Genomic DNA, 54,935 nt, shown 5'->3' with positions numbered 1-54,935 from the left:
AGATTCGCTCTTCCCGCCGCAGGTCGTCCATGCCGCCGCCGAAGCGCACCTTGCGCGGGCCGGAGTGCCGTTCACGGCCTTGAGGAACGGCTTCTACGCCGCATCGCTCGACGTCCACCTCGCCGCAGCCCTCGCCACGGGGCAGATCGTCGTGCCGCCCGATGGACCGGTGTCGTGGACGGCGCATGATGATCTCGCAGAGGCGGCTGTCATCGCTCTGACCCGGCCGGGTGCTTTCGCGGGCATCACACCGCCCTTGACCGCGGGAGTCGCGCTCGATCTCGGAGACGTCGCGGGTCTCCTTTCACGACTGACGGGCCGGTCGATCGTGCGTGTCACCGTGTCCGACGAGGAGTGGCGCACGGCCTCCATCGCGCGCGGTCTGCCTCCGGCGGTGGTCGATTTCTCCCTCGGGCTGTTCCGCGCATCACGACAAGGAGAGTTCGACGTTGTCTCACCCGCACTGGCCCATGCTCTCTGTCGCGCTCCGCAGGGAGTCGAAGAGACCCTTCGACGCCTGCTCGGGGACCGAGGCATCGCCGTGGCGTGACCGCGCTCAGTACTCCTGGTCGATGAGCTGCGGGGGCACCTGATCGGCGGCGGCCTCGTCGACGAACAGCACCGTACGGCGGCGGCCCTTCGCACCGGCCGCCGGCACGCTCGCGTAGCTGGCGCCGGCCAGAGCGAGGCCCAGCGCCGATGCCTTATCGGCGCCCGCGAGCACCATCCACACGCGGGTCGAGCTGTTGATCACCGGGCGGGTGAGCGACACGCGCTCGGGCGGAGGCTTGGGCGAGTCACGCACCGGCACGGCAGCGCGGTCGGTGATCTGGATCTCGGGGCGATCGGGGAACAGCGACGCGATGTGGGCGTCGGGGCCGACGCCGAGGAAGCAGATGTCGAACACGGGCCAGGCGCCGCCGTCCGTACGATCCGAGGGCGCATACTGCGCGAGCTCGTCGGCATACGCGGTAGCGGCGCCGTCGAGGTCGAGGGTGCCATCGCTCGCGGCGACCGTGTGGATGTTCTCGGCCGGGATGTCGAGCGCGTCGAGGAGCGCCGCGCGCGCCTGCTTCTCGTTGCGGTCGTCGGAGTCCCGCGCCACGAACCTCTCGTCGCCCCACCAGAAGTGCACGTCCGACCAGTCGATAACGGGAGTGCGCGGATCGCGCGCGGCGGCCTCGAGGACCGCTCCACCCATCGATCCGCCGGTCAGACAGATGTGGACGGTGAGCCCACCGGCGACCTGCTTCTCGACGCGCGAGACGAAGCGCGCGGCCACCGACTCGGCGAGGTGCTGCTTGTCGGGGCTGATGACGACCCGCTTCTCGGTGATCGACTCAGCCATGCGTCTCCCTCGTCTCGGCGGAACCGAGCAGTTCGAGTCCCTCGGAGATCACGCGCCCGTAGAGCACGTCGGGGTCGAGGCGACGGAGCTCCTCGGCCAGGCACTCCCGCAGCGTGCGGCGGGGGAATGCCAGCTCGTGGGCGGGCTGGTCGGGCTGGGTGAGCACCGCCACGGCGGGCTCAGGCCGTTCGAGAAGGGTGTCTCCACCGGGACGGGTGAGGCGGACCGATTTGATGCCGCTCGCCCACTCGTCGGCGGGAAGGTACGCGTAGTCGACCGGCACGTCGAGCTTCAGCCGCAGCCAGGCGGCGAGCAGTACCGTCGACGGGGAGTCCGCTCCGCCGCGCACGGTCACCGACGTCACCGGCTCGAACGGCGGCTGGTCGAGCACCGCGGCGAGCTGTTCGCGCCAGCGCGTGAGTCGCGTCCACGCGAAGTCGGTATCGCCGGGGGAGTAGTGCGAGCCGAGGCTGTCGACCCAGGCCGTCGGGTCGGGTTGGCTCGACGCATCCGTGATGCGTCGCTGCGCGATCTTGCCGATCTCGGAGCGCGACGGCGTCTTCGGCGTCTCGGAGGGCCACCACGCGACGACGGGTGCGTCGGGGAGGAGCAGGCCGGTCACGAGGCTCTCGGCGTTCGAGCCCGCCGCACCGTGTGCGCGGAGCACGACGACTTCGCTCGCCCCGGCGTCGCCGCCGACGCGGATCTGCGCGTCGAGGCGGGGCTCGGCGTCACCGCCGCCGACCATGACGACGAGGACGCGCATCGGGTGCTCACGCGACGCATCGTTCGCCGCCTCGATCACCTCCTCCTCGGCCCCGTGACGGGTCACGATGATGAGGGTGAGCACGCGGCCGAGGGCGACGGCACCACCCTCTTCACGCACGTTGACGAGCGCCTTCGAGATCTTGCTGACGGTCGTGTCGGGCAGTTCGACGATCACGGGCGCCTCCAGGTGCGGCCGTCGCGAGACAGCAGTTCGTCTGCGGATGCCGGGCCCCACGACCCGGGGGAGTACTGCTCGAGGGGGCCGTCCTGCGACTCCCAGAACTTCTCGATCGGGTCGAGGATCTTCCAGCTGAGCTCGACCTCCTCGTGGCGGGGGAAGAGCGGCGGGTCGCCGAGCAGCACGTCGAGGATGAGGCGCTCGTAGGCCTCGGGGCTCGCCTCGGTGAACGCGTGGCCGTATCCGAAGTCCATGGTCACGTCGCGCACCTGCGTGCCGTCGCCGGGCACCTTCGAGCCGAACCGGATGGTGACGCCCTCGTCGGGCTGTACCCGGATCACGAGGGCGTTCTGGCCGAGCTCCTCGGTCTGGCTGCGCGAGAACAGCTGTTGCGGAGCGCGCTTGAAGACGACGGCGACCTCGGTCACGCGACGCCCGAGGCGCTTACCGGTGCGCAGGTAGAACGGCACGCCCGACCAGCGGCGCGTGTTCACCTCGAGCTTGATCGCGGCGTACGTCTCGGTCGTCGACTCGGGATTCATCCCGTCTTCCTCGAGAAAGCCGAGCACCTCTTCGCCGCCCTGCCAGCCGCCGGCGTACTGCCCGCGGGCCGTCGCGTGCGCGAGGTCCGCGGGGAGTCGGACGGCGGCAAGAACCTTCTCCTTCTCGTCGCGGAGGTTCTTCGCGTCGAAGCTGATGGGCTCCTCCATGGCGGTGAGGGCCATGAGCTGCAGGAGGTGGTTCTGGATGACGTCGCGCGCTGCCCCGATCCCGTCGTAGTAGCCGGCTCGTCCGCCCACACCGATGTCTTCGGCCATCGTGATCTGCACGTGGTCGACGTAGTTGCGGTTCCAGATCGGCTCGTACAGCTCGTTGGCGAAGCGCAGCGCGAGGATGTTCTGCACCGTCTCCTTGCCGAGATAGTGGTCGATGCGGAAGATCGAGTCGGCGGGGAACGCGCTCTCGAGTTCGTCGTTCAACTCGCGCGCCGAGGCCAGATCGTGCCCGAACGGCTTCTCGACGACGACGCGGCGCCAGCCGTTCCCGTCGGCTGCGGTCTCGCCGACCAGACCCGAGTCCTTCAACTGCTGGGTGACCAGGGGGAAGGCCTTGGGCGGGATCGAGAGGTAGTACGCGTGATTGCCCATCGTGCCGCGTTCGACGTCGAGCTTGTCGACGGTGTCGCGCAGGCGGGCGAAGGACTCCGGGTCGTCGAACTCGCCCGAGACGAAGCGGATGCCCTGCAGCAGCTGCTGCCAGGTCTCTTCGCGGAACTCGGTGCGCGCGTACTGCTTGACCGCCTCGTAGACGACCTGCGCGAAGTCCTGATCCTCCCAGTCGCGGCGGGCGAAGCCCACGAGGGCGAAGCCCGGGGGGAGCAGGCCGCGGTTGGCGAGGTCGTAGACCGCCGGCATGAGCTTCTTGCGCGACAGGTCTCCGGTCACGCCGAAGATGACGAGCGCGCTCGGGCCGGCGATGCGGCTCAGGCGGCGATCATCGGGATCGCGAAGCGGGTTGTGCCCCCGGGAGATTTCGACACTCATGCGTACACGCTCACTGGGCTGCTTCGAAGAGCTCGACGACGTCGAGCTGCGGGTCGGTCAGGGTCAAAGTCACGACGGGACGGCCGTGCGCGGCCAGCACCGACGCGTCGCCGGCGGCCTGCGCCTCGATGAGCTGGCCGAAGGTGAACGGCCGGCCGGGGATCTCGAGATCGGTGTCGGTGCGCTCGGTGATCTGCAGGAACACGCCGGTGGCGGGTCCGCCCTTGTGGAACTGCCCGGTCGAGTGCAGGAAACGAGGACCCCAGCCGAACGTGGCCGGGCGACCCGCATCCGCCGCGACGAGCTCCCGTAGACCCTGCAGCTGCGGGATCGCGATGCGGTTCACGTAGGCCTGGATGGCGACGTAGCCGTTCGGTGGGAGCTGGGCCCACAGGGCATCGAGCACACCGGCGAGCGTGCCGGACGCCGCGAGAGCGGGATCGGAGACGCGGACCTCGACGCCGTCGAGCGTGAACGCGGGCTGCGTCGGTTCGGGGCGTGCGTCGAGCAGACCGCGGGTCGCGATCTTCGCCGACTCGACGTCGGGCTGATCGAAGGGATCGATCCCCAGCATCCGGCCGGCGATGGCCGTGGCGTACTCCCACACGATGAACTGCGCACCGAGCGAGCCGCTGACGAGGATCTCGCCCTCGTGCCGCTCGAACAGATGGAACTGCGCGGCGTTGTCGACCAGGCGGAGGATCTGCAGGTCGTCGGGCAGCGCATCGAGCTCGGGCGACACCGGCAGCAGGACGACGGGGAGGATCCCGGTGCCGTTCTTGCCGGTGGACTCCGCGATCAACTGCTCGATCCAGTCGGGAAGGCCGACGATGTGGGTGCCGTCGGTGACGAGCCCGAGCTTGTCGCGCCGGGGCTCCCCGCCGGCGATCGCCGCGGCGAGCACCAGGGCGGGGTTCTCGGGGCTGTCGATGGCGACCTCGAGGAGCGTGGCCTCGGCCTCGTCCAGGAGCTCGTTGAGGTCGACGCCCGCGAGCCCGGACGGGACCAGGCCGAACGCGGTGAGGGCGGAGTACCGACCGCCGACGGTGGGGTCGGCGGTGAACACGCGGTAGCCCTGCGCGCGCGACGCCTCGTCGAGCGGGGAGCCGGGGTCGGTGACCACGACGATGCGCTCGACCGGGTCGATCCCGAGGTCGCGGAACGCCGCCTCGAAGGTGCGCTTTGCGGAATCGGTCTCGACCGTGGAACCCGACTTCGACGACACGACCAGGACGGTCTTGTCGAGACCGCCCGACTCGGCGTCGCCGTCGATGGCGGCGAGCACCTGCCCGGGAGAGGTCGAGTCGAGGATGACGAGCGGAACCCCCGATGTCTGGGCGATCACCTCGGGAGCGAGCGATGAGCCGCCCATCCCCGCCAGGACGACGCGCGTCACTCCCTTCGCGACGAGCTCGGCGCGAAGCGCCTCGATCTCGGACACGAGCGGTCGCGAGACCGAGACCGCCTGCACCCAGCCGAGCCGACGGGATGCTTCGGCCTCGGCCGCCGCACCCCAGAGGCTGCTGTCGCCCGCCGTGATCGACGAGGCGACGAGCGACGCCACGAGACCCGGGAGCGTCGTCTCGACGAGCTCGCGCGGGTGACCCGTGACGTGGATGTCGAACGTCACTGAGCGGCCTCCGCGGTGCCGGCCTCGAGCGCCTTCGCGACGGTCCCCTGCAGTTCGTGCCACGACGCGACGAACTTCTCCACGCCTTCGTCTTCGAGCACCTGGGTGACGTCGGCGAAGTCGACGCCGACGGCCGCGAGCCGGTCGAACACATCGTGCGCGTCGGCGTAGTTGCCCGTGATGGTGTCGCCGGTGATCACGCCGTGGTCGAAGGTCGCCTCGAGGGTCTTCTCGGGCATCGTGTTGACGGTGCCCCCGGCGACCAGCTCGGTCACGTAGAGCGTGTCGGGCAGCGCCGGGTCCTTGACGCCGGTCGAGGCCCAGAGCGGACGCTGAACGGTGGCGCCCGCATCGAGCAGGGCCTTCGCGCGGTCGGTGGCGAACTCGCGCTCGAAGAGCTCGTAGGCCAGGCGCGCGTTCGCGATGCCCGCCTTGCTCTTCAGGGCGGTGGCCTCGTCGGTGCCGATGGCGCTCAGGCGCTTGTCGACCTCCGTGTCGACGCGCGACACGAAGAACGAGGCGACCGAGTGGAGGGTGTCGATCTTGTGACCGGCGGCCTTCGCCTTCTCGACGCCCGAGAGGTAGGCGTCGATGACCTCGGCGTAGCGCTCGAGGCTGAAGATGAGGGTGACGTTCACCGAGATGCCCGCGCCGATGACCTCGGTGATGGCGGGCAGGCCCGCCTTGGTCGCCGGGATCTTGATGAGCACGTTGGGGCGGTCGACGCGCGCGGCGAGGTCCTTCGCCTGCGCGATGGTGGCCTCGGTGTCGTGGGCGAGGTCGGGGGAGACCTCGATCGACACGCGACCGTCGACGCCGCCGGTCTCCTCGAAGACCGGGAGGAAGACGTCGGAGGCGGCGCGCACGTCGTCGGTGGTGATCTCGAAGATCGCCTCGTCGGTGGTCGCGCCCTTGGCGGCGAGCCCGGAGACCTGGGCCTCGTACGCCTCGCCCTTCGACAGGGCGCCGGCGAAGATCGTCGGGTTCGTGGTCACGCCCGTGACGTTGCGGGTCGCGATCAGATCGGCGAGGTTGCCGGTCATGATTCGCTGGCGCGAGAGGTCGTCGAGCCAGATGCTCACGCCTGCGGCGGACAGCTGTGCGGTGGGAGTGCTCATGCGTTGTTCTCCTTGATCGTCTCGCGGGCCGCGGCGACGACGGCCTCGGCGGTCATACCGAACTCTTTGTACAGAGTCTTGTAGTCGGCGGAGGCGCCGAAGTGCTCGATCGAGACCGAGCGGCCCTTGTCTCCGACGATGCCCCGCCAGGTGAGGGCGATACCGGCCTCGACCGAGACGCGGGCGGTGACGGACGTCGGCAGCACCGACTCGCGGTACGCCTCGTCCTGCTCGGCGAACCACTCCAGCGACGGGGCCGACACCACGCGGGCGTTGATGCCGTCCGCGGCGAGCGACTCGCGCGCGGCGACGGCGATCTGCACCTCGGAGCCGGTGGCGATGAGGATCACGTCGGGCGTGCCGTTGGGGGCCTCCGCCAGGACGTAGGCACCCTGAGCCGCACCCTTCGCCGACGCGAAGACGTCACCGGATGCTTCGCCCTCACCGCGCTCGAACACGGGCAGGTTCTGACGCGACAGGGCGATGCCGGCGGGGCCGGCGTGCCGACGGATCAGCTCGAGCCAGGCGACCGCGGTCTCGTTGGCATCAGCGGGCCGCACGACCGCGAAGTTCGGAATCGCGCGGAGCGTCGCGAGCTGCTCGATCGGCTGGTGCGTCGGGCCGTCCTCGCCGAGGGCGACCGAGTCGTGGGTCCAGACGAACAGCGACGGGATGTTCATCAGCGCGGCCAGACGCAGCGGCGGGCGCATGTAGTCGCTGAAGATGAGGAACGTGCCGCCGAAGGCGCGGGTCGGGCCGTGCAGCACGATGCCGTTGAGGATCGAGCCCATGGCGTGCTCGCGGATGCCGAAGTGCAGCACTCGTCCGTATGGCGAGCCGTCCCACTCGTGGGTCGACCACTCCTCGGGGATGAACGACTTGGCGTTCTTGATCGTCGTGAGGTTCGACTCGGCGAGGTCGGCGGAGCCTCCCCACAGCTCGGGGAGCTCTGCCGCGAGCGCGTTGATGACGGTGCCCGACGCGGCGCGCGTGGAGACCTCCTTGCCGGCTTCGAACACCGGCAGCGCGTCGGCGATGTCTGCGGGGAGCTCGCGGGCGTTCACGCGGTCCCACAGCGCCTTGCGCTCGGGGTTGGCGGCGGCCCACGCGTCGAACTTCTCCTGCCACGCGGCCTTCTCGGCCTCGCCGCGGGCGACCAGCTCGCGCGTGTGCTCCAGCACCGCGGCGTCCACCTCGAAGGTCTGCTCGGGGTCGAAGCCCATGACCTCCTTGGTGGCGCGCAGCTCGTCGGCGCCGAGGGCCGAACCGTGGATCTTGCCGGAGTTCTGCTTGCCGGGCGACGGCCAGCCGATGATCGTCTTCAGGATGATGATCGACGGCTTCGCGGTCTCACCCTTCGCGGCCTCGATGGCGTCGTACAGGTCGGCGGCGTCTTCGACGTACTGACCGGTCTTCTTCCAGTCGACCGTCTGCACGTGCCAGCCGTAGGACTCGTAGCGCTGGGCGACGTCCTCGGTGAAGGCGACGTTGGTGTCGTCCTCGATCGAGATCTGGTTGGCGTCGTAGATGACGACGAGGTTGCCGAGCTCCTGGTGGCCGGCGAGCGAAGATGCTTCGCTGGTGACGCCCTCTTCGAGGTCGCCGTCGGACGCGATCACATAGATGTGGTGGTCGAACGGGCTCTCGCCTGCGGCGGCCTCGGGATCGAACAGGCCGCGCTCGTAGCGCTGCGCGTAGGCGAAGCCGACCGACGAGGCGAGGCCCTGGCCGAGGGGGCCGGTGGTGATCTCGACGCCGTCGGTGTGGCGGTACTCCGGGTGGCCGGGCGTCAGAGAACCCCAGGTGCGCAGAGCCTTGAGATCGTCGAGTTCGAGCCCGAAGCCGCCCAGGTACAGCTGGATGTACTGCGTCAGCGAGGAGTGCCCCGCCGAGAGGATGAACCGGTCGCGCCCGGGCCAGTGGGTGTCGGCCGGATCGTGCCGCATCACCTTCTGATAGAGGAGGTACGCGGCCGGGGCGAGGCTCATCGCCGTGCCCGGGTGGCCGTTGCCCACCTTCTCCACGGCGTCTGCCGCGAGTACGCGCACGGTGTCCACCGCGCGCCGATCGATCTCATCCCAGCTCAAGTCCGACACTCGGTCGCCTTCCCTCGATCTCGGCGCCCTCTGGTCGTGCCGCAGCTCCGTCGTCCATCAATGGAGTGGAGGGGGAGCCGGCACCAGGCGCGCGTTCGTTTTCAGCATAGCGAAGCGGGACGTCTGGACGGGTGACATGACGGGGCCCGCGCGCACCGGGGCCCCGCGACCGATGACGTAGACTCGGGTGGACCTGATGAGCACGGAAAACGGGGGAAGATGGACATCTCGACGACGTCGATCACGCCGGTCGCGACCCCTCAGAAGACGTTCGGACGAACCTTCCGGGCCTACCTCGCGCTGACGAAGCCGCGGGTCCTCGAGCTGCTGCTGGTCACGACCGTGCCGGTCATGATCCTCGCGCAGAACGGCATGCCGAATCTCTGGCTGGTGCTCGCCACGGTCATCGGCGGGTCGCTCAGCGCCGGCTCGGCCGCGGCGTTCAACATGTACCTCGACCGCGACATCGACGCGCACATGCAGCGCACCGAGAAGCGTCCTCTGGTCACCGGCGAAGTGACGCCGCGCAACGCGCTGATCTTCGCGTGGACCCTCGCCGCGGCATCCACCGTCTGGCTCTTCTTCACCACGAACTGGCTCGCCGCGGCCCTCTCGGCCGGCGCCATCTTCTTCTACGTCGTCATCTACACGATGATCCTCAAGCGCCGCACCGAGCAGAACATCGTCTGGGGCGGCATCGCCGGATGCTTCCCCGTGCTCATCGGCTGGTCGGCCGTCACGGGATCGTTGAGCTGGACCCCGTTCATCCTGTTCGCGCTCGTGTTCCTCTGGACGCCTCCGCACTACTGGCCGCTGTCGATGAAGTACAAGGCGCAGTACGAAGAGGTCGACGTGCCCATGCTGGGTGCCACCCGCAGCGGCTCGCAGGTCGGCCTCCAGGTGATCCTGTACGGCTGGGCGACGGTCGCCTGCTCGCTCCTGCTCATCCCCGTCGCATCGATGGGCCTCGTCTACACCGTGTCGGCCCTGGTCTTCGGCGGGTGGTTCCTCTACGAGTCGCACCGCCTCTACACGCGCGCCGTGCGGGGCACCGAGCCGCGCCCCATGCGCGTCTTCCACGCGTCCATCACGTACCTCACACTGCTGTTCGTCGCGATCGCGGTCGACCCGCTCCTGCCCTTCTGACGCAGCGCGCACGAAGAAGGCCGGGTCCCTCGGGACCCGGCCTTTTTCGTCGTCGCGGATGCGGCGTCAGACGCGCTTGTCGTCGCCCTCGGTCGCCGCTGCCGGTGCCGGGGTCGTGCTGGGCACCTCCACGTCGGGGTCCTCGGCGATGACGGGCGCCGCGGTCGTAGCGGCGGGGACGGCGGGCTCGGTCGCGAACGGGGTCGGCTCGGAGGCGGTCTCGTCAGCGGTCCAGTCGATCGTCTCGACGACGGCCGCATCGCCCTGGGGGATGAGCGCCTTCGCGGCGGCCAGCGCCAGTGCGAGCAAGAGTCCGACGACGCCCGCACCGAGGAGCACGGCTCCGACGACCGACCACGACTGTCCGCCGTAGACCTGGGCGGTGGTGGCGGTGCCGTCGACGAGGCCGCGCTCGAGGGTGCCGAGGCGGTCGACGACGATCCACAGGCCCACGGCTCCGGCCACGACGGACCCGGCGACGAGGATCCAGAACGGGATGCTGGTGATCAGGCGGGCACGAGAGGTCATTTCGGGTCAACTCCTAGATTCTCCGGGCACGATTCGGCCGCGGCATCGACCAGTCTGCACCGTAGGCCACCACGATGCTTCTGCGTCTCCGATGTTTTCCCTATGAAGGTGCCCGGGCGCGGAGCGCTCCCGTCGTCAGCGCGCGAGCGAGGGGGTCTTCAGGTTCAGCACCACGACGACCATGGCTGCGGCGGTCAGTGCGGCCAGCACCATGTGGGTGCCCACGGCCCATTCGGGGAGGCCGTTTCGCGCCTGGTAGAGCCCGACGGAGATCTGCACGAGTTCGATCGCGAGCAGCGCGGTGATCCACCGGCGCACGGGGAGGCGGCGCGCCCAGGCGACGATCGTGAGTACCAGGGTCAGCGCGAACAGGGCGTAGCCGGGCCACGCGTGGACGTGCTCGAGCACCTGGGCGTCGAAGCCGCTGCGCACCGCCGCGTCGTCGCCGGAGTGCGGGCCCGCGCCCGTGGTCAGCACGCCGAAGACGATGGTGAGGGCCAGCACGAGCGTCGTCACGTGCGTCGTGATCAGGTACCAGCGGGGGACGGCGAGCGAGCGGAGGCCGGGGGCGGCGTTCATCCGCACGAGGAACGCGGCGCACACGCCGACCAGGACGACCGAGGCGACGTAGTGGAAGCCGACGATGAAGGGGTTGAGGCCGGTGAGGACGGTCACTCCTCCGACGAGGGCCTGGGCGACGACGCCGCCGAGAACGATCGCGGCGAGCACGAAGAGGTCGCGGCGTTGGCGACGCATCCGCCAGACGAGCACGACGACGGCCAGCGCCAGGATTCCGACGACGCCGGTGAGGGTTCGGTTGCCGAACTCGATGATGCCGTGGATGCCCATCTCCTGCGTGGCGACCAGCGAGTCGGGCGTGCAGGTCGGCCACGTCGGGCAGCCGAGCCCCGAACCGGTGAGGCGCACGGCCCCGCCGGTGCCGATGATGAGCACCTCGGCGATGAAAGAGAGCCAGGCGAAGACCCGGATGCGGCGATCCACCCGGTCGGGCAGCCACGCGACGAAGCGCGACAGCGGCGTGGGGTCGGTGCCGCGGTGGGTGTCGGCGGTGGACTGCGCGGACATGGGGGTCGCCTCCAGGCGGGTTCCGCGAGCGCCGGGGGTGGGCGCTGGGCACCCCGTACACGGCCGGGAACCTGTAGAATCAAGGGGTTCGGGATGCACCGCTCACGCGAATGCCATCCCCGACAGTCTAGGCGCGGTAACTGCGCCTCATAGCGGGCCCACCGAGCCTCCTCCCTCCGCCGCACTCCACGCGGAACGGGAATGCTCGGGCGGATGACACCGTTCGGCCCGAAGAGGAGAGGATCGTCATGACTGATGTACTGATCGACCGGCCCGAGCTCGAGGGGCTGGGGGTGTACGAGTTCGGCTGGCACGACGCCGACGCCGCGGGTGCTGTTGCGCAGCGCGGTATCAACGAGAACGTCGTGCGAGGCATCTCCGCCCTCAAGGATGAACCCGAGTGGATGCTGAAGACCCGTCTGAAGGGCTATCAGCTGTTCGGACGCAAGCCGATGCCGACCTGGGGCGCAGACCTCAGCGAGATCGACTTCGACAACATCAAATACTTCGTCCGCTCGACGGAGAAGCAGGCCGGAACCTGGGAGGAACTCCCGGAGGACATCCGGAACACGTACGAGCGGCTCGGCATCCCCGAGGCCGAGCGTCAGCGCCTCGTCTCCGGTGTCGCCGCCCAGTACGAGTCCGAGGTGGTCTACCACCAGATCAACGAGCAGCTCGAAGCCCAGGGCGTCATCTTCATGGACACCGACACGGCGCTGCGCGAGCACCCCGAGTTCTTCGAGGAGTACTTCGGCACCGTGATCCCCGCGGGCGACAACAAGTTCGCCGCGCTGAACACGGCCGTATGGTCGGGCGGATCGTTCGTCTACGTGCCGCCGGGCGTGCACGTCGAGATCCCGCTCCAGGCCTACTTCCGCATCAACACCGAGAACATGGGCCAGTTCGAGCGGACGCTGATCATCGCCGACGAGGGCTCGTACGTGCACTACATCGAGGGCTGCACCGCCCCGATCTACAAGAGCGACTCGCTGCACTCGGCCGTCGTCGAGATCATCGTGAAGAAGAACGCCCGCGTTCGCTACACGACGATCCAGAACTGGTCGAACAACGTCTACAACCTCGTCACCAAGCGGGCCGTGGCCCACGAGGGCGCGACGATGGAGTGGATCGACGGCAACATCGGCTCGAAGGTCACGATGAAGTACCCGTCGATCTTCCTCATGGGCGAGCACGCGAAGGGCGAGACCCTCTCGGTCGCGTTCGCCGGCCCCGGCCAGCACCAGGACGCCGGCGCCAAGATGGTCCACATGGCGCCCTACACGCAGTCGTCGATCGTGTCGAAATCCATCGCTCGAGGCGGTGGACGCGCCGGCTACCGCGGTGAGGTGCGCGTCGATGCGAATGCGCACCACTCGGCGAACACCGTCCGGTGCGATGCCTTGTTGGTGGACTCGATCTCGCGCTCCGACACGTACCCGGCGATCGACATCCGCGTCGACGACGTGCAGCTCGGTCACGAGGCGACGGTGTCGAAGGTCAGCGAGGAGCAGCTGTTCTACCTGCAGTCGCGCGGACTCCCGGAAGACGAGGCCATGGCGATGATCGTCCGCGGCTTCATCGAGCCGATCGCCCGTGAGCTGCCGATGGAATACGCGCTCGAGCTCAACAAGCTCATCGAGATGGGCATGGAGGGCAGCGTCGGATGATCGCCGCCCCGCCCACGAAAGGATCGGTCGGCTAGATGACGACGACCACCACCGTCCCCCTCCCCGGGAGCACCGCACACACCGACGGAGGATGGGGCGACAAGACCGTGCCCGTCGTCCCGGTGCAGACGCGTTCCGAGCGCCCCACCTCCTTCGACGTCGCCGACTTCGGCGCGCCGACCGGCCGTGAGGTCAACTGGAAGCACACGCCCGTCGACCGTCTGCGAGCACTGTTCGCCGACGACATCGCCGACGAGGATGCGGCGCTCCGCCGCGACCTCGGATCGGCGGCGTCGCACGTGATCGCTTCTTCGGGGCTCGACGCCCCGGTGCGCGGCGAGCACTTCCGGCCGGAGGACGTCGTCGCCGCCACGGCGTGGCAGCGTTCGACCGACGCCCTTCACGTACGCCTCGCGGCCGACGAGGAGCTCACCGAGCCCCTGCGCATCGACGTCACGGGCCTCGGAGCCGGCCTCGTCGCAACCGACCACATCGTGATCGAGGCGATGCCGCATGCCCGGGGCACCGTCGTGCTCTACCACTCCGGCTCGGCCTCCTACGCGCAGAACGTCGAGATCGTCGTCCGCGACGGCGCCGACCTCACCGTGATCACCGTCCAGCGCTGGGACGACGACGCCGTGCACGCGGCATCGCACCAGGCGCGGGTTGATCGCGACGCGAAGCTCACCCACATCGTGGCCAGCCTCGGCGGCGGAGTGGTGCGCGTGAACCCCTCGGTCGAGCTGTCGGGCTCGGGATCGGAGGGCCGTCTGTTCGGTCTGTCGTTCTCCGATGCCGGTCAGCACCTCGAGTCGCAGGTCTACCTGCACCACAAGGGCGACCACACGAAGGGCGACGTGCTCTACAAGGGCGCGCTGCAGGGCGAGAGCGCACGCAGCGTCTGGATCGGCGATGTGCTCATCGGGCCCGACGCCGTCGCGACCGACTCCTACGAGGCCAACCGCAACCTGCTGCTCACCGACGGTGCCCGCGCCGACTCGATCCCGAACCTCGAGATCCAGACCGGCGACATCCTGGGCGCGGGCCACGCCAGCGCGACGGGCCGGTTCGACGACGAGCAGCTGTTCTACCTGCAGGCTCGCGGAATCGACGAGGACGAGGCGCGCCGCCTGGTCGTCGTCGGCTTCCTCAGCGAGATCGTGCAGCGCATCGGCGTGGCCGACCTCCAGGTCGAACTCACCGAGGCCATCGAACGCGAACTGCAAGAAGGAGTCACGGCGTGAGCGCCACCCGCATCTGCGCGCTGAGCGAGCTGGAGCAGGACGCCGCCCTGCGCGTCGAGGTCGACGGCGTGCCGATGGCCGTCGTCCTCGACGGCAACGGCGAGGTGCACGCCATCGGCGACACCTGCACGCACGGAGAGGTGTCGCTCGCCGAGGGTTTCGTCGACGGCGACACGCTCGAGTGCTGGGCGCACGGGTCGGCGTTCTCGCTGACCACCGGGCACCCGCTGAATCTCCCGGCCTACGAGCCGGTCCCCGTCTACGTGGTGACGATCGAGGGAGACGACGTGCTCGTCGATCCCACCGTCACGCGTCCCACGAACTGAGTAAGGAAACCGACATGACTGTTCTCGAGATCCGAGACCTCCACGTCACCGTTGAGACGGATGCGGGCACCACCCCGATCCTCAACGGCGTCACGCTGACCATCCGCACGGGCGAGACCCACGCGATCATGGGCCCGAACGGCTCGGGCAAGTCGACGCTCGCCTACACGATCGCCGGTCACCCCAAGTACACCGTCACGAGTGGGTCCATCACGCTCGACGGCGACGACGTCCTCGCGATGACCGTCGACGAGCGCGCCCGCGCGGGCCTGTTCCTCGCGATGCAGTACCCCGTCGAGATCCCCGGCGTCACGGTGACGAACTTCCTCCGCACGGCGAAGACCGCGATCGACGGCGAGGCGCCCAGCATCCGGTCCTGGACCAAGGACGTCAAGGCCTCGATGAAGGACCTCCGCATGGACGACAAGTTCGCCCAGCGCAACGTCAACGAGGGATTCTCCGGCGGCGAGAAGAAGCGCCACGAGATCCTCCAGCTCGAACTCCTCCAGCCGAAGATCGCGGTCCTCGACGAGACCGACTCGGGACTCGACGTCGACGCGCTCAAGATCGTCTCGGAAGGCGTCAACCGCGCCAAGGGCAAGAGCGACCTCGGTGTGCTCCTGATCACCCACTACACCCGCATCCTCCGCTACATCCGCCCCGACTTCGTGCACGTGATCGTCGCCGGCCGGATCGTCGAAGAAGGCGGCCCCGAGCTCGCCGACCGACTCGAGAACGAGGGTTACGACCGGTTCATCCCGGCCGACAGCCCCGTGGAAGCGTAGAATCGTTACATGACCGCAACGATCACGGCCGACAAGTACGACGAGGTCACCGAGGCGCTGAAGGACGTGATGGACCCCGAGCTGGGGATCAACGTCGTCGACCTCGGTCTCATCTACGACCTCGCGTGGGACGACGAGAACGATGCGTTGATCATCCACATGACGCTCACCTCCGCCGGGTGCCCCCTCACCGACGTCCTCGAGGAGCAGACCGCACAGGCGCTGGACAACGTGGTGGACCGATTCCGGATCAACTGGGTCTGGATGCCGCCGTGGGGCCCCGAGCGCATCACCGACGACGGGCGCGACATGATGCGCGCGCTCGGTTTCGCCATCTGACGCACGACCCCACCCGGCCCGGAGGGCGCGGGTAGGCTCGCGGGATGAGCGTCACGCCCCTTCGCGCCCTTCCCCTCGACGAACTCCGGCAGCGTTCCAGCTCCAAGTGGCGGACCTATCCCGCCGACATCCTCCCGCTCTTCGTGGCGGAGACCGACTTCCCGCTCGCGCCGGCCATCTCGGCCGCGCTCGAGCGGGCGGTCCGTCTCGGGGACACCGGCTACACACCGCCGGATCCGGGCATCGCACGGGCTTTCGCAGGCTTCGCGGAGCGCCGGTTCGGATGGACCGTCGACCCGGCGCGGGTGCGCACCACCGGCGACGTGATGGTCGGCGTCGTCGAGCTCCTTCGGGCGGTGACCTCGCCCGGCGACCGTGTCGTGATCACCCCGCCGGTGTACCCGCCCTTCTTCGACACCGTGCGCGAGGCCGGCGCCGAGGTCGAGCGGGTGCCTCTCGTGGCTCCGTCGGTCGATGACGCAGACGGCCGTTGGCGTCTCGACCTGCCCGGGATCGAGGCGGCGCTGGCGGCCGGCGCCCGTGCCGTGCTGCTGTGCAACCCGCACAACCCCACCGGGACGGTGCACACCCGCGCCGATCTCGCCGAGCTCGCGCGCATCGCCGCACACCACGGCGCCGCCGTCGTCAGTGACGAGATCCACTCGCCGCTCGTCCACCCCGGGGAGCGGTTCACGCCCTTCCTCGATGCGTCCGACGACGCCGCGCGCATCGGCTATGCGGTCACCAGCGCCAGCAAGGCGTTCAACCTCGCCGGGTTGAAGTGCGCGCTCATGGTGACCGCGGACGAGCGCACCGCGGCGGTCGTGAAGGCGCTGCCGTGGGAAGTGGAGTGGCGCACGGGCCTGTGGGGCGCCCTCGCCGGAATCGCCGCCTTCTCGCCGGAGAGCGACGAGTGGCTCGACGGATTGCACGCCGCCCTCGACGACAACCGACGGTTGCTCGCCGACCTGCTGGCCGAGCACGTGCCCGCCGCTCGCTACCGCATACCCGACGCGGGCTTCCTGGGCTGGGTCGACCTGACGGAGCTCGGGTGGGGCGACAATCCCGCGGCGAAGATCCGCCGGGAGGCCAAGGTGGCGTTCCACGTCGGCCCGTACTTCGGAACCGAGGGGGCCGGTCACGTGCGCATCAACTTCGGATGCTCGCCCGACGTGCTGCGTGAGGCCGTCGAGCGCGTCGGCGCCCTCGTGAGCAGGTGAGCGACCGGTCCCACGGGCCCGGCATCTGGCGGTCGCCGTTCGGGTGGGTGAGCCTCGGCTCGGTCGCCCTGGTGTTCCTCGCCGCGCTCGAGAGCCTCGCCGTCACGACGGTGATGCCCGTCATCGCCGCGGACCTCGACGGGCAGTCGCTGTACGCGCTCGCGTTCGCCGGCACGCTGGCGACGTCGGTGATCGGAATGGTGTGCGCCGGGTCGTGGGCCGATCGTTCGGGGCCGGCGGTGCCGCTCTCGGCGGCCGTCGCGCTGTTCGTCGCGGGTCTCCTGGTGGCGGGCCTGGCCCCCGACATGGTCGCGTTGATCGTGGGCCGGCTGCTTCAGGGTCTGGGCGCCGGGGGCATGACCGTGTCGCTCTACGTCGTCATCGCGCGGGTCTACCCGTCGGCTCTGCACGGTCGTATCCTCGCCGCGTTCGCGGCGGCCTGGGTGCTTCCGGCGCTGGTCGGACCGTTCCTCGCGGGGGCGGTGACCGAGCTTCTCCACTGGCGGTGGGTGTTCCTCGGGGTCGTGGTGCTGTCCGCCGCGGCCTACGCTCTGCTGCTGCCCCGCCTGTCCCGCCCCGAGTTGCGTTCCGCGGACGACGCCGAGCGCGCTCCGTTCCTCGCTCGTCTCCTGTGGTCCATGGCCGTCGCCGCGGGCGTGCTCGTCCTGAGCATCGCCGCGGAGTCGGGGACGGGTGCGGTCCTCCTCGTCATCGTGGGCGCGGTCGTCGTGGTGGTGGCGATCCGACCGCTCCTTCCGCCGCGGACGCTGCGGAGCGGCCGCGGCCTGCCGAGCGTGATCCTGCTGCGCGGGGCGGTGGCCGGCGCCTTCTTCAGCGCGGAGATCTACGTTCCCTACGTCTTCATCGACCTCTACGGGTTCTCGCCGATCTGGGCGGGGCTCGCCCTCACGGGAGCCGCCGTGATGTGGGCGGCCGGTTCGGAGGCGCAGGGGCGCGTGGGCGATCGCTGGGGTGCTCGTCGCATCCTCGGTGGCGGACTGGCGATCACGATCGTCTCGATGGCCGTCGTGACCGCCGGTGTCGCCCTGCACCTGCCGCCGATCGTGCTCATCGTCGCGTGGACGCTCGGCGGCGGCGGGATGGGGCTCCTGTATCCGCGCATCACGATGCTGATGCTGGCCGCCTCGACGGAGGCCGACCAGGGGCGCAACTCCGCGGCCCTGTCGATCGCCGAGGCGACGGGTGCGGCGACCGCGATCGCCGCGGCGGGAATCGTCGTCGTGGCCCTCGGCGGGGGAGCCCCGGCGTTCGTGGGAGCCTTCCTCCTGTCGACCCTGATCGCCCTCGTCGGCGGCATTCCCGCAACGCGCATCACGGCGCCGATCGAGAGTCGATTGGAACATCCGGGCAGGTAAGGCTACCCTTACGAGGTGTCCTCCGTCGTCGTCTCGAGCCGTCCGTCCTACCGGCCCTACTGCGCAGAGGTGCGCGCGGTGCGCCGGCTGTCGCCGTCGTTCGTGCGCGTGACCTTCGGCTGCGACGACTTCGCCGACTTCGGCACGGCCGGTCTCGACCAGCGCGTCAAGCTCCTCCTGCCGCTTGCCGACGGGACCATCACCGACGTGGGCCAGCGCGACGACGAGGCCATCGCGACAGGCGCGTGGTACGAGCGCTGGCGCGACGTACCGACCGATGAGCGCAGCCCCCTGCGCACCTATACGGTCCGTCGTGTCGCCCCCGAGGCTCGCGAGATCGACGTCGACTTCGTGGTGCATCACGACGCAGGGCCGGCGGGCGAGTGGGCCGCGCATGCGCGCCCCGGCCAGGAGCTCGTCATCGTCGGACCCGACGAACGCAGCGAGCAGTCGCGGCTCGGCCTGGACTTCCATCCCGGGACGGCCCGGCGGTTGCTGCTCGCGGGCGACGAGACGGCGGTGCCCGCCATCAGCGCGATCCTCGAGTCGCTCCCGGCCGGAGTCGACGTCGACGCGTTCCTCGAGGTGCCGACGGGCGATGACGCTCTGACCCTGGATGCGCCCCGCGCTCACCGCGTCACCTGGATCGCACGTGACGACGCCCCGCACGGCGCGCGGCTGATCGCAGCGCTCGAGGGATGGTGCGCAGCATCCGCCGACGTGCTGACGCGCGCCGCCGCGCCGCGACCCCAGGTGCTCGCCGACGTCGACGTCGACCGCGACCTCATCTGGGACAGTCCCGCCGACGCCGAAGGCGAGTTCTACGCGTGGTTCGCGGGCGAGGCGGCGACGATCAAGACGCTGCGCCGGATGCTGGTGACCACCGGGGGAGTCGACCGCAAGCGCGTGGCGTTCATGGGCTACTGGCGGCTCGGGCAAGCAGAACGGCAGGCATGACGACCACGTCCCGGGCGAGGCGTCTGCGTCTCGTCGCCGTCGGTGCTGTCGTCGTCCTGGCCCTCACCGTCGCGGGCAGTCTTCTCATCGGTGCGCGCTCGGTGTCGCCGACGATCGTGTGGCAGGCGCTGACGGCGTTCGACCCGACGGTGGCCGATCACGTGGTCGTCGTCACCCAGCGACTCCCTCGCACCGCCATCGGACTCATCGCCGGCGCCGCCCTCGCTCTCGCGGGCACCCTGATGCAGGGGCTCACCCGTAATCCGCTCGCCGACCCCGGTCTGCTCGGCATCAACGCGGGTGCCTCGGTCGCGGTGCTCGTGGCGATCAGCTTCTTCGGAATCGCGCAGCCGAGCGGATTCGTCTGGTTCGCCTTCGTCGGCGCCGCCGTCGCGGCCGTCGTCGTCGCCGTCATCGGCACGCGCGGCCCGGACGGCGACAACCCGGCCAAGCTCGCGCTCACGGGCGCCGCGGTCACCGCGGGCCTCATCGCGGTCACGACGTTCATGCTGACGACGTCGGCCGCCACGCTCGACGTCTACCGCTACTGGCAGGTGGGTGGTCTGACCACCCGCGGGCTCGACACGGTGGCCATCGCCGCCCTGCCCATCGCCGTCGGCGCCGTCCTCGCCCTCTCCAGCGGACGCGGACTCGACCTCCTCTCGCTTGGGAGCGACACGGCAGCCGGTCTCGGGCAGAACGTCGCCCGCACGCGCGCTCTCGGCATCCTGGCCACGGTGCTCCTGTGCGGGGGAGCGACCGCTCTCGCGGGACCGATCGTGTTCGTCGGGCTGCTCGTCCCACACGTCCTCCGAGCTCTCGTCGGCGGAGGCCACGGGCCGCTCCTCGCGCTGAGCATCCCGGTGGGCGCATCGCTGCTCCTCGCCGCCGATGTCATCGGCCGCGTGATCGCACTGCCCGGCGAGGTGCAGGCCGGCATCGTGGTGGCCTTCGTCGGGGCGCCCGCGCTGATCGCGCTCGTGCTCCGGGGTCGGAGGGTCGCGCTGTGACCGCCGTGCAGACCCCGTCGCCTCTCGCGCTCGTGCGCGGGCGGGTGCGCCGTCGCCGCGTCATCGCGATCGCCGGAGTGACGGCGGCGCTGCTCGTCGTCGTCGTGCTCGGCCTCTCGCTCGGCGACTACCCCCTCTCACCCGTGCAGCTGTGGCGCACCCTCTTCGGCGGCGGGGAGCGCGTGGAGGCGTACGTGCTGTTCCAGGTGCGGGCGCCGCGCGTCGTGATGGGCGTCCTCGTCGGCGTCTGCCTCGGCACCGCGGGGGCACTCCTGCAGACTCTGCTGAGAAACCCTCTCGCGAGTCCCGACCTCCTCGGCATCAGCGGCGGTGCGAGCGTCGGCGCGCTGTTCGTGCTACTCGTGCTCGGGCTGACCGGGCCGCTGCTGGCCGCCGCGGCATTCGTCGGCGGCATGGTCGTGGCGGTATTCCTCCTCGCAGCCGGACGCCGGCTCTCGGACGGCGGATTCCGCCTCATCCTGGCCGGCATCGGCGTCGCCTTCCTCTGCGTCGCGGTCACGAACTTCCTCATGGCCCGCGCGCAGCTCGAGCTCGCGCAGGCAGCGCTGGTGTGGATCACCGGATCGCTGGCGTCGAGCGCGTGGTGGCAGGTACTCGTGGTCCTCGTCGTGATCGTGGCGTGCGCGCCGTTCGTCGCCCTCGCCTCCCGCTGGCTCCCCATCACGCAATTGGGTCCGGCGACGTCCTCGGGTCTGGGCGTGAACGCCACGACCGTGCGCGGGGTGGCCGTCGTCTGCGCGGTGCTGCTCACCGCCGTCACCTGCGCGTTCGCGGGGCCCATCGCGTTCGTCGCGCTGTGCGCGCCCCCGATCGCCCGTTCGCTCCTCGGACACGGGGCGCTGGGGATCGGCACCAGCGCCGTCACGGGGGCCGCCCTCCTCGTCGCGGCCGACCTGATCGCGCAGTTCGCGCTCCCCGGCCTCTCTCTCCCGGTGGGCGTGGTCACCGGGGCGCTCGGCGCCGTGTTCCTCCTGTGGCTTCTGGCCTCGACGAAAGGGCGCCAGGTATGAGCGCTTCCCCCACTCCGCCGCGCCTGCGCGCGCGGTCGTTGAACGCGGGCTACCCGGGCCGACGGGTCATCGAGAACCTCGACCTCGATGTCACCCCCGGTCGGATCACGATGATCATCGGCGCGAACGCCTGCGGGAAGTCGACCCTGCTCGGCGTGCTCGCGCGCCTGCACGCCCCGCTCGGCGGCGAGGTGCTCCTCGACGATGTCGACGTCGCGAGCATTCCGCGACGACGGTTCGCGCAGCGCGTCGGGCTGCTTCCGCAGCATCCGATCGCCCCCGACGGTCTCACCGTCGGCGAGCTCGTCTCGCGCGGACGCCACCCGCACCGTGGCGTCTTCGAGCGATGGAGCGCCGCCGACACGGCGCAGGTCGACGACGCCATGCGGCTGACCGGGGTCGAGGCTCTCGCCGACCGGCCCGTCGGCGACCTCTCCGGCGGACAGCGCCAGAGGGTCTGGATCGCCATGGCGCTCGCCCAGAATCCCGAGATCCTGTTGCTGGACGAGCCGACGACGTTCCTCGATCTGAGCCATCAGCTCGAGGTGCTCGACCTCCTCGTCGAGCTGAACCGCGCGCACGGAACGACGATCGTCGTGGTGCTGCACGAGCTCAACCTCGCCGCGCGCTACGCCGACGACCTCGTGGTCATGAGCGAGGGACGCATCGTCGCCCAGGGCCCCCCGCGAGAGGTGCTGACGGCGGAGGTCGTCTCGGACGCGTTCGCGCTCGATGCCCTCGTGATGCCCGACCCCCTCACCGGCACACCCCTCGTCGTGCCGCGCCCGGGGGGCGCGCACCTGACGCCCGACCCCACCTGATCCCCGAAACCCCCACCCGGCGGAACCCGCTTCCGCGTTCGAAAGGAAAACCCATGTCCCGCACCCCCCGTGCGATCGCGTTCGCCGCAGCCCTCGCCGCCGGCGTCCTCGCGCTGTCGGCCTGCTCGACGGCCGCCCCCGAGAACGGCGCCGGCTCGTCCGGGTCCGACACCGCGGCATCCGAGGCCTTCCCGGTGACGATGACGAACATGTACGGCGAGACGGTGATCGAGTCCGCCCCCGAGCGCATCGCGACGTGGGGTTGGGGCTCCACCGACGCCGTGCTCGCCCTCGGGATCGTTCCGGTCGCCATCGCTTCGATGGATTACGGCGGGGGAGACGACCGCATCACCCCGTGGGTGAAGGACGCCCTCGACGAACTGGGCGGTGAGACGCCCGTGATCCTCGATGCCTCCGGCGAGGTGCCGGTCGAGGAGCTGCTCGCGACCGACCCCGACGTGCTCATCGCGCCCTACTCCGGCCTGACCCAGGAGGAGTACGACGCGATCACCGGCGCCGGCGTGCCGGTCGTCGCACCCACCGATGGTGTCTGGACCACCCCGTGGCGCGACGTCATCACCGAGACGGGCGCGGCGCTCGGCCGCGAAGAGGATGCTGCGCAGATCATCACCGACATGGACGAGCAGGTCGCCGCGGCGGCGGCGGAGCACCCGGAGTTCGCGGGAACCACGATCGCGTACGCCTCCGACAGCGTCGACACGTTCTACCTCTACCTCCCCGCCGACCCCCGCGTGGAGATCCTCGAGGACCTCGGCTTCGTCACCGCCGACTCTGTCGCCGCGCTCGACGACGGATCCGGCAGCTTCTACGCGACCGTCAGCGGCGAGAACCTCGACTCGATCGACGCGGACGTGATCTTCACGCAGGTCGATGACGAGGGCGCTCTCGAGACCTTCCTCACCTCTGACCGCACGCGGCTCATCCCCGCCGTCGCGAAGGGCGCCGTCGCCGCGATCGTCGGCGAGGAGAACGTCGCCGCCGTCTCGCCGACCGCGCTGACGTTCCCGTTCATCCTGCCCACCATCGTCGAGCAGCTGGCCGAGGCCACCGCCGTCGCCAAGGGCTGATCCGATACGACGAAGGCGCCCATCCGGTCTGCCGGGTGGGCGCCTTTCTCGTGCTCGGGGTCAGCGTCGCCGGTCGGCGGCGCGGACCAGCGCCCACGCGGCCGGGACGATGCCGGCCGCCAGCGCGGCCTTGACGATGCCGCCCACGATGAAGGGCAGCACGCCGACGGCGAGGACGTCGCCGAGCCCGTAGCCGAGTCCCAGCACGTTGTTCAGGATGAACGCCATGTAGGGCACACCGATGAGGAACGGCACGACACTGGCCGCGGCGAAACCGACGAACGCCAGGACGGGGCGTCGGTCCCACGATCGCTCGGCAAACCATCCGGCGACGAACGCGGCGAGAACGAAACCGATGATGAAACCGAAGCTGGGCTTGACGACGGAGGCCAGGCCCCCGGACAGTCCGGCGAAGACCGGGAGCCCGACCAGGCCGAGACCGAGGTAGCTCAGCAGCGACAGCGCACCGCGGCGCGCGCCGAGCGCGGCACCCACGACGATGACGCCGAGCGTCTGGCCCGTGATGGGGACCGGCCACAGCGGCACCTCCACCTGGGCGAGGACGGCGACGGTCAGCGCGCCCGTGAGGACGAGGGTCGCGTCGAGGGCGACGGCGCGGGCGCGGGTCGACGGGCGGGCGACGAGGTCGGCCAGCACGCGGCGGCCGAGCGGGGAGGCGACGGACATGAGGCTCCTTCGTGAGCTGCTCGCGGAAGGTTCGGCGGGCTTCGCGACTTATACTAGGGGGCTGGCCGTCGGCCGCCTGTGTACCTTTTCCCACCAGAAGATCGGACGTTCGCTGTGCTCGCCGTGCATGACCTCGAGATCCGCGTCGGAGCGCGCGTGCTGATGTCGGGCGTGTCGTTCCGCGTGAGCGACGGCGACAAGATCGGTCTCGTCGGCCGCAACGGAGCAGGCAAGACCACGCTGACGAAGGTGCTCGCGGGCGATCTGATCTCGGCGGCCGGAAGCGTCGACAGCTCCGGCGAGCTCGGCTATCTGCCCCAGGACCCTCGCAGCGGCGACCCCGAGATGCTGGCGCGCACGCGCATCCTCGACGCGCGCGGTCTCGGCTCTCTCGCCATCGGCATGCAGGAGGCATCGCTGCTCATGGGCGACGCCGATGACGCCGTCGCGGCCAAGGCGATGAAGCGTTACAGCTCGCTCACCGAGCGGTTCGAGGGGCTCGGCGGCTACGCGGCCGAGGCGGAGGCGGCATCGATCGCGAACAACCTGTCGCTGCCCGACCGCATCCTCGATCAGCCGCTCAAGACCCTCTCGGGCGGTCAGCGTCGCCGTATCGAGCTCGCACGCATCCTCTTCTCCGATGCCCAGACCATGATCCTCGACGAGCCGACGAACCACCTCGACGCCGACAGCGTCGTGTGGCTGCGCGAGTTCCTCAAGGGGTACAAGGGCGGGCTGATCGTCATCAGCCACGATGTCGAGCTCGTCGGCGAGACCGTCAACCGCGTGTTCTACCTCGACGCGAACCGTCAGGTCATCGACGTCTACAACATGAACTGGAAGAACTACCTGCGTCAGCGGGTGGCCGACGAGGAGCGCCGCAAGAAGGAGCGCACGAACGTCGAGAAGAAGGCGACGGTGCTCCAGCAGCAGGCCGCCCGATTCGGCGCGAAGGCCTCGAAGGCGGCCGCCGCGCATCAGATGGTCGCTCGGGCCGAGAAGATGCTCGCCGGTCTCGACGAGGTGCGTCAGGAGGAGCGCGTGGCGAAGCTGCGCTTCCCGAAGCCCGCACCCTGCGGCAAAACCCCGCTGATGGCGTCGGGTCTGTCGAAGTCGTACGGTTCGCTCGAGATCTTCACCGACGTCGACCTCGCGATCGACCGTGGCTCCAAGGTCGTCATCCTCGGATTGAACGGTGCGGGGAAGACGACCCTGCTGCGGATCCTCGCCGGTGTCGACAAGGCCGACACCGGGGTCATCGAGCCCGGACACGGCCTCAAGGTCGGGTACTACGCCCAGGAGCACGAGAACCTCGACGTGAAGCGCTCGGTGCTCGAGAACATGATGTCGGCCGCTCCTCACATCACGGCGACGGATGCGCGCAAGGTGCTCGGGTCGTTCCTCTTCGTCGGAGATGACGTGCTGAAGCCTGCGGGCGTGCTCTCCGGTGGCGAGAAGACCCGTCTGTCGCTCGCGACGCTCGTCGTCTCCAGCGCGAACATGCTCCTGCTCGACGAGCCCACCAACAACCTCGACCCGGCGTCGCGCGAAGAGATCCTCGGCGCGCTGGCGCACTACGAAGGTGCCGTCGTACTGGTGTCGCACGACGAGGGCGCTGTCGAGGCGCTCAACCCCGAGCGCGTGCTCATCCTCCCCGACGGGGTGGAAGACATCTGGGGTCGCGACTACGCCGACCTGATCACCCTCGCCTGACCCGACCGGTCAGCGCGAGTCGACCAGGGCGTCCTCCACGTCGGCGTCGTTGTCACGGCGCTTCTCACGACGGGGTCTGGGGGTCTTGCCGGCGGCTTCGTCGGCCTCCTCGCGACGGATGCGCCGTTCGCTGACGATGATGTAGCCGATGAACGCGAAGCCCATGATGGCGAACAGGATCCACTGGATGGCGTACGACAGGTGCGGCCCGGGATCCTCCGTCGGTGACGGCAGCGCGCCGGGCACCACCGCGGGAGACGGGTCTTCCGAGACGAGCTGACCGTACGCGGATGTGACCACCGCGTCACCGGAGGAGACGACCTCGGCGATCGTCGGGAGGTTGATGGTGGCCACCTGGCCCTCGTCGGCCGACCTCCCGGAGGCGGGGACCATCTCTCCCGGCTTCAGACGCACGACGACGGTGGTCTGTCCGATCGGAGGACCGGGGACCGCGTCGGGCTCGGGATCGGGATCGCCCGGAGGCACCCAGCCGCGATCGACGATGATGACGCGGCCGTCGTCAAGACGGAAGGGAACGAGCACCTCGAACGCCGCGGTTCCGCCGTGAGGTCGGTTGCGGACGAGGAGCTCGTCGTCGGGGAGATAAGTCCCGGTGAGGATCACCGGCGTCCACTCGTCGGCGGGATCGAGGTCGGCGCCGGCGGGGATCACGTCGCTGAGCGGCACGGGTTCGGCGTCGTAGTTGGCGTCGACGAGCGCGAGCTGGCGGGCGCGCTCCTCGTTGCGGGTGAACTGCCAGTGAGAGAGGAAGCCGCAGGCGACCGCGAACACGATCGCGATGGCGACGTAGCCCGTCCACCGCAGAGCGGCGGGGCGTGCACGATCGCTCATCGGGGTGCGCCCTCCTCGGAGACCGCGGAGAGGGCCGAGACCTCGACGGGGAAGTCTCGCGCGGCGAGGTAGTCGCGCAAGAAGTCGACGTGGGCGTCGCACGCCGACCACAGCTTGCGGCGATCGGCGGTGTGGATGCGGGGGTTGCGCCAGGCAACGACCCAGGCGGATGCGTCGCGGCAGCCGGCCCGCGAGCACTCCGCCGTCACGGCTTCGGTTCCGATCCCGGCGTCAGACGAGGGGTCTCGGAGATACGGAACACCGCGGGCCCGGCCGGTGCCGGGACGACCGGAGCGACCGTCGGCGGCGACTCCAGCATCCGCTCGGGGCTCTCGACGTTCGTGCGTCGCACGTCGGAGCCCACATTGGCGACGACGACGGCGATGTACGGCAGGACGACCGCGCCCAGCGCGAACAGCCATGTGTACCAGCTGAACGGCTGGACGAGGACCATCGCCACGATGCAGGCGAGGCGAATGCCCATCATCACCATGTACTTGGTGAGACGGGAGCCCGCGTCGTCCTTGGGGGCGACCGGGAGCGATGTCGCGGAGGGAGTGGTCGTTTTCACGATCCCTCAAGATTACGCCTGCCAGCCGAGCGCGGCGCCGGAACAACGTCAGATAGTTCAGGAGTAGTCGTAATACGACGAGCCGCTCGAGGCGACCCCGACGATGAACATGACCCAGATGACGAGCAGGATGATGCCGATCACGGCGAAGCCGATGCCGACCCAGCCGAGGATGGTGCCGGCCAGAGCCATTCCGCGACCCGCCTCCCCGTTGGTCTTCAGCTGCTTCAGCGACATGTGACCGGTGATCACGGCGACGATCGACGCGATCAACGGGAGGACGACGAACGCGGCGATGCCCGAGACGAGGGAGACGATCGCGAGCGAATTGGTCTTCGGCGCGTAGCCGTAGGGCGCTGCGTACCCGTAGGGCTGCTGCTGCTGGGGGTACGCCGGCGCTCCATAGGGAGTCTGCGGGGCTGCGGCCCCGGGGTAACCGGGAGGCGGTGGGCTCGCGGGTGCACCTGCGGGGGAGCCGTTCGGGTTCTCGTCGCTCACGTCAAGCCTCTCTATCGCTGAGACCAGAGTTCCAGCGGGCGGATGCGGTGTCAAACCCGCTCGGGCGCGCGCGCCCCGGTCGCCTAGGCTGGGGCAGTTCCGTCCACCGGCCAGGGAGTGTGCCATGTCCACCGAACGCGTCGTCCTCGTCACCGGAGGCAACCGCGGCATCGGCCGCGCCATCGCCGAGAGGTTCGTGGCAGAGGGCTACCGGGTGGCCGTCACCGCCCGTTCGGGGGAAGGCCCCGAGGGCACCCTCACGGTGCGCGCGGACGTGACCGACGCCGCGGCCGTCGACGCCGCCTTCACCGAGGTCGAGGCGGCCCTCGGCCCCATCGAGATCGTCGTCGCCAACGCCGGCGTCACGAAGGACACCCTCCTCATGCGCATGACGGAGGACGACTTCGATTCGGTCGTCGCGACGAACCTCGGCGGCGCGTTCCGGGTCGTCAAGCGCGCGTCGAAGGGGATGCTGCGGGCCCGGTGGGGCCGCGTGATCCTCATCTCCAGCGTCGTCGGCCTCTACGGATCCGCCGGCCAGGTGAACTACGCGGCCTCCAAGAGCGGTCTCGTCGGCTTCGCCCGATCGCTGACGCGCGAACTCGGGGCTCGCGGCATCACGACGAACGTCGTGGCACCCGGCTTCATCGAGACCGACATGACCGCCGCCCTCCCCGAGGACACGCAGGCCGAGTACAAGCGCAGCATCCCGGCCGGCCGCTTCGCGACTCCCGACGAGGTCGCCGGCGTCGTCACCTGGGTGGCCTCGGACGCCGCCGCGTACATCTCCGGCGCGGTGATCCCCGTCGACGGCGGTCTCGGTATGGGGCACTGAGGTCCCACACCCACGGGGCAGCGGCGGCGATCACCTCGTGCGCGGCGACCGCACGCCCGCCCTCCACCGGATACCGGTCCTCTGCCGGATGCCGGTGCTCTAGGGGAGGAGGGGGAGCACCTCGCGCAGGTCGACGCGACCGATCACGAGATCGGCGTGCGCCCGCACCGTCGGCTTGGCGTTGAACGCGAGGCCGAGACCGGCCGCCGCCAGCATGGGGAGGTCGTTCGCACCATCGCCGATCGCGACGGTCGCCCCGCGCGGCACGGCGGCCCCCGACGCCCATTCCCGCAGCGCCACGACCTTGGCCGCGCCGTCGACGATCTCGCCGTCGACTCTGCCGGTGAACGTCCCGTTCGCCGTCTCGAGTCGGTTGGCGCGCCAGACGTCGACACCCAGCGCGGGCGCGATCACATCGAGGATCTCGTGGAATCCGCCGGAGACCACGCCGACGCGCCCGCCGCGATCGTGCACGCCGGCGATCAGCTCACGCACCCCGGGCGTCGGCTCGATGCGCGCGACGACCCGTTCGAACGCCGCCGTGGGAACACCGGCCAACGCGGCGACCCGGGTTCGCAGGCTCGTGGCGAAATCGACCTCGCCCCGCATCGCGGCCTCCGTCGCCGCGGCGACCTCGGCACCGCGGCCGGCTTCGTCGGCGAGGAGTTCGATGACCTCGTTGCGGATGAGCGTGGAATCGGCGTCGAGAACGACGAGGAACCGGGCGGCAGGCACGCGCTCGACCCTAGCGTGACCTGTCGTGACGTGCGTCGCGCCGGGGGTTCGGGCGACGGTCCACAATGGGAGTGCACTCCGAGGAAGGAACCCCATGGCAGACGTCGAGAGCTTCACCCTGGACCACACCGCCGTCAAGGCGCCGTACGTGCGGCTGATCGGCACCGAAGTCGGACCGCGCGGCGACGTCATCGCGAACTTCGATGTGCGCTTCGTGCAACCGAACGAGGGGGAGATCCCCACCGCGGGTATTCACACCATCGAGCACATGCTCGCCAGTCTCCTGCGCGATCGGCTCGACGGGGTCATCGACATCTCGCCCTTCGGCTGCCGCACCGGCTTCCACCTCATCACGTGGGGAGAGCCGGCCGTCGCCGATGTCGTCACCGCGATCGGCGAGGGCCTGCGATTCATCGCCGAGGAAGCCGAATGGTCCGACGTGCCGGGCGTGGACGCCTTCAGCTGCGGCAACTACCGCGACCACAGCCTCCACTCCGCACGTGAGTGGTCGGCCGAGATCCTTCGTCAGGGCATCAGCCGGGACGCCTTCGAACGCGTGGGCGTCTGAACGCCGCGTCGGCCCCGATCAGGGGTCGACGCGGGCGTTCTTGGCGACGATCGTGATGCCGGTGTCGGTGACGGTGAAGCCCCGGGCGAGATCGCGTTCGCGGTCTACCCCGACGGTCGCTCCGTCGGCGAGAACCACGTTCTTGTCGAGGATCGCGCGGTGGATGCGGGCACCGGCTCCGACGCGCACGTAGTCGAACAGCACCGAGTCGGTGATGGTCGACCCGCCCCCGGCGAGAGTCCACGGCCCGACGACGCTGCGCTCGAGGTGCGTACCCGAGAGCACGGACCCGAGCGAGACGACCGAGTCGATCGCGTTGCCGATCCGCCCGACCGAGTCGCGGACGAACTTCGCCGGCGGCGAGTTGACCGTCTGCGAGAAGATCGGCCAGTCGGTGTTGTAGAGGTTGAACACCGGGAGCGTGGAGATCAGGTCCATGTGCGCGTCGTAGAACGACTCGATCGTTCCCACGTCGCGCCAGTAGTCGCGATCGCGATCGGTGGAGCCGGGGACGTCGTTGCGCTTGAAGTCGTAGACGGCCGCTTCGCCGCGATCGACGAAGTAGGGAACGATGTCGCCGCCCATGTCGTGGTTCGACGTGGGGAGTTCTCCGTCGTACTCCACCGCCTCGATGAGGGCGTCGGCGTCGAAGATGTAGTTGCCCATCGACGCGAGCACCTCGTGCGGCGCGTCGGCGAGCCCGGTCGGAGACTGCGGCTTCTCGAGGAACTGCTTGATCCGCGTCGGGTCGGTCGGATCGACGTCGATCACACCGAACTGGTTCGCCAGCTCGATGGGCTGTCGGATGCCGGCGACGGTCGCGCGCGCATCGGAGTTGATGTGCGCGTCGAGCATCTGCGTGAAGTCCATGCGGTAGACGTGGTCGGCGCCGATCACGGCGACGATGTCGGGCTTCTCGTCGAGGATGAGGTTCATGCTCTGCAGGATCGCGTCGGCCGAACCCGAGAACCACCGCTTTCCGAGGCGCTGCTGGGCGGGCACCGACGCGACGTACGAACCGAGCATCGGAGACATCCGCCACGTCTGAGAGATGTGGCGGTCGAGGCTGTGCGATTTGTACTGCGTCAGCACAACGAGCTGGCGCAGCCCGGAATTCACGAGGTTCGAGATCGCGAAATCGATCAGGCGGTACTGACCTCCGAACGGCACGGCGGGCTTGGCGCGATCGGCGGTGAGGGGCATGAGCCGCTTGCCCTCACCACCCGCGAGGATGATTCCGAAGACCTTCGGCGCTGCAGGCATGGCACCACACTAGGCCCGTCCGCGATGTGGAGACCACAGCTTCTCGCCCCTTGACAGCTGTACTAGCGTTCGAGCATGCGCGTGGACATCGTCACCAAGGAATACCCGCCCGAGATCTACGGGGGCGCGGGGGTGCACGTCACCGAGCTGGTCCGTGCCCTGCGCCGATCGATAGACGTCGAGGTGCGCGCCTTCGGTGCGCCTCGCGACGAGCCGCAGGCCACGTCGTACGCGGTGCCGGCGGAGCTCGCGTCGGCGAACGGGGCGATTCAGACCCTGGGAACCGACCTCGAGATCGTCGGGGACGTCGCCGGGGCGGACCTCGTGCACAGTCATACCTGGTACGCGAACTTCGCCGGTCACCTGGCGTCGCTCCTGCACGGCATTCCGCACGTCGTCAGCGCCCACAGCCTGGAGCCCCTCCGTCCGTGGAAGGCCGAGCAGCTCGGCGGCGGCTACGCCGTCTCGAGCTACATCGAGAAGACCGCGTACGAGGGCGCCGCCGCGATCATCGCGGTCAGCGACGGCATGCGCCGCGACATCCTCCGCAGCTATCCCGACCTCGATCCGGCGAAGGTGCGCGTGATCTACAACGGTATCGACGTCGATGCGTGGCGCCCCGTCGTGGACATCGACTTCCTGGCCGCGAATGGCATCGACTCCACGCGTCCGTCGGTCGTGTTCGTCGGCCGCATCACGCGGCAGAAGGGTCTCCCGTACCTCCTTCGCGCCGCCGAGCAGCTGCCGCCCGAGGTGCAGCTGATCCTGTGCGCCGGTGCGCCCGACACCCCCGAGATCATGGCGGAGGTGGAGGAGCTGGTGCGCGGGCTCCAGTCGACGCGCGAGGGCGTCGTCTGGATCGATCGACACCTGTCGCGTCACGACCTCTGCGCCGTGCTCACCGCGGCGACCGCGTTCGTCTGCCCGTCCGTCTACGAGCCGCTCGGCATCGTGAACCTCGAGGCCATGGCGTGCGGCGCCGCCGTCGTCGGTACCGCCACCGGCGGCATTCCGGAGGTCGTGGCCGACGGCGTGACCGGTCGCCTGGTCCCGATCGAGCAGGCACAGGACGGCACGGGCACGCCCGTCGATCCCGAACGCTTCGTGAACGACCTCGCGCGGGTACTGATCGAGGTCGTCGGCGACCGCGAGAAGGCGGCGGAGTACGGTCGGGCCGGCCGGACGCGCGCGGCGGAGGAGTTCAGCTGGCAGAAGATCGCCGACACGACCGAGGAGCTCTACCGCGAGCTGACCGGCCGATAGGCTGGGGGAATGCCGCAAGTCTTGGAGTTCTCCGACGTCGTCGTTCGCCGGAACGCCCGAGAGATCGTGTCGCACCTCGACTGGTCGGTCGACGACGATCAACGCTGGGTGGTCCTCGGACCCAACGGGGCGGGGAAGACCACCCTGCTCCAGCTCGCCGACACGCTGCTGCACCCCAGCTCGGGCAGGGTCACGATCCTCGGCGAGCAGCTCGGGCGCACCGACGTCTTCGAGCTGCGCCCGCGGATCGGGTTCGCCTCGTCGGCGATGGCTCGCCGCATCCCGCCCGAGGAGTCGGTGCTGAACGTCGTGCTGACGGCGGCATTCTCCGTGCTCGGGCGGTGGCGAGAGGACTACGAGGACATCGACGAGCGTCGGGCCCTGCGTGTGCTGGCCGAGTGGAAGCTCGATCACCTCGCCGACCGCACGTTCGGCACGCTGTCGGATGGGGAGCAGAAGCGCGTTCAGATCGCCCGCGCGGTGATGACCGACCCCGAGCTGCTGCTGCTCGACGAACCGACCGCCAGCCTCGACCTCGGCGCGCGAGAGGAACTGCTCACGCTTCTGTCCGACTACGCGCAGGCGCCCACCACGCCCGCGATGGTCATGGTCACCCACCATGTCGAGGAGATCCCCGTGGGCTTCACCCACGTGATGCTGCTGCGCGACGGCGCGGTAGCGGCCGCGGGTCCCATCCCCGAGACCCTGACGGCGGCCAATCTCGAGGCCACGTTCGGCGTACCGATCGTGCTCACCGAAGACGCCGGCCGTTACGCGGCGCGCGCCGCGTCCTGACCCTGTTCCGTCGTCGGCCCTCGGGCTGGTAGACTCGGTCGCTGGTGCATTCGCGCCGCTGACTTTGACGGTCCTGGCCAAATCCAGGGCACCTCATCTCAAAGGACCCCCATGAAGACTGACATCCACCCGGACTACCGCGCCGTCGTGTTCCGCGACCTCGGCTCCGGCGAGACCTTCCTCACCCGTTCGACGGTGACCAGCGACAAGACGATCGAACTCGACGGTGTCGAGTACCCGGTCATCGACGTCGAGATCTCGTCCGCGTCGCACCCGTTCTACACGGGCAAGCAGCGCATCATGGACTCGGCCGGTCGCGTCGAGAAGTTCAACCAGCGCTTCAAGGGCTTCGGCGGCAGCTGAACCCGATCCCCGTGCAACGGCCTCGCTTCGGCGGGGCCGTTTCTCGTTTCACCGGATGGGCCACGATCCGTCGAGGGGCTGGTCGGGGTCGAGGCGCCCGATGCTGACGAAGTACTCGGTCAGGCTCGCCGCCTGCGCGCGTGCCCAGGAGATCTGACGCGTATGCAGCTCGTCGATCGTGGGCGGCAGCCAGGCGGCGTAGCGCTCTGCGAGAGCCTGAGCGACACGCCCGGCGGCCACGGCGTCGGCGGATGCTTCGTGGGCGGCGTCGAGGCGCACGCGGTAGTGCTCTGCGACCACCGAGAGGGTGCGCTTCCCGCGCCGCCAGCGGTCGTAGGCCTTGTCGACGACCAGCGGGTCGATGACGGGTGAGGGGCTCTCGATCGGTGGGATGCCGTGGCGCACGGCTTCGTTCTTCAGCAGGGAGAAATCGAACGGCGCGTTGTAGGCGACGACCGGGATCCCCGCGGCGAACAGCGCGCGCAGCGCGTCGACCACCTCGGCGACCACGAGGTGCACGGGACGCCCGTCGGCGCGAGCCCGCGCGGTCGAGATGCCGTGGATCGCGGCCGCGCCCGCGGGGATCTCGACGCCCGGGTCGGCCAGCCAGTCGCGTGCGGCGAGAACTCCGCCCTCCTGGTCGAGGAGGCCGACGTGGGCCGTGACGATACGGTCGGACGTCACGTCGACACCCGTCGTCTCGAGGTCGAAGACCCCGACGACCTGCGCCCATTCCGGAGACCGGAAGAGGGGGAGCGGGTCCGGCTGCATGCCTCACACGGTAGGGGGCGGCCCGGACATCGCCGCGGAGGCACTCCGGGCGGGGCCTGCTCGTAGACTCGACGGGTGCCGAACCCGTATGCCGCTCTCCTGGACCGAGTACCCGCGCAGCGGAACGAGGTCGACGTGCTCGGCGCGACCACGGCCTACTGGGAGTACGGCGAGGAGGGCGCGGCGACGACGATCGTCGCCGTCCACGGCTTCCGCGGCGAGCACCACGGCCTCGAGCCGGTCGTCGCCCACCTCGAGGGCATCCGTGTGATCTCGCCCGACCTGCCCGGGTTCGGAGAGACGCCGCCGATCCCGGATCGTCGCCATGACCTCGCGCTCTACGTGGACTGGTTGTCGTCGTTCGTCGACCGCGTCGCGCCGGGTGCCGTGGTGCTCGGGCACTCGTTCGGCTCCATCGTGTCGGCCGCAGCTGTGGCCGACGGGCTCGAGACCCCCTCGCTCGTGCTGGTCAATCCGATCGGTGCTCCGGCTCTCGAGGGGCCCCGCGGCATCCTGACCCGCCTGGCCGTCTTCTATTACTGGGCCGGCGCGCGCCTGCCCGCGCGGCTCGGCGACGCGCTGCTGCGCAACCGGCTCGTGGTGCGGGGGATGAGCGTCGCGATGGTCAAGACGCGCGACAAGGGCCTGCGCCGTTTCGTGCACGAGCAGCACGACGCCTACTTCTCGCGGTTCGCCGACCGCGACGTGCTGCACGATGCGTTCCTGACGTCGGTCTCGAACGACGTTCGGGGCTTCGCGCCCCGCATCACGACCCGCACCCTGCTGGTCGCGGCCCAGAAGGACGACATCACGCCGATCGAAGCCGAGCGGACGCTCGCGACCCTCTTCGCGGACGCTCAGCTCGTCGAGATCGAGGACGTCGGCCACCTGATCCACTACGAGACGCCGGCGGTGGCCGCCGGCGCGATCACGCGCTTTCTTTCGCCTTCCGACGCCGGTACGCGTTGACGTTCATGCGATTGCCGCAGTTGCCGGTGTCGCAATAGCGCTTGGACTTGTTCCGCGAGTAGTCGATGAAGACGGAGGCGCAGTCGTCTGCCTCGCAGACCTGCACCCGGTCGTACTCGTCGGCGCGGATGACGTCGACGAACGCCATGGCGGTCTCGACCAGCACGCGGGTCGTGAGCGGCTCCTGGTCGTCGGTGGCGTGAATGTGCCACTGCTCGAATCCGGCGTGCGAGACGAGCTGGGGCAGCGCTCGGCCGTCGCTCAGCATCGCGTTCACCAGCGGTACCGCCCCGTCGCGACCGACGGTCCAGAGGGCATGCAGGCGGGGGCGGATGCTGCGCATGGCCTCGAGCTCCTCCGCGTCGCGCTGCAGGCGACCCGAGTAGGGGCGCTCATCGAGGAACCGGTCGAGATCCGCCAGATCGACCAGTGCGTCGACGCCCTCGGAGGACCTCTCGGGCGCCGTGTTGACGAGGTCGACGGCGGCCTCGAGAGCGAGCTGGGTGTCATGGATGAACACCATGTTGACTCCTGACATCGGCGGGCGCTAGTGTCACCATCGTAACCACTCGACACTCCTGACAGTCGGAACACATGACCGCTTCGCTCACCGCCCCCGTTCCGACCGTCCGCGCCACGGGTGCCGGCGGACTGCTCCTCGGCCTCGTCTCGGCCGTCGCCTTCGCGTCGAGCGGGGCGGTCATGAAACCCCTGCTCGAGGCAGGCTGGTCGCTGGGGGCGGCACTGCTCCTGCGCATGTCGGGCGCAGCGCTCGTGCTCGCTTACCCGTTCGTGCGGGCGGTTCTGCGCGAGCGCGGTTTCCTCCGTCGCCACTGGCCGCTCATCGTCGGATTCGGACTGACCGGCGTCGCGGGGTGTCAGCTGTTCTACTTCGCGGCCATGCAGCGCATCCCGGTCGGTGTGGCGCTGCTCATCCAGTACTTCGCGCCTGTGCTCCTCGTCGGGCTCGCCTGGCTGCGCACCCGTCGCGCTCCGTCGCGCGTGGTCGTGATCGGGTCGATCGCCTCCGTGGCGGGGCTCCTGCTCATGGTCGACCTGACCGGTGGGTCCTTCGACCTGATCGGCACCCTGTGCGCGCTCGGGGCCGCGATCTGCCTCGGGGGCTACTTCCTCATCGCCGAGCGCACGGGGGACTCGATCCCGCCCCTGGCGCTGGCCGGCGGTGGGCTCCTGACTGGCGCGCTCCTCCTCGCGGTGCTCGTCGTCACGGGCGTGCTGCCCTTCGTCGCGCCGCCCGTCGACGTGGTGCTGGCGGGCGTCACCGTGCCGTGGATCGTGCCCGTCGTGTGGGTCGTGCTCATCGCGACGGTGTGCGGGTACGCCTTCGGTGTGATCGCCGTATCGAAGATCGGGTCGCGCCTGGCGTCGTTCGTCGGACTCACCGAGGCGCTCTTCGCCGGCGCGATCGCGTGGCTCCTCATCGGCGAGAGGCCGACGCTCGTGCAGGCGATCGGCGGCGCGCTGATCCTGGCGGGGGTGGTGTGCGTGAGACTCGACGCGCGCGGCGCGGGGACGCCCAAGGGCGAGGCGGCTATCGTGCCGGTCGTGCCAGCCCCATGAGCGGCGCGACGCGGTAGGCGATGACCTCGCCCATGGCGAGCGAGGTCTCGGTGCGCTCGACGCCGTCGATCGCGAGGATGCGCGCATCGGTGTCGAACAGGTGCTGCGCGTCGCGGCACGCGACGCGCACGAGCAGATCGACCTGCCCGCTCAGCCCGTGGGCCTGGAGCACTTCGGGGACGAGGGCGAGCTCGGCCTTGATACGGGGGAGTTCGGCCTGACGCACCGTCACGTTGATGAAGGCGTCGATCGGGAAACCGAGCGCCTCGGTCGAGAACGTGCGCTCGAACGAGTGGAAGACGCCGGAACGCTCGAGCCGGCTCATCCGCGTCTGCACGGTGTTGCGCGACAGCCCGAGCCGGTCGGCCAGGGCGACGACCGTCGCGCGGGGGTCGTCGACGAGGGCGCGCAGCAGCTCGAGATCGACGGAGTCGAGAGCGGTCATGAGCGAAAACGGTAGCAGGGAACGCAGGCCCCGCTCTCCGCGCCGCGTCTCAGAGCGGTGCGGCGACGTAGGACAGCAGCTGCAACCTGTCCCGCTCCATCAGGAACGTGTGCGCGGACCCGTTGGGAAGACGCTCTCCGGGGATCGGCAGCTCGCCCCCGGTCGCGTGGCGGATCACCTCGCGGATCAGCGCGCCGTGGGCGACCACGACGAGAGCGGGAGCGGCAGGGGACGTCGCGCGACGCGCGTCCTGGACCGTGCGGCGGAGCGTCTCCAGTGCGCGCCGGCGCAGGTCGTCCCACGTCTCGGCTCCGGGGACGTCGGCCGTGAACCAGTCGCCCCAGCGGGCGCGGAAGTCGGTCGTCGTCATCCCCTCGGCCTCGCCGTAGGCCCGCTCGCGCAGGCCGCGGTACCGCCGCGGCTCGTCGGCGCCCAGCTCATGGGCGATGAGGTCGGCGGTCTCGGCGGCGCGGAGCAGGTCGCTCGAGGCGACCACGGTCGCAGCATCCGCGTCGATGACCTCTCGGAGCGCTCGTCCTGCCTCCCGCGCCTGCTGCCGTCCGGTGTCGTTGAGGGGGATGTCCGTCGATCCCTGCACGCGTCCGTCGCGGTTCCAGTCGGTCTCGCCGTGGCGCACAAGGGTGAGGATCGTCACCCTTCGAGCCTACCGAGCCGGCGGGCGCAGCAGATCCGCGAGGGTCGTGAGCACCTCGCTCGCCCCGGCATCGATCTTCACCGTCGCACGGGCATCGACCTTGGTCTCGCCGCGGTTGACGATCACCACGGGCAGGCGCCGCCGCCGCGCGCGCTCGACCAGCCGGATACCGGAGTTCACCACGAGCGAGGAGCCGGCCACGACGAGGGCGTCGCTCTGCGCGACCAACTGCTCGGCCTCGCGGAACTTCGCCGGCGGGATGTATTCGCCGAAGAAGACGACGTCGGGTTTGAGGACCCCGGCGCACACGCTGCAGGAGGGCACGCGGAATCCCTCGACGCTCTCGGGGCGGACGTCGCCGTCAGGGCCGAGGAGCACGTCTTCGTCGACCGTGAGCCAGGGGTTCTCGGCCTCGACCCGCTCGGCCAGATCGCGGCGGTCGAAGACCTGCCCGCACTGCAGGCAGAACACCCGCCGCATCGTCCCGTGCAGCTCGACGACGCGCCGGCTGCCGGCGCGCAGGTGCAGGCCGTCGACGTTCTGGGTGATGACCCCGGCGGCGACGCCGTCCTCTTCGAGCCTGGCGAGCGCCCGATGACCGTCGTTCGGCCTGGCCGCAGCGAACGTCCGCCACCCGAGATGGCTGCCCACCCAGTAGCGGCGGCGTGCGTCCTCGCTCGAGAGGAAGTGCGTGACGGTCATGGGCGTGCGCACGGGTGCGCCCTTGCCGCGGTAGTCGGGGATGCCGGAATCGGTCGAGACGCCGGCACCGGTGAGCACCGCTATCGTGCGGCCGGACAGGACCTCCACGGCCGCCTCGATAGCCGCGGTCGTCGTCGCATCCGCCTGCGTCTCCGCCGTCATGCGCCCACCTCCGTCACCGATTCGAGTGTAGGCCGCGCGGGCGGGTGTCCGGTCGGTGGCAGAGTGGGGAGCAATCATGCCCATCATCCCCGTCGACGACCCGCGCGATCCGCGCCTGTCGGACTATCGAGACCTGACCGACGTCGCCCTGCGGCGGGTGATCGAGCCGCAGGGCGGGCTGTACATCGCGGAGTCCGCGAAGGTGCTCGCCCGCGCGCTGCGTGCCGGGCACCGCCCACGCTCCGTGCTGGTGCAGGAGAAGTGGGTGGCCGAGACCGTCGACATCGTCGACACCGACGCGGTCGACGTCTTCGTGGTGCCGGCCGCCCTCGCCGAGGACGTCACGGGGTACGCCGTGCATCGCGGCGTGCTGGCGGCCATGCACCGCCCGCCCGAACGCCCCGTCGCCGAGGTCGTGCGCGACGCCCGGCTCGTCGTCGTGCTCGAGGACATCGTCGATCACACGAACGTCGGCGCGGTCTTCCGCAGCGTCGCGGCTCTCGGGGCGGACGCCGTGCTGGTGTCGGCGCGCTGCGCCGATCCGCTCTACAGACGCAGCGTGCGGGTGAGCATGGGCACGGTGTTCCAGGTGCCGTGGACGCGGCTGCCGGAAGGACCGGCGGCAACGGCCGCCCTCCACGACGCCGGGCTGCACATCGCCGCGCTGGCGCTGTCCGACGGTGCGGTCGCGCTCGACGCGTTCGCCGCCGATCGTCCCGAGCGCATCGCGCTGATGCTCGGCGCCGAGGGCGACGGGCTGAGCCGCCGCGCACTGGCCGGCGCCGATACGGTCGTCACCATCCCGATGGGCGGGGGAGTGGACTCCCTCAACGTCGCCGCCGCATCGGCCGTCGCGATCTGGGCGCTGCGCCGCTAGAGCCGGTCGGGCTGTGCGCCGTCGTCCGCGGCATCCGTCTGCGCCGCGCGGACGAAGATCGGCGTCGGTTCCGGGCGTTTGGCTTGGACCAGGTCCCCGGACGACTGGTGGCGGAGCCGTCGCAGCACCCACGGCACGAGGTGCGTGCGTGCCCAGACGAAGTCCTTCTCGCGCGCTGCGCGCCAGGTCGTCACGCCCAGGGGGTCGGGCTGCATGGGCTGCAGGTCGTTCGGGACGTTCAGCGCGCGCAGCACCATGCGGGCGACCTCGTGGTGGCCGAGCGGGTTCATGTGCAGGCGGTCGTCGTCGAAGAACCGCATGTCCTGGATCTCCTTGAGACCCCACTGGTCGGCCACGACGCAGTCGTACCTGTCGGCGATGGCGCGGATGTTCTCGTTGTAGATCGCGACCTTCCCGCGGATGTTGCGGAACACCGGGGTGAAGTGCGTGTCGATCCCGGTGAAGACGACGACGGTCGCACCGCCGGCGGAGAGCCGCACGATGGCGTCTTCGAACTGCTGCGCGACCTGGTCGGGGTCGGTGCCGGGGCGGATGACGTCGTTGCCGCCGGCCGAGATGGTGATGAGGTCGGGCTGGAGCGCCAGCGCCGGTTCGATCTGGTCGGCGACGATCTGGGCGATCAGCTTCCCGCGCACCGCGAGGTTGGCGTAGGCGAAGTCGTCGACCTGGGTGGCGAGCACCTCCGCGACCCGGTCGGCCCAGCCGCGGTGCCCGCCCGGTACGGGGTCTCCGATGCCCTCGGTGAACGAGTCGCCGAGGGCGACGTACCGGCGCCACGGGTGGGGGCCGGCGTTGTCGTGGTGCAGTTTCTCGGACTCGATCATCAGCGGGACCTCCGTTTCCAGGCTAGCGGGGAGGCCGCGCTCCCTCCATCGTCGTCGACGGAGTCCGATGTCGGCGCGACGACCTATCGTTGATGTTTGCGCTCGACGCATCGGAAAGGAGGAACGTGGAAGACGGAACGCTCACGAACCCTCCCGGAACAGACGAGAACGACCCGCATTTCGGCAGCTTCGCGGCCGAGCATCTCTCTCCCACCTACCCGCAGCGCGCACCCTGGGGCACCGCTCAGCGCCTGCGCGCCTGGCAGGCCGAGGCCCTCGACATCTACTTCGGCGCCGACGGCCCCGACGGGGTCGGGAAGGGACCGCGCGACTTCCTCGCGGCGGCCACCCCCGGCGCCGGCAAGACGACGTTCGCACTGAGGCTCGCCAGTGAGCTGCTGCGTCGCAACGTCGTCGACCGCATCGTCGTCGTCGCGCCGACGGAGCACCTCAAGACCCAGTGGGCGGATGCTGCGGCCCGCGTCTCGATCCGCCTCGACCCGTTCTTCAGCAACCGCCACTCGGTGCCGTCCAGGCAGTACCACGGTGTCGCCGTCACCTACGCGCAGGTCGCGACGAAAGCATCCGTCCACCACGACCTCATCATGAATGCTCGCACCCTCGTCATCCTCGACGAGGTGCATCACGGCGGCGACGCGCTCAGTTGGGGCGACGCGCTCCGCGAGGCCTACGGGCGCGCGACCCGACGTCTGCTGCTGTCGGGAACACCGTTCCGCAGCGACACCGCCCCGATCCCGTTCGTCGAGTACCACCCCGACGCCAACAACATCCGCATCTCGCGCACCGATTACAGCTACGGCTACAAGCGCGCGCTCGAGGACGGCGTCGTCCGACCGGTGCTCTTCCTCGTCTACGCGGGCTCGATGCGCTGGCGCACGAAGGCCGGCGAAGAGATGGAGGCCCAGCTCGGGCAGGACAACACCAAAGACATCACCTCGCAGGCATGGCGCACCGCTCTCGACCCCAACGGTGAGTGGATCCCGGCCGTGCTGCGCTCGGCCGACCGCCGTCTCACCGAGGTGCGCGAGCAGGTTCCCGACGCGGGCGGGCTCGTCATCGCCACCGACCAGACCGCCGCGCGCGCGTACGCCGCCATCCTCGAGGGGCTGACGGGCGAGGCGCCGACCGTCGTGCTCTCCGACGAGGCGGAGGCGTCGTCGCGCATCGAGAAGTTCTCGAACGACGACAGCCGGTGGATGGTGGCGGTGCGCATGGTGTCGGAGGGTGTCGACGTTCCCCGACTCGCGGTCGGCGTCTACGCGACCTCGGCCTCGACGCCGCTGTTCTTCGCCCAGGCGATCGGCCGTTTCGTGCGAGCCCGGCGTCGCGGTGAGACGGCGAGCGTGTTCCTGCCCCACGTGCCGAACCTGCTCGCCCTCGCCGGCGAGATGGAGCGCCAGCGCGACCACGCTCTCGACCGCGACAGCAACGGCGACGACTGGAACGCCGAAGAAGACATGATGAATGCCGCCGAGCGCGAGGACAAGGCCTCCGACGCGCTCGAGCAGGAGTTCCAGTTCCAGGCCATGGGCTCGCTCGCGCACTTCGACCGGGTGCTCTTCGACGGCAAGGAGTTCGGCCAGCTGGCCGTTCCCGGAACTCTGGAGGAGGAGGAGTTCCTCGGCATCCCAGGACTGCTCGAACCCGAGCACGTGCACGAGGTGCTGATGGCCAGGCAGGCCAAGCAGGGGCGCCACCGCTCGGCGCGCGAGGCGAAGGAACGCGACGCGCCCGCGGGCGACGCGGCTCCGGTCGACGCACCTCCCGCGGCACTGCACCGCACGCTCAAGGAACAGCGGCAGCTGCTCAACAGCCTGGTCGGGCTCTACGCGCGCCAGAGCGGCGAAGCCCACGGACTCGTGCACGCGGAGCTGCGACGCATCTGCGGCGGGCCCGCGGTCTCGCACGCGACCGTGGCGCAGTTGCAGGCGCGCATCGAGGTGCTGCGCAAGCGCGTGCACTCCTGAGCCCATGCGGTTCGGAACCCCGAAATGCTGACAATCGCGGGCTTTCGAGGAGGCGCCGTCGTGCGCGCCGTTAGCGTGAGGTGACTTTCCGGACGAATGAAGAGGAACGAACGACCGTGACGGCTGCGCCCACTCCCCGAGACCGACGGCGGTGGGCGAGATACCTCGTCGAAGAGCGTGCCGAGGCGAAGATCTACCGGCGGCTCGCCGCCCGCCGCTCGGGAGAGGAGCGCGAGATCCTCCTCGCTCTCGCCGAGGCCGAGGGGCGTCACGAGGCGCATTGGCTCGAGCTGCTCGGTGGCGAGCCGGCACGCGTGCCCCGGCCCGGGCTGGGCGGGCGGATGCTGGGATGGATGGCGCAGCGATTCGGCTCGATCTTCGTGCTGGCCCTGGCCCAGAATGCCGAGGCGCGGTCGCCCTACGACGACGAGCCGTATGCGACCGCGGCCATGGCCGCCGATGAGAAGGTGCACCACGAGGTGGTGCGGGGCCTGGCCGCGCGCGGGCGTCGACGGCTGTCGGGCACGTTCCGGGCCGCCGTCTTCGGCGCGAACGACGGACTCGTCTCCAACCTCGCGCTGGTGATGGGGATCGGGGCGACCGGGGTCGCGCCCGGGTTCGTGCTCTTCAGCGGCATCGCGGGTCTGCTCGCCGGCGCCCTGTCGATGGGCGCGGGGGAGTTCGTCTCGGTGCGGTCGCAGCGCGAGCTGCTCGCGTCGACCGAGCCGAGCGATTTCGCCGACGCGGCGATCCCGCACCTCGACATCGACGCCAACGAGCTGGCACTCGTCTACCGCGCACGGGGGATGGACCCCGAGGAGGCTTTCGAGAACGCGCGCCGCGCCGTCGAGGATTCGCGCCGGCCGGGGCTCCCGAACCCGCGCGCCCACGAAGCATCCGGCGAGCACGAGATCGTGGGCGGCGCCTGGGGTGCGTCGATCTCGAGCTTCCTGTTCTTCGCCTCGGGCGCGATCATCCCGGTGCTGCCGTGGATCTTCGGGCTCTCCGGCCTCGCCGCCGTCGTGCTCGCCCTCGCCCTGGTCGGCATCGCGCTGTTCGTCACGGGTGCGATGGTGGGTCTGCTCTCGGGCGGACCGCCCCTGCGCCGCGCCCTCCGGCAGCTCCTCATCGGCTACGGCGCCGCCGCCGTCACCTACGCGCTCGGCCTGCTCTTCGGCGTCTCCGCCGGCTGACACACCACGATCGGCCGAGACGCGCCGCCTGGCGCGATGTCTCGGCCGATCGGCGTGTGTGGGCTTACAACGAAGAACGGCCCCCCTGTCGGGGAGCCGTTCTTTGTTCTGTGCGCGAGGGGGGACTTGAACCCCCACGCCCTAATACGGGCACTAGCACCTCAAGCTAGCGCGTCTACCTATTCCGCCACCCGCGCATTGGGTGTTTTTCGGTTTCGCAACCGAGGAACGACATTACCATGCACCGGAACGCACGGCGAACCACGCCGGTCTCCGACGCGCGGATCGACACCCTGGTGCGCGGATCCACACGGGGGATCGACCCGTCGATGTCGACTCGAGCGGGCCCGTGCGGATTCGTCACGGGCACGCACTGCGCCGAAACGAGACCGACCCGACGGCGCGATAACCTAGCCCTCATGCCTACGCCTGACGACGGCCTCCCCGAGGTCGCCCGGATCGCCGCGGACCTCATCCGGTTCGACACCTCGAACTTCGGCGGGGGGACGGCTCACGGGGAGCGCGAAGCCGCCGAGTACGTCGGGGCCTACCTCGAGGGGCTCGGGCTGACCCCCGAGTTCTACGAGCCCATTCCGCGACGCACCAACGTCGTCGCGCGGGTGGCGGGGCGAAATCAGGACAAGCCCGCGCTGATCCTGCACGGCCACCTCGACGTCGTCCCGGCCATCGCCGAAGACTGGAGCGTCGATCCGTTCGCGGGCGAGATCCGCGACGGGATGCTGTGGGGCCGCGGCGCCGTCGACATGAAGAACATGAACGCCATGATCCTCACCGCCGTCGCCGACCTGCTGCGCGCGGGCGAGCAGCCCGAGCGCGACCTCATCCTGGCGTTCTTCGCCGACGAGGAGAACGGGGGAGTGGAGGGTTCGGCCCTCGTCGTGCGCGATCGCCCCGAATGGTTCGCGGGTGCCACGGAGGCCATCAGTGAGGTGGGCGGCTACTCGATATCGTTCGACGACCGCCGCGCCTACCTGCTCCAGGTGGGCGAGAAGGCCCTCATCTGGATGAAGCTCGTCGCCCGGGGCCGCGCGGGTCACGGCAGCAGGCTCCACCCCGACAACGCCGTCACGAAGCTCGCCGAGGCCGTCGCGCGTCTCGGTCGGGCCACGTGGCCCGTGCGCCTCACCGACACGACCACCGAGTTCCTGGATGCGGTGACCCGCCTCACCGGCGACGCCGCCGGGGGCGACCCCGATGCCCTCGCCGAGCGGGCGGGCGCAGCATCCGCCTTCCTCCGCTCGACACTGCGGACGACGACCAACCCGACCGGCCTGACCGCGGGCTACAAGCACAACGTGATCCCCGATCGCGCCGAGGCGCTCATCGACGTGCGTGTGCTGCCCGGCACCGAGGCGGAGTCGCTCGAGGAGATCCGCCGCATCGTCGGCGACGAGGTCGACATCGAGATCGTGCACCAGGACATCGGCCTCGAGGTGCCCTTCCGGGGTGACCTGGTGGAGGCGATGGTCTCGTCGCTCGGCCGCCACGACCCCGGCGTCCCCGTGATCCCGTACCTGCTGGGCGCCGGCACCGACAACAAGGCGCTGGCCGCCCTCGGCATCGCCGGCTACGGATTCGCTCCGCTGCGCCTGCCGGCCGACCTCGACTTCACCGGGATGTTCCACGGCGTCGACGAGCGCGTGCCCGTCGACGCGCTCGTGTTCGGCCAGCGGGTGCTGACCGACCTCATCCGGACCTACTAGGAGCGCACATGCAGTTCATCGAGGCCATCGTCCTCGGTCTGGTCCAGGGACTGACCGAGTTCTTGCCGATCTCCTCCAGCGCGCACCTGCGCATCGTGGGGGAGTTCCTGCCGTCGGCCACCGATCCGGGGGCGACCTTCACCGCCATCACCCAGATCGGCACCGAACTGGCGGTGCTGCTCTACTTCTGGAAGACGATCGTGCGCATCATCGGCCGTTGGGCGCAGTCGTTGACGGGCAAGGTGCCGCGCAACGACCCGGATGCGCGTCTGGGCTGGCTGATCATCGTCGGAACGCTGCCGATCGGTGTGCTGGGCTTCGCGTTCCAGAGCGTGATCCGCGACACGTTCCGCAACCTCTGGCTGGTCGCGATCGTGCTCATCGTGTTCGGCCTGCTTCTCGGAGCCGCCGACCGCTGGGGAGCTCGTCGCCGCGAGATGGAGCAGATGACCTTCCCGCACGGCCTCGGCCTCGGTTTCGCGCAGGCTCTTGCGCTCGTCCCGGGCGTGTCACGGTCGGGGGCCACCACCACTCTCGGTCTCGCGCTCGGCTACACCCGCCCGGCCGCGGCGGAGTACGCGTTCCTCCTCGCCGTGCCCGCCGTTTTCGGCAGCGGTTTCTACGAGCTCTACAAGAGCTTCGAGGAGCCCGGCGGACCCTACGGCGCCGGTGAGACGGCCGTCGCGACGGTGGTCGCCTTCGCCGTCGGCCTCGCCGTGATCGCGTTCCTCATGCAGTACATCAAGAAGCGCAGCTTCCTGCCCTTCGTGATCTACCGGGTGGTGCTCGGCGTCGCTCTGATCGTGCTGCTGTCCACCGGGGTGCTCCAGGCGTACTGATCGGCGAAATCGGGCTGAAGCGTATTCCCGTCCGTGCGTCAAGAGCGGATTCTGTGAGCCTCCTACGGATAGGTTCGGCGGTGGCGCGTGCCACCCGTCGCGACGCCGTGGAGGGCCATCGATGACACCCGACGACGACGCCCCGACCGAGGCGCTGCTGGATGGTCGCTACCAACTGCAGGAATGCATCGGCGAGGGCGGCATGGCGCGCGTTCACCGCGGCTTCGACCTCGCGCTCGGACGCTCGGTCGCGATCAAGGTCATGCGCGACGGCACCGAGAACGCCTCGGCTCTCGAGCGCGCCCGCGGAGAGATGGGGCTTCTCGCCTCCCTCAGTCATCCCTCGCTCGTGACGTTGTTCGATGCGAAAATCGCGCCGGGACGGGTGAGCTACCTCGTCATGGAGCTCGTCGACGGGCCCACCCTCGCCGGCGTGCTGCGCGAAGGGCCACTCGCCCCGCGCGACGCCGCGCGGCTCGCCGTCGAGCTCGCCGACGCTCTCCACGTCGTGCACGCCGCCGGCATCGTGCATCGCGACGTGAAGCCGTCGAACGTGCTCCTTTCGCCCCCCACCCTGCCGGGGAGGCCGCGCAGGGCGCGCCTGGCGGATTTCGGTATCGCGTACCTCGTCGACAGTTCGCGACTCACGACCCCCGGCGTCGTCGTGGGAACCATGGCCTACCTCGCCCCCGAGCAGGTGAAGGGGGAGCCCCCGGCTCCGCCCGCCGACATCTACGCTCTCGGGTTGCTCGTGATCGAGGCGCTCACCGGTCAACGCCCCTTCGGCGCGATCGGCGGCGTCGAGTCGCTCGTAACCCGCGTGACCTCCTCGCCCGAGGTCCCGAGCTCGCTCGGCGACGAGTGGGGCGGGCTGCTGCGACGGATGACCGCCCTCGATCCCGCGCAGAGGCCGACCGCATCGGAGGTCGCAACGGCGGCCGCGGCGCTCGAGCACGTCGAGAACCGGCCGACGGCGGCCACAGCCGTCGCGCCGGTGGTCACGCCCGTCCCGGTGCCGGCGGCACGGACGACCGAGTTCGCACCGCCCGCCTCACGTGCTGCCCGTCGACGATCCCGCCGTCCGCTGCACCGGCACGGGCTCGCCATCGCCGGGGGAGCGACCGCCGCCGCCGCGGTGATCGTTCTCGGGGCCTGGCTCTTCGGCGGCCCCGGGGCCGCGGTGCCCTCGCCCGCCGAGACGGTCGCGGTCGACACCGTCCCTTCGGAGGCGCCGGCGACGGAATCCGGGCTCGACGTCGAGACGGTCGAGTCGGGCACGAGCGAGCCGTCGACGGTGGTACCGGTGGACGGCGTCGTGGTCGACCCGGGTCAGAGCGAGACAGATACGGCAACCGGTGGGAACGGCCAGGCGCCGCCGCCCGCCCCGAGCGACACCTCCCCGGTGCAGTCGCCCGCCGTTCCACCCGGCGGATCGAACGGCGCGGACCGCGCCGCGGAGGTCGCAGCCGACAACGCCCACAGGGCTGAGGAGCGCGACGCGGCGAAAGCCGCTGCGGAAGCACAGCGCGCCGCCGAGAAGACGGCGAAGCAGGAGACGAAGCCCGGCAAGAACCCCTGACACCCGCCACACCGCGCGGAGGCCGCGCGGTGCGCGATGATCGGGTGCGTCGTCGGCCGACCACCGCCGATCGTGCCGATAGGGTCGTTCGGGGTCCTGACCGGGCCGCGACGAACGGAATCAATGTGCGCAACTCGAAGAAGACATGCGGGGGCGCACGAGCGGCGCTGATCGCGGCGGGGATCGTCCTGACCGGGACGCTCGTTCTGAGCGGCTGCACGAACGAGCCGGACCCGCCGACCTATCGCGACGAGTTGCAGTCCTCCGCCACCACGTTGCGCGAGCAGCTCGAGCAGGTCGACGGGCTCGCCGACGTGAGCCAGACCATCAGCTCGTACGAGCTCACGATCGAGTTCGCGATCGATGATCCCGCGCGCGCCGAGGCGGCCACCCTCGAAGCGCTCGAGCTCATCGACGCGTCCGGGGTGAGGGAAGTGGTGTCGAACGAGGCCGCCGCGAACGACATCGAGGCAGCCTTCGCGCTCGGCATCGCGCAGGTCGGTTCGAACGAAGCGGGTCCTCGACTGAGACTGCCGATCTCATCGGAGATGGATGCGTCGACGATCGCTCGAGGCGTCGCCACCTGGACGGACATGGGCGAGATCGACGGAATCGAGCTGGGCTCGAGCTCGCTCGCCTCGACCGGATTCACGATGCGGTACACGGTCGGGTACGAAGGGCTCCTTGCAGGGGTGCGGCCGACGGCGGTGACGCCGCAGCTGATTCAGATCCTCACCGCCAACGGCTACGACCCCGCCGCGTCGACGATCACTCCCTCGATCTCCGCACCCGAGGCGGTCAACTCCGTCGGCGGTGAGGAGAAGTACGTGCAGGGCACGCGCCTGGCCCGCGCCGACATGCCGATGAAGGCCGCGGCCGGGCCGGACTGGGGGTCGGTTCTGTATTTCATCCCCAGCACCGACGTCGTCGACATGTACCTCCTCCCCGCGCTCGCTCCCGACGGGGCCCTTCTGCCGCTGGACCTCACCGCCGACTCCGTCGTCTCTGCGCGCGCGCAGATCCAGGCCGACCATTTCCGCGACGCGTGGAGCCTGCGCGATGTGACCGTCTTCACCGAACAGGGCACCGATGTCTTCGGCGCGAACGGCTGAGTGATCGCCATCATCGCCGCGCTCACCGGTCTCCTCTTCCGTCGCGTCGAGCATCGTCAGGGGCACCCGTGAACGCCCTCCCACCGGTCCCCGCGCCTCGGTCGACCAGGTTGCCGTTCCCGTCGTGGCCGGTCTGGGCCGCATTCGGACTGCTTCTCATCCCCTCGATCGTGATGCTCGGCATCTTCGGACTCGCGAAGGATGCCGCATCCGACCGGTTGGCGCTGGAGCGTGACGTGGTCGGCCGCACCGTCGTCGCCACCGGAACGCTCGGTGACGTCGACACGACATCGGGGATGCCGAAGACCAGCAGCTTCTACGACGTCACGATCCCCGACGGGGGAGGGACCGTCACATTCTCGGGGGACGAGCAGTGGGGATTCCCGCCGTCGTCGGATTACCCCGCCGAGCTCGACTTCCTGGTCGTGCTCGACGACCGACCGCGCGCGGTCCAGCACGGTGCCGTCGGGAGTCTTGCGCCGGTCACCGAACAGACGGTCCGTGCCACGGAAGGCAGTGTTGCGGCGGCCTTCGCCACCTGGGTGGTGGGGATCGTCGTGTTCTGGATCTTCGCGCTGGGGATGCCGGTGCTCGGGACCCTGCTCGCCGTGCGTCGCCGTCGCGCCAGGAGACGACTCGCCGCCTGAGGTCGCGCCCCTGCAGAGGTCGGCGGGGCGACCGCGGGCTCAGCGTCGGGGCGGGTCGTCCCTGCCGGGCTTCGTCGGTCCGTCGCCGCCCCGGCGCAGGTAGCGCTCGAACTCCTGCGCGATGGCGTCGCCGGATGCTTCGGGGGAGTCCCACGTGTCGCGGGTTTGCTCGAGCTGGCGGATGTAGTCGGTCATCTCCTCGTCGTCGGCGGCGGCGGCGTCGATGGACGCCTCCCACGCCGCCGCGTCGGCGGCGAGGGTCGCGCGCGGCACCTCGGCGCCGGTGACGTCTTCGAGCCTGTCGAGGAGCGCGAGCGTCGCCTTCGGCGAGGGGGTGTGCCCCGCGACGTAGTGGGGGATGCTCGCCCACAGGCTCGCCGACGGGATGCCCGCGGCATCCGCGGCACTGCCGAGCACCGACAGGATGCCGACGGGGCCCTCGTAGGTGCTGCGCTCCAGGCCCAGCTGATCGCGGACGCTCTCGTTGTCGCTGCCCGCGAAGATCGAGATCGGTCGCGTGTGCGGGACGTCCGACATCATCGAGCCCAGCGACACGAAGCCCGTGATGTCCTCGCGCAGGGCGACGTCGACGAACTCGCTGGCGAACGCCTGCCACGCGCGGGCCGGCTCGACCCCGGTGAGCACCCAGAGCTGCGTCGCACCGCGCTGTGTGCGGATGGGGCGGTACAGCGTGGCCTCGGGCCAGCGCAGGCTCCGCCCGCCGTCGCCGTCGGCGACCATGTGGGGGCGGGTGTACTGGTAATCGAAGTACAGCTCGGGATCGGCGGAGAAGACGGGCTCGTACTCGCCCTGTTCGCGCAGGAGCGAGACGGCGGCGGATGCCGCTTCGCCCGCGTCGTTCCATCCGTCGAACGCGCAGACGATGATTCGGCGACCCAGTGCTTCCACGCAACCTCCTCTGCCGGGACGGGATGCATCAAGGATAGGTGCTTCTCCCCTCGGAGCGGCCCGCGGCCCCGGGCGCGAGGGTCGTCCCCGTTACGATGGACGGATGACCAGAACCATGCCCGCGGCCGTCCTGTGGGACATGGACGGCACGCTCGTCGATACCGAGCCGTACTGGATGGCGGCCGAGACGCCGCTCGTGGAGAGCTACGGCGGCACCTGGTCGCACGAGCAGGCGCTGGGCCTCGTCGGCCTCGGCCTCGAAGACGCCGCGCGCATCTTCCAAGCGGCCGGGGTGCGCCTGAGCGTCCCCGAGATCGTCGATCACCTCACCGATTCGGTCATGGCGCGCCTGGCCGAGACCGGTGTGCCCTTCCGCCCGGGCGCGCGCGAGCTGCTCGCCGACCTCAGGGCGCAGGGCGTGAAGACCGCCCTCGTGACGATGTCGATGCGGAGGATGGCCGATACGGTCGTCGACCTGATCGACTTCGACGCCTTCGACGTCGTCATCGCGGGCGATGACGCGCGTCGCCCGAAGCCCTTCCCCGACCCCTACCTCCAGGCCTGCGAGGCGCTCGGAGTCGACGTCGCCGACGTGGTTGCGATCGAGGACTCCCCGAACGGTCTGCGATCAGCCGTGGCGAGCGGAGCCGTCAGCCTCGGCGTTCCTCTGATGCTGCCGCTCGAGGGCGTGGGCGCGCACGAGCTCTGGCCCAGCCTCGAGGGACGCACCGCTGCCGATCTCGCCGATCTGCACGCCGCTCATGCGCGAGCGGTGGACGCACGATGAGCGAGATCCCCCGGCTGAGCGGACCCTTCCGCGTCGGCGACCGCGTGCAGCTGACGGGCCCCAAGGGCCGCCTGTCGACCATCACCCTCCGCGAGGGCGGAGAACTCCACACGCACCACGGCGTGCTGCGTCATGAAGCCCTCGTCGGGCAGCCCGACGGCAGCGTGGTCGTGAACAGCTCGGGCCACGAGTACCTCGCGCTCCGGCCGCTCCTGCGCGACTTCGTGATGTCGATGCCCCGCGGAGCCGCGATCGTCTACCCGAAGGATGCCGCGCAGATCCTCTCGCAGGCCGACATCTTCCCCGGCGCCGTGGTCGTCGAGGCCGGCGTCGGTTCCGGGGCGCTCTCGCTCTGGCTCCTCCGGGCGATCGGGGCGACCGGCCGGCTCGTGTCGTTCGAACGCCGCGAGGAGTTCGCCGAGGTCGCCCGTGCCAACGTCGAGACCTACGTCGGAGAGTCCCCGGCCACGTGGGACGTCGTCGTCGGCGATCTCGTCGAGGCGCTCCCCGAGGCCGTCGCCCCCGCGTCGGTGGACCGTGTGGTGCTCGACATGCTGGCGCCGTGGGAATGCATCGACGTGGTCGCCGACGCCCTGACGCCGGGCGGTGTCGTGCTCTGCTATGTCGCGACCGCGACCCAGCTCAGCCGCGTGGCGGAGTTCATCCGGGCGACGGGCCTGTTCACCGAGCCCGACGCGAACGAGACGATGGTGCGCGGTTGGCACGTCGAGGGGCTCGCGGTTCGTCCCGACCACCGCATGATCGCCCACACCGGATTCCTCCTCACCGCGCGCCGTCTGGCACCGGGTGCCGTCGCTCCCGAGCAGAAGCGGCGGGCGTCGAAATCGAGCTACGGCGACGAAGACGTCGAGCTGTGGACCCCCGGCGCGGTCGGCGACCGTCAGATCACCGACAAGAACCTCCGCAAGCGGGTGCGCGAAGCGCAGAAGGCGGCCGACGGTGTGCGGCAGGCGGGGCAGGATGCTGAGGAGACGAACCCGTAGACTGTCCCGGTGCGCAGAATCCCGGTAATCGTCGCTGTGACCGCTCTTGCTGCGGCGGGTCTCGTCGGCTGTGCGTCGACCTCCGTCGACGCCTCGTGCCCGCGTCCGTCCTCGTCATCGACGACGTCAGACCTGATCGACGTCTCGGGCGCGGTCGACACCGCGCCCGACATCGAGCTCCGCGCCCCGTTCCACGTGGCCGAGACCACCTCGTACGACCTCGAGACCGGCGACGGTCCGCAGATCACGACCGACTCACAGCTCGTGGTGCTCGACCTCTCCCTCGTCAGCGGCGAGACCGGTCAGCCGCTCGTGGCGACCTCGTACACCGGCGACACCAGTCGACCGCTGAGCCTGACGCAGTGGGAGCAGACGTTCCCGCAGTTCGGTGAGGCGCTGATGTGCGCGAGCGAAGGCTCGCGCGTCGTCGTCGCGCTGCCGCCGGACGGCATCTCGCCCGATGCCGTGGCGGGCCTCGGACTCGAGGACGGCGAATCGGCGGTCGCCGTCGTGGACGTCCGCAAGGTCTACCTGCCCAAGGCCGAAGGCTCCGACCAGTACAACGACGCCCGCGGCCTTCCCACGGTCGTCCGCGCGCCCGACGGCCGTCCCGGGATCATCGTCCCCGACGCCGACGCGCCGACCGAGCCCGTCGTCCAGGTCTTGAAGAAGGGCGACGGCGCCGAGGTCAACGACGACGACAGCGTGCTGTTCGCCTTCACCTCGGTCGACTGGGACGACCCGAAGACCACCGTCAACACCACCTGGGATTCCGCGCCGCTGCGCCAGACGCTCGACGCGCTGCCGCCGGTGATCGCCGACGCCCTGCGCGGCCAGCCCGCCGGCTCGCAGCTGATGGTCGTCCAGCCCGCCGGTGACGCGGATGCTGCGCAGGCCCAGCCCGCGATCGTCTACGTGATCGACGTGCTCGGAGTCGGCTAGAACCCGTCCGGCAGCGCCGCGCCGGTCACACCGTCACGGACGCGAAACCACCCGCCGCGAGTTCGATCTGCCGCGGCGCGTCGCCGGTGAATTCGGTCGTATCGAGGTCGACCGCCAGCGGCGTGGGGTTCGCCTGGGTGCGCACGATGTAGCGACGCGCGGTGAGGCTCGCGATGCTCGACCACTTCGTCTGGTCGTCCTGCTCGAGGCCCGTGCCACCGACGCCGCTCATCATGCCGACGGGGATGTCGAAGTTGTTGATGGCGTGCAGGCTCAGCTGTTCCAAGGCGTCGGCGTCGGCGGGTGGCTGCAGCGTCATGACGTAGGCGGTTGCGCGCAGGAACCGTCCGGCGCTTCCGGAGTCGCCGGGGAGACCGACGAAGCCCTGCCCCTGGGAGAGGGGAGCGAACTCCACGCCGCGGATCGACACGGGCGCGGGATTGGCGGCGGTGAGGCGGGGGAGCCAGTTGCGCACGTTCTCGTGGTGCCAATCGAGGTACGGGGCGTTCGTCGCGACGCCGAGGGGGTTGTCACGGTGCCGCTGCGCGCCGTCCTCGAACTCGATCACCCCGGCAGCACCCGTTGCGTCATGCAGCACGAGGTGCAGGGGCGGCACGCCCTGGATCAGGGGATTCTCCCGCCCCCACACGCGGATACCGGCGAAAACGTCGAAGACCTCTGCGACCGTCGCGCACGTGGTGAGGGCGAACACGACGGCGTCCAGCACGTCGAGCGTCGTCGACGCGTCGTCGCCCGGGTCCTCGTACGAGGCGAATCCGGGCATGTAGAGGGCCCCGGCGTACAGGCCCTCCTCATTCATGCCGTCGGTCAGCAGCTGCGGGGTGCCGATGGCATCCATCCCGACGACGCCGTACCGGCTGATCCACGAGACACCGACGGCGGCGGGAGCCGTCGATGTCAGAGAGAGCCCGCGCGGGATCACGGTCAGCCGGGCACCGAGCATGTCGGGGAACTCCATCGTCCTCGCGACGCAGACGCTGCCGTCCCTGGCCCGCAGTTGGAAACTCGTGCACATGTCCCGACCCCTCCCGTCGCGCACCCGTCCTGGCGCATTCGGGCGTCAGGCTACACCTCGACGGCCACGGGAAACCGTCCCGCCCGTAGGATGAAGACGTGCCCTCTCCCGCCTCGAAGAACGCCCCGGAAGAGCGCCTCGTCAATCTCGTGGTCGCTCTCATGGCCACCGAGCAGGGACTGACCAAGGACACCATCCTGTCGTCGGTCGCGGGTTACCGGGAGCAGTCCGAGGCGGGCGCCTCCCGTGACGCGCTCGAGAAGATGTTCGAACGCGACAAGGAGAACCTCCGCGGGCTCGGGGTGCCGATCGAGACCATCGGCGACTACGCCGATCCCGACGACCTCCGCGAGGCCCGGTACCGCGTTCCGACGGCGGAGTACGAGCTCCCCGACGACATCGAGTTCACCCCCGCCGAGGTCGCTCTGCTGAACCTCGCCGGGGGCGTGTGGGGTTCGGAATCGCTCTCTGCCGACGCCCGCAGCGGGCTGCGGAAGATCCGGGCGCTCGGCATCGAGGTCGACGAACCGATCATCGGATACGCGCCGCGGATCAGTCTGCGCGACGCGTCGTTCCCGCCCCTGCAGCGCGCGATCGAGCTGAGCCGCGTGGTGGAGTTCCCCTACCTGCGTCCCGGTGAGCAGACCGCCCGGGTTCGCCGCATCCGTCCTCTCGCCCTCGTCGAGTACGAGGCGCGCTGGCACGTGTTCGGGATCGAC

General features: G+C 70.1%; 57 protein-coding genes and 1 tRNA gene (2 of these 58 only partly in view). 34 read left to right on the top strand and 24 right to left on the bottom strand.

The window, feature by feature from the left end; all coding sequences use genetic code 11:
• Positions 1–550 carry the 3' portion of an NmrA family NAD(P)-binding protein gene (locus tag DEU34_RS08325; RefSeq protein ID WP_121149598.1) on the top strand. 329 nt of this gene lie to the left of the window's left edge, so 550 of the gene's 879 nt are visible here — the last part of the coding sequence; the start codon falls outside the window, past its left edge; it ends in the stop codon at positions 548–550.
• Between the two features lie 6 nt (positions 551–556).
• Here DEU34_RS08325 and pgl read toward each other — a convergent pair whose 3' ends face one another.
• Genes pgl through tkt form a run of 6 tightly spaced genes read right to left on the bottom strand, consistent with a single transcriptional unit; the run spans position 557 to position 8,682 of the window.
• Positions 557–1,348, bottom strand: a complete 792-nt coding sequence (pgl, locus tag DEU34_RS08320) for a 6-phosphogluconolactonase (RefSeq protein ID WP_121149597.1) — start codon at positions 1,346–1,348, stop codon at positions 557–559.
• Entirely contained in the window at positions 1,341–2,291 is a 951-nt protein-coding gene (locus DEU34_RS08315) for a glucose-6-phosphate dehydrogenase assembly protein OpcA (RefSeq protein ID WP_121149596.1), read from the bottom strand. Before DEU34_RS08315 ends, pgl begins: the two co-directional genes overlap by 8 nt.
• Positions 2,288–3,838 carry a glucose-6-phosphate dehydrogenase gene (gene zwf / locus DEU34_RS08310; RefSeq protein ID WP_121149595.1) on the bottom strand — a complete coding sequence of 517 codons (1,551 nt, stop codon included), beginning with the start codon at positions 3,836–3,838 and terminating at the stop codon, positions 2,288–2,290. The genes DEU34_RS08315 and zwf overlap by 4 nt, the downstream gene beginning before the upstream one ends.
• A gap of 10 nt (positions 3,839–3,848) precedes the next feature.
• A complete protein-coding gene (locus DEU34_RS08305) occupies positions 3,849–5,468 on the bottom strand; it encodes a glucose-6-phosphate isomerase (RefSeq protein WP_121149594.1) in 1,620 nt (539 codons plus the stop codon).
• The gene (gene tal / locus DEU34_RS08300) at positions 5,465–6,586 is read right to left on the bottom strand and encodes a transaldolase (protein ID WP_116646718.1); all 1,122 of its coding nucleotides are present in this window, start codon (positions 6,584–6,586) and stop codon (positions 5,465–5,467) included. The genes DEU34_RS08305 and tal overlap by 4 nt, the downstream gene beginning before the upstream one ends.
• Positions 6,583–8,682, bottom strand: a complete 2,100-nt coding sequence (gene tkt, locus DEU34_RS08295; RefSeq protein ID WP_121149593.1) for a transketolase — start codon at positions 8,680–8,682, stop codon at positions 6,583–6,585. Before tkt ends, tal begins: the two co-directional genes overlap by 4 nt.
• Before the next feature lie 219 nt (positions 8,683–8,901).
• On the opposite strand from tkt, the gene DEU34_RS08290 reads away from it, so the two are divergent.
• Positions 8,902–9,828: a heme o synthase gene (locus DEU34_RS08290; RefSeq protein ID WP_121149592.1), complete on the top strand. Its 927-nt coding sequence runs from the start codon at positions 8,902–8,904 to the stop codon at positions 9,826–9,828.
• A 66-nt stretch (positions 9,829–9,894) separates the two neighbouring features.
• Here DEU34_RS08290 and DEU34_RS08285 read toward each other — a convergent pair whose 3' ends face one another.
• Positions 9,895–10,356, bottom strand: coding sequence for a hypothetical protein (locus tag DEU34_RS08285; RefSeq protein ID WP_121149591.1), 462 nt, complete (start codon positions 10,354–10,356; stop codon positions 9,895–9,897).
• A 135-nt stretch (positions 10,357–10,491) separates the two neighbouring features.
• Entirely contained in the window at positions 10,492–11,442 is a 951-nt protein-coding gene (locus DEU34_RS08280; protein WP_121149590.1) for a heme A synthase, read from the bottom strand.
• A gap of 248 nt (positions 11,443–11,690) precedes the next feature.
• On the opposite strand from DEU34_RS08280, the gene sufB reads away from it, so the two are divergent.
• Genes sufB through DEU34_RS08220 form a run of 12 tightly spaced genes read left to right on the top strand, consistent with a single transcriptional unit; the run spans position 11,691 to position 23,306 of the window.
• Positions 11,691–13,109, top strand: a complete 1,419-nt coding sequence (sufB, locus tag DEU34_RS08275; protein ID WP_121149589.1) for a Fe-S cluster assembly protein SufB — start codon at positions 11,691–11,693, stop codon at positions 13,107–13,109.
• Positions 13,110–13,144: 35 nt separating this feature from the next.
• On the top strand, positions 13,145–14,353 hold the full coding sequence (gene sufD / locus DEU34_RS08270) for a Fe-S cluster assembly protein SufD (RefSeq protein ID WP_121149588.1): 1,209 nt from the start codon (positions 13,145–13,147) through the stop codon (positions 14,351–14,353).
• Positions 14,350–14,679: a non-heme iron oxygenase ferredoxin subunit gene (locus DEU34_RS08265; protein WP_121149587.1), complete on the top strand. Its 330-nt coding sequence runs from the start codon at positions 14,350–14,352 to the stop codon at positions 14,677–14,679. Before sufD ends, DEU34_RS08265 begins: the two co-directional genes overlap by 4 nt.
• A gap of 14 nt (positions 14,680–14,693) precedes the next feature.
• Positions 14,694–15,464: a Fe-S cluster assembly ATPase SufC gene (gene sufC / locus DEU34_RS08260; RefSeq protein WP_116646710.1), complete on the top strand. Its 771-nt coding sequence runs from the start codon at positions 14,694–14,696 to the stop codon at positions 15,462–15,464.
• A 9-nt stretch (positions 15,465–15,473) separates the two neighbouring features.
• Entirely contained in the window at positions 15,474–15,803 is a 330-nt protein-coding gene (locus DEU34_RS08255) for a metal-sulfur cluster assembly factor (protein ID WP_116646709.1), read from the top strand.
• Between the two features lie 44 nt (positions 15,804–15,847).
• Complete coding sequence (locus tag DEU34_RS08250; protein WP_121149586.1) at positions 15,848–17,023, top strand: MalY/PatB family protein; 1,176 nt, start codon at positions 15,848–15,850, stop codon at positions 17,021–17,023.
• Positions 17,020–18,399: an MFS transporter gene (locus tag DEU34_RS08245; RefSeq protein WP_121149585.1), complete on the top strand. Its 1,380-nt coding sequence runs from the start codon at positions 17,020–17,022 to the stop codon at positions 18,397–18,399. The genes DEU34_RS08250 and DEU34_RS08245 overlap by 4 nt, the downstream gene beginning before the upstream one ends.
• 15 nt (positions 18,400–18,414) lie before the next feature.
• Positions 18,415–19,356, top strand: a complete 942-nt coding sequence (locus DEU34_RS08240; protein ID WP_121149584.1) for a siderophore-interacting protein — start codon at positions 18,415–18,417, stop codon at positions 19,354–19,356.
• Positions 19,353–20,366, top strand: coding sequence for an iron ABC transporter permease (locus tag DEU34_RS08235; RefSeq protein WP_121149583.1), 1,014 nt, complete (start codon positions 19,353–19,355; stop codon positions 20,364–20,366). The genes DEU34_RS08240 and DEU34_RS08235 overlap by 4 nt, the downstream gene beginning before the upstream one ends.
• Positions 20,363–21,397 (top strand): iron chelate uptake ABC transporter family permease subunit, encoded by a 1,035-nt coding sequence (locus DEU34_RS08230; RefSeq protein WP_259460069.1) that lies wholly within the window; start codon positions 20,363–20,365, stop codon positions 21,395–21,397. The genes DEU34_RS08235 and DEU34_RS08230 overlap by 4 nt, the downstream gene beginning before the upstream one ends.
• A complete protein-coding gene (locus DEU34_RS08225; protein WP_121149582.1) occupies positions 21,394–22,218 on the top strand; it encodes an ABC transporter ATP-binding protein in 825 nt (274 codons plus the stop codon). Before DEU34_RS08230 ends, DEU34_RS08225 begins: the two co-directional genes overlap by 4 nt.
• 53 nt (positions 22,219–22,271) lie before the next feature.
• Positions 22,272–23,306, top strand: coding sequence for an ABC transporter substrate-binding protein (locus DEU34_RS08220; RefSeq protein WP_121149581.1), 1,035 nt, complete (start codon positions 22,272–22,274; stop codon positions 23,304–23,306).
• Positions 23,307–23,366: 60 nt separating this feature from the next.
• On the opposite strand, the gene DEU34_RS08215 is transcribed toward DEU34_RS08220, so the two are convergent.
• The gene (locus DEU34_RS08215; RefSeq protein ID WP_121149580.1) at positions 23,367–23,993 is read right to left on the bottom strand and encodes a biotin transporter BioY; all 627 of its coding nucleotides are present in this window, start codon (positions 23,991–23,993) and stop codon (positions 23,367–23,369) included.
• A 114-nt stretch (positions 23,994–24,107) separates the two neighbouring features.
• Between DEU34_RS08215 and DEU34_RS08210 the strand changes: the two genes are divergently transcribed.
• Positions 24,108–25,706, top strand: coding sequence for an ABC-F family ATP-binding cassette domain-containing protein (locus DEU34_RS08210; RefSeq protein WP_121149579.1), 1,599 nt, complete (start codon positions 24,108–24,110; stop codon positions 25,704–25,706).
• Positions 25,707–25,715: 9 nt separating this feature from the next.
• Here DEU34_RS08210 and DEU34_RS08205 read toward each other — a convergent pair whose 3' ends face one another.
• From DEU34_RS08205 to DEU34_RS08190, 4 genes are read right to left on the bottom strand one after another with little or no spacing between them, the layout of a single operon-like run.
• Positions 25,716–26,558 carry an SURF1 family protein gene (locus DEU34_RS08205; protein ID WP_121149578.1) on the bottom strand — a complete coding sequence of 281 codons (843 nt, stop codon included), beginning with the start codon at positions 26,556–26,558 and terminating at the stop codon, positions 25,716–25,718.
• On the bottom strand, positions 26,555–26,767 hold the full coding sequence (locus tag DEU34_RS08200) for a hypothetical protein (protein WP_259460068.1): 213 nt from the start codon (positions 26,765–26,767) through the stop codon (positions 26,555–26,557). Before DEU34_RS08200 ends, DEU34_RS08205 begins: the two co-directional genes overlap by 4 nt.
• Positions 26,764–27,129, bottom strand: coding sequence for a DUF3099 domain-containing protein (locus DEU34_RS08195; RefSeq protein ID WP_121149577.1), 366 nt, complete (start codon positions 27,127–27,129; stop codon positions 26,764–26,766). Before DEU34_RS08195 ends, DEU34_RS08200 begins: the two co-directional genes overlap by 4 nt.
• A gap of 57 nt (positions 27,130–27,186) precedes the next feature.
• On the bottom strand, positions 27,187–27,627 hold the full coding sequence (locus tag DEU34_RS08190) for a DUF4190 domain-containing protein (protein ID WP_259460067.1): 441 nt from the start codon (positions 27,625–27,627) through the stop codon (positions 27,187–27,189).
• Positions 27,628–27,751: 124 nt separating this feature from the next.
• On the opposite strand from DEU34_RS08190, the gene fabG reads away from it, so the two are divergent.
• Positions 27,752–28,462, top strand: a complete 711-nt coding sequence (gene fabG / locus DEU34_RS08185) for a 3-oxoacyl-ACP reductase FabG (RefSeq protein WP_116646696.1) — start codon at positions 27,752–27,754, stop codon at positions 28,460–28,462.
• Positions 28,463–28,561: 99 nt separating this feature from the next.
• Here the strand turns inward: fabG and serB are convergent, their stop codons facing one another.
• Positions 28,562–29,197 (bottom strand): phosphoserine phosphatase SerB, encoded by a 636-nt coding sequence (gene serB, locus DEU34_RS08180; protein ID WP_121149575.1) that lies wholly within the window; start codon positions 29,195–29,197, stop codon positions 28,562–28,564.
• Between the two features lie 94 nt (positions 29,198–29,291).
• On the opposite strand from serB, the gene DEU34_RS08170 reads away from it, so the two are divergent.
• On the top strand, positions 29,292–29,765 hold the full coding sequence (locus tag DEU34_RS08170; RefSeq protein ID WP_121149574.1) for an S-ribosylhomocysteine lyase: 474 nt from the start codon (positions 29,292–29,294) through the stop codon (positions 29,763–29,765).
• An 18-nt stretch (positions 29,766–29,783) separates the two neighbouring features.
• Here DEU34_RS08170 and glgC read toward each other — a convergent pair whose 3' ends face one another.
• The gene (glgC, locus tag DEU34_RS08165; protein ID WP_121149573.1) at positions 29,784–31,028 is read right to left on the bottom strand and encodes a glucose-1-phosphate adenylyltransferase; all 1,245 of its coding nucleotides are present in this window, start codon (positions 31,026–31,028) and stop codon (positions 29,784–29,786) included.
• 75 nt (positions 31,029–31,103) lie between these two features.
• On the opposite strand from glgC, the gene glgA reads away from it, so the two are divergent.
• The 3 genes from glgA (at position 31,104) to DEU34_RS08150 (ending at position 33,449) form a co-directional block, all read left to right on the top strand.
• Positions 31,104–32,291, top strand: coding sequence for a glycogen synthase (gene glgA / locus DEU34_RS08160; protein WP_121149572.1), 1,188 nt, complete (start codon positions 31,104–31,106; stop codon positions 32,289–32,291).
• A 9-nt stretch (positions 32,292–32,300) separates the two neighbouring features.
• The gene (locus DEU34_RS08155) at positions 32,301–33,086 is read left to right on the top strand and encodes an ABC transporter ATP-binding protein (protein WP_121149571.1); all 786 of its coding nucleotides are present in this window, start codon (positions 32,301–32,303) and stop codon (positions 33,084–33,086) included.
• 111 nt (positions 33,087–33,197) lie between these two features.
• Positions 33,198–33,449, top strand: a complete 252-nt coding sequence (locus DEU34_RS08150; RefSeq protein WP_116646690.1) for a type B 50S ribosomal protein L31 — start codon at positions 33,198–33,200, stop codon at positions 33,447–33,449.
• Between the two features lie 48 nt (positions 33,450–33,497).
• Here DEU34_RS08150 and DEU34_RS08145 read toward each other — a convergent pair whose 3' ends face one another.
• A complete protein-coding gene (locus tag DEU34_RS08145) occupies positions 33,498–34,220 on the bottom strand; it encodes a 3'-5' exonuclease (protein ID WP_121149570.1) in 723 nt (240 codons plus the stop codon).
• A gap of 75 nt (positions 34,221–34,295) precedes the next feature.
• Between DEU34_RS08145 and DEU34_RS08140 the strand changes: the two genes are divergently transcribed.
• Positions 34,296–35,189: an alpha/beta fold hydrolase gene (locus tag DEU34_RS08140; protein ID WP_121149569.1), complete on the top strand. Its 894-nt coding sequence runs from the start codon at positions 34,296–34,298 to the stop codon at positions 35,187–35,189.
• Here the strand turns inward: DEU34_RS08140 and DEU34_RS08135 are convergent.
• On the bottom strand, positions 35,149–35,712 hold the full coding sequence (locus DEU34_RS08135) for a CGNR zinc finger domain-containing protein (protein ID WP_121149568.1): 564 nt from the start codon (positions 35,710–35,712) through the stop codon (positions 35,149–35,151). The two genes, DEU34_RS08140 and DEU34_RS08135, sit on opposite strands and share 41 nt — an antisense overlap.
• A gap of 71 nt (positions 35,713–35,783) precedes the next feature.
• Between DEU34_RS08135 and DEU34_RS08130 the strand changes: the two genes are divergently transcribed.
• Positions 35,784–36,770 (top strand): DMT family transporter, encoded by a 987-nt coding sequence (locus DEU34_RS08130; RefSeq protein WP_121149567.1) that lies wholly within the window; start codon positions 35,784–35,786, stop codon positions 36,768–36,770.
• Here the strand turns inward: DEU34_RS08130 and DEU34_RS08125 are convergent.
• From DEU34_RS08125 to DEU34_RS08115, 3 genes are read right to left on the bottom strand one after another with little or no spacing between them, the layout of a single operon-like run.
• Positions 36,742–37,215, bottom strand: coding sequence for an Lrp/AsnC family transcriptional regulator (locus tag DEU34_RS08125; protein WP_121149566.1), 474 nt, complete (start codon positions 37,213–37,215; stop codon positions 36,742–36,744). The two genes, DEU34_RS08130 and DEU34_RS08125, sit on opposite strands and share 29 nt — an antisense overlap.
• Positions 37,216–37,264: 49 nt before the next feature.
• The gene (locus DEU34_RS08120; RefSeq protein WP_121149565.1) at positions 37,265–37,870 is read right to left on the bottom strand and encodes a histidine phosphatase family protein; all 606 of its coding nucleotides are present in this window, start codon (positions 37,868–37,870) and stop codon (positions 37,265–37,267) included.
• A 9-nt stretch (positions 37,871–37,879) separates the two neighbouring features.
• A complete protein-coding gene (locus DEU34_RS08115; RefSeq protein ID WP_121149564.1) occupies positions 37,880–38,734 on the bottom strand; it encodes a Sir2 family NAD-dependent protein deacetylase in 855 nt (284 codons plus the stop codon).
• Positions 38,735–38,810: 76 nt separating this feature from the next.
• On the opposite strand from DEU34_RS08115, the gene DEU34_RS08110 reads away from it, so the two are divergent.
• Positions 38,811–39,611, top strand: coding sequence for an RNA methyltransferase (locus tag DEU34_RS08110; RefSeq protein ID WP_121149563.1), 801 nt, complete (start codon positions 38,811–38,813; stop codon positions 39,609–39,611).
• Here DEU34_RS08110 and DEU34_RS08105 read toward each other — a convergent pair.
• Positions 39,608–40,456 carry an SGNH/GDSL hydrolase family protein gene (locus DEU34_RS08105; protein WP_121149562.1) on the bottom strand — a complete coding sequence of 283 codons (849 nt, stop codon included), beginning with the start codon at positions 40,454–40,456 and terminating at the stop codon, positions 39,608–39,610. The two genes, DEU34_RS08110 and DEU34_RS08105, sit on opposite strands and share 4 nt — an antisense overlap.
• A gap of 125 nt (positions 40,457–40,581) precedes the next feature.
• Here DEU34_RS08105 and DEU34_RS08100 point away from each other — a divergent pair, with 125 nt between their 5' ends.
• Together DEU34_RS08100 and DEU34_RS08095 are read left to right on the top strand one after the other, a co-directional pair.
• A complete protein-coding gene (locus DEU34_RS08100) occupies positions 40,582–42,444 on the top strand; it encodes a DEAD/DEAH box helicase (RefSeq protein WP_259460066.1) in 1,863 nt (620 codons plus the stop codon).
• Between the two features lie 116 nt (positions 42,445–42,560).
• Positions 42,561–43,637, top strand: a complete 1,077-nt coding sequence (locus DEU34_RS08095; protein ID WP_121149560.1) for a VIT1/CCC1 family protein — start codon at positions 42,561–42,563, stop codon at positions 43,635–43,637.
• A 111-nt stretch (positions 43,638–43,748) separates the two neighbouring features.
• On the opposite strand, the gene DEU34_RS08090 is transcribed toward DEU34_RS08095, so the two are convergent.
• Positions 43,749–43,834 (bottom strand) — tRNA-Leu (locus DEU34_RS08090).
• Between the two features lie 222 nt (positions 43,835–44,056).
• Between DEU34_RS08090 and DEU34_RS08085 the strand changes: the two genes are divergently transcribed.
• The 5 genes from DEU34_RS08085 to DEU34_RS08065 all read left to right on the top strand — a co-directional run bounded on the left by DEU34_RS08085 (position 44,057) and on the right by DEU34_RS08065 (position 49,538).
• Positions 44,057–45,361, top strand: a complete 1,305-nt coding sequence (locus tag DEU34_RS08085; protein WP_121149559.1) for a M20/M25/M40 family metallo-hydrolase — start codon at positions 44,057–44,059, stop codon at positions 45,359–45,361.
• 8 nt (positions 45,362–45,369) lie between these two features.
• Positions 45,370–46,200 carry an undecaprenyl-diphosphate phosphatase gene (locus tag DEU34_RS08080; protein WP_121149558.1) on the top strand — a complete coding sequence of 277 codons (831 nt, stop codon included), beginning with the start codon at positions 45,370–45,372 and terminating at the stop codon, positions 46,198–46,200.
• A 121-nt stretch (positions 46,201–46,321) separates the two neighbouring features.
• A complete protein-coding gene (locus DEU34_RS08075; RefSeq protein ID WP_121149557.1) occupies positions 46,322–47,779 on the top strand; it encodes a serine/threonine-protein kinase in 1,458 nt (485 codons plus the stop codon).
• A 125-nt stretch (positions 47,780–47,904) separates the two neighbouring features.
• Positions 47,905–48,891 carry a hypothetical protein gene (locus DEU34_RS08070; RefSeq protein ID WP_121149556.1) on the top strand — a complete coding sequence of 329 codons (987 nt, stop codon included), beginning with the start codon at positions 47,905–47,907 and terminating at the stop codon, positions 48,889–48,891.
• A gap of 68 nt (positions 48,892–48,959) precedes the next feature.
• Positions 48,960–49,538: a hypothetical protein gene (locus DEU34_RS08065; RefSeq protein ID WP_147424026.1), complete on the top strand. Its 579-nt coding sequence runs from the start codon at positions 48,960–48,962 to the stop codon at positions 49,536–49,538.
• A gap of 39 nt (positions 49,539–49,577) precedes the next feature.
• On the opposite strand, the gene DEU34_RS08060 is transcribed toward DEU34_RS08065, so the two are convergent.
• Positions 49,578–50,447 (bottom strand): PAC2 family protein, encoded by an 870-nt coding sequence (locus DEU34_RS08060; protein WP_121149554.1) that lies wholly within the window; start codon positions 50,445–50,447, stop codon positions 49,578–49,580.
• Positions 50,448–50,550: 103 nt separating this feature from the next.
• Between DEU34_RS08060 and DEU34_RS08055 the strand changes: the two genes are divergently transcribed.
• Genes DEU34_RS08055 through DEU34_RS08045 form a run of 3 tightly spaced genes read left to right on the top strand, consistent with a single transcriptional unit; the run spans position 50,551 to position 53,180 of the window.
• Positions 50,551–51,234 (top strand): HAD family phosphatase, encoded by a 684-nt coding sequence (locus tag DEU34_RS08055; protein ID WP_121149553.1) that lies wholly within the window; start codon positions 50,551–50,553, stop codon positions 51,232–51,234.
• On the top strand, positions 51,231–52,238 hold the full coding sequence (locus tag DEU34_RS08050) for a tRNA (adenine-N1)-methyltransferase (protein WP_121149552.1): 1,008 nt from the start codon (positions 51,231–51,233) through the stop codon (positions 52,236–52,238). Before DEU34_RS08055 ends, DEU34_RS08050 begins: the two co-directional genes overlap by 4 nt.
• A gap of 9 nt (positions 52,239–52,247) precedes the next feature.
• Complete coding sequence (locus DEU34_RS08045; protein ID WP_147424025.1) at positions 52,248–53,180, top strand: hypothetical protein; 933 nt, start codon at positions 52,248–52,250, stop codon at positions 53,178–53,180.
• A gap of 25 nt (positions 53,181–53,205) precedes the next feature.
• Here DEU34_RS08045 and DEU34_RS08040 read toward each other — a convergent pair whose 3' ends face one another.
• Entirely contained in the window at positions 53,206–54,216 is a 1,011-nt protein-coding gene (locus DEU34_RS08040) for a linear amide C-N hydrolase (RefSeq protein WP_121149550.1), read from the bottom strand.
• A gap of 161 nt (positions 54,217–54,377) precedes the next feature.
• On the opposite strand from DEU34_RS08040, the gene DEU34_RS08035 reads away from it, so the two are divergent.
• Positions 54,378–54,935, top strand: the 5' portion of a protein-coding gene (locus tag DEU34_RS08035) for a helix-turn-helix transcriptional regulator (RefSeq protein ID WP_396652115.1). The gene runs 372 nt beyond the window's last position; only the first 558 of its 930 coding nucleotides appear in the window; it begins with the start codon at positions 54,378–54,380; its stop codon lies off the right edge, out of view.

This window comes from Microbacterium sp. AG1240 (assembly GCF_003635115.1).
Classification (GTDB): Bacteria; Actinomycetota; Actinomycetes; order Actinomycetales; family Microbacteriaceae; genus Microbacterium.
Note: the sequence above shows the minus strand (reverse complement) of the source record. Positions and strands in the feature narration are given on the sequence as shown.

Coding starts and splice junctions, on each gene's coding strand:
- DEU34_RS08280 (WP_121149590.1), bottom strand. CDS start 11,442: ATGTCCGCGCAGTCCACCGCCGACACCCACCGCGGCACCGACCCCACG.
- DEU34_RS08215 (WP_121149580.1), bottom strand. CDS start 23,993: ATGTCCGTCGCCTCCCCGCTCGGCCGCCGCGTGCTGGCCGACCTCGTC.
- glgA (WP_121149572.1), top strand. CDS start 31,104: ATGCGCGTGGACATCGTCACCAAGGAATACCCGCCCGAGATCTACGGG.
- tal (WP_116646718.1), bottom strand. CDS start 6,586: ATGAGCACTCCCACCGCACAGCTGTCCGCCGCAGGCGTGAGCATCTGG.
- DEU34_RS08075 (WP_121149557.1), top strand. CDS start 46,322: ATGACACCCGACGACGACGCCCCGACCGAGGCGCTGCTGGATGGTCGC.
- DEU34_RS08135 (WP_121149568.1), bottom strand. CDS start 35,712: ATGGTGTTCATCCATGACACCCAGCTCGCTCTCGAGGCCGCCGTCGAC.
- DEU34_RS08145 (WP_121149570.1), bottom strand. CDS start 34,220: ATGCAGCCGGACCCGCTCCCCCTCTTCCGGTCTCCGGAATGGGCGCAG.
- fabG (WP_116646696.1), top strand. CDS start 27,752: ATGTCCACCGAACGCGTCGTCCTCGTCACCGGAGGCAACCGCGGCATC.
- sufC (WP_116646710.1), top strand. CDS start 14,694: ATGACTGTTCTCGAGATCCGAGACCTCCACGTCACCGTTGAGACGGAT.
- DEU34_RS08085 (WP_121149559.1), top strand. CDS start 44,057: ATGCCTACGCCTGACGACGGCCTCCCCGAGGTCGCCCGGATCGCCGCG.
- DEU34_RS08150 (WP_116646690.1), top strand. CDS start 33,198: ATGAAGACTGACATCCACCCGGACTACCGCGCCGTCGTGTTCCGCGAC.
- DEU34_RS08080 (WP_121149558.1), top strand. CDS start 45,370: ATGCAGTTCATCGAGGCCATCGTCCTCGGTCTGGTCCAGGGACTGACC.
- DEU34_RS08235 (WP_121149583.1), top strand. CDS start 19,353: ATGACGACCACGTCCCGGGCGAGGCGTCTGCGTCTCGTCGCCGTCGGT.
- DEU34_RS08250 (WP_121149586.1), top strand. CDS start 15,848: ATGAGCGTCACGCCCCTTCGCGCCCTTCCCCTCGACGAACTCCGGCAG.
- DEU34_RS08130 (WP_121149567.1), top strand. CDS start 35,784: ATGACCGCTTCGCTCACCGCCCCCGTTCCGACCGTCCGCGCCACGGGT.
- DEU34_RS08285 (WP_121149591.1), bottom strand. CDS start 10,356: ATGACCTCTCGTGCCCGCCTGATCACCAGCATCCCGTTCTGGATCCTC.
- DEU34_RS08040 (WP_121149550.1), bottom strand. CDS start 54,216: ATGTGCACGAGTTTCCAACTGCGGGCCAGGGACGGCAGCGTCTGCGTC.
- DEU34_RS08225 (WP_121149582.1), top strand. CDS start 21,394: ATGAGCGCTTCCCCCACTCCGCCGCGCCTGCGCGCGCGGTCGTTGAAC.
- DEU34_RS08115 (WP_121149564.1), bottom strand. CDS start 38,734: ATGACGGCGGAGACGCAGGCGGATGCGACGACGACCGCGGCTATCGAG.
- DEU34_RS08220 (WP_121149581.1), top strand. CDS start 22,272: ATGTCCCGCACCCCCCGTGCGATCGCGTTCGCCGCAGCCCTCGCCGCC.
- DEU34_RS08290 (WP_121149592.1), top strand. CDS start 8,902: ATGGACATCTCGACGACGTCGATCACGCCGGTCGCGACCCCTCAGAAG.
- DEU34_RS08155 (WP_121149571.1), top strand. CDS start 32,301: ATGCCGCAAGTCTTGGAGTTCTCCGACGTCGTCGTTCGCCGGAACGCC.
- DEU34_RS08050 (WP_121149552.1), top strand. CDS start 51,231: ATGAGCGAGATCCCCCGGCTGAGCGGACCCTTCCGCGTCGGCGACCGC.
- sufB (WP_121149589.1), top strand. CDS start 11,691: ATGACTGATGTACTGATCGACCGGCCCGAGCTCGAGGGGCTGGGGGTG.
- DEU34_RS08170 (WP_121149574.1), top strand. CDS start 29,292: ATGGCAGACGTCGAGAGCTTCACCCTGGACCACACCGCCGTCAAGGCG.
- glgC (WP_121149573.1), bottom strand. CDS start 31,028: ATGCCTGCAGCGCCGAAGGTCTTCGGAATCATCCTCGCGGGTGGTGAG.
- sufD (WP_121149588.1), top strand. CDS start 13,145: ATGACGACGACCACCACCGTCCCCCTCCCCGGGAGCACCGCACACACC.
- zwf (WP_121149595.1), bottom strand. CDS start 3,838: ATGAGTGTCGAAATCTCCCGGGGGCACAACCCGCTTCGCGATCCCGAT.
- DEU34_RS08205 (WP_121149578.1), bottom strand. CDS start 26,558: ATGAGCGATCGTGCACGCCCCGCCGCTCTGCGGTGGACGGGCTACGTC.
- DEU34_RS08255 (WP_116646709.1), top strand. CDS start 15,474: ATGACCGCAACGATCACGGCCGACAAGTACGACGAGGTCACCGAGGCG.
- DEU34_RS08105 (WP_121149562.1), bottom strand. CDS start 40,456: ATGATCGAGTCCGAGAAACTGCACCACGACAACGCCGGCCCCCACCCG.
- DEU34_RS08110 (WP_121149563.1), top strand. CDS start 38,811: ATGCCCATCATCCCCGTCGACGACCCGCGCGATCCGCGCCTGTCGGAC.
- DEU34_RS08125 (WP_121149566.1), bottom strand. CDS start 37,215: ATGACCGCTCTCGACTCCGTCGATCTCGAGCTGCTGCGCGCCCTCGTC.
- pgl (WP_121149597.1), bottom strand. CDS start 1,348: ATGGCTGAGTCGATCACCGAGAAGCGGGTCGTCATCAGCCCCGACAAG.
- DEU34_RS08055 (WP_121149553.1), top strand. CDS start 50,551: ATGACCAGAACCATGCCCGCGGCCGTCCTGTGGGACATGGACGGCACG.